We start from the raw sequence: 42664 nt of genomic DNA, 5'->3' as shown, positions 1-42664 counted from the left end.
GGACACTAGAACTGATTCGGCTCATTTTTCGCCGTGGCGATAATCATCCCGGACCCGGGTACTACCGTATGGAAACAATAAAGAACCCGGTCGCCACGGGATAACCGAATTCGGATCCGTGTGATTGGACTCGAAGTGTTAACCGGCCGTTCGCACCGTTCGCCAGTGTCGAACGGCCGATATTGTCGCCCCGAACCCCGCCGGGGAGTTCAGCCCGCCAGGGCGGTGCGGGTGGCGGAACGGATTGCGCCGGTGACGGTTTCGGGTTCCTCGAGCATGACCAGGTGGCCGCAGTCGGGGAGCTCGATGGCGCGCACCGGCGACAGGGTCGCGTTCAGGCGCGCGCCCGCGGCGGCGGAGAGGATGCGGTTCTTCGCGCCCCAGATGGTGGTGACGGGCGGGAAGCCGGGGCCGGGACGGAAGTCGTCCAGGGCGGCCAGCTTCGGCAGGTCGCGGGCGATGGCGGCGGGCGGGAGCAGCCGGCGCGGCTCGCTCCAGCGGGCGCGCAGCCCCGCGAAGGCCGCCGCGCCCATGCCGCGCCCGCGCGGGCCGAGCTGTTCGCGCACTACGAGATTGGCGGCCACACCGGGCAGGCGGATCGCACCCACCACGGAGTCGAGGGGCATGGTCGCTGCCGCGCGGGCGGTCCAGCCGGTGGGGGTGGGGCGCAGGGTGGCCGCGGTGAGCGGGCTGCACAGCACCAGGGCGCGCACGTTCTGAGACTCGCGGCGCGCGTAGAGCAGCGACAGCGCGCTGCCGAAGCAGTTGCCGACCATGGTCACATCGGTCAGCCCGTGCGCCGCGATGAATTCCGAGACCATCCGCACGTAGTTGTCGACGGTGTACCCGCCCGCGGGGGAGTCGGAGTCGCCGTAGCCGAACAGATCGAGGGCGTACACGCTGTGGGTGGCCGCGAGCGCGCGGGTCTGATCGGCCCAGATGCGGCGGTCGCCGCCGATATTGTGCAGGAACAGGATCGGATCACCCGACCCGGCGTGCTCGTACGCGACGGATACGCCGTGGTAGTCGAACTCCGGCATCGGGCGCTCTCCTCATTGAGTAGCGGTGCTGTGCTGCGTCGCGGCCCCGAGGGCCGTCAGCACCGACTCGCCCTCGCGCGGTAGAGCCCATGCTAGCCGGTACCGCGCGTAACACAAGTTTTAGGGGAGCGCCCGAATGCTGGTCAGTGCGTGGATCCGGCGATCACCCCCGTGCTGCGGAGCCAAGATTTCAGTTCGGCCATGCCGGTGTCGCGGTCCATAACGGGGTGGTATCCGAAATCGCGGGTGGCGGCGGAGGTGTCGTAGGGGCCCGAGCGGGTCATCACCGCCACCGAGTAGCGCGACAGCGGTGGCGTCCAATGCTCGGCGAGATACGGTATCCGCCTGAGGTTTTCGATGGCCGAGACGATGAGGCCGACCGCGCGCGGGTCGAGCCTGCGGCTGGGCCGGGCGCAGCCCAGGTCCTCGGCGACATCGCCGAGGAACCGCCAGACGTTCGTCTTCTCGGCGTCGGCGATGAAATACGCCTTGCCGCCAACATTCTCGCTGGCAGCGGCCAGTAGCGAAGCCTCGACGATATTGTCGACGTGGCACAGCGAGGCGTACACCTCGCGCCCGGCCGACAGATCCGGCAGCGTCCCCGCGGCCGCCCGTTCCAGCAGGCGCACGATCGGCCCGGACCGGTCGCCCGCACCCCAGATGGCGCGCGGGCGCAGAGCGACGGTGGTGAATTCGGGCGTATTCGCCTTCAGGACAAGGCGTTCGGCGGCGGCCTTGGTCTCGCAGTAGAAGTTGAGGTAGCGACTCGGATACGGAACCGACTCGTCTATATCGATCTGATCGCCGCCGTCACGGTCCATGAGCGCGCTCGGACTCGAGATGAACACGAATCGCCGCGCGCCCGCGGTCTGCGCGGCGGCCAGCAATCGGGAGGTGGCCACCGTGTTCTCGGCCCAGAACCGTGCCCGGGTGCCGCGCTCGTCCACCCGGGCGGCGCTGTGGAACACGATATCCACGCCCGTGACCGCGTGGTCGAGGGATTCCGGATCGCTCAGATCGCCCTCGACGCGGCGCACCCGATCGATCACCCGGGCCAGATCGCGCAGATTGCTGGTGCGTCGCACCAGGATCGACACCTCGTGGTCGGTGTCGCGCACCAGGCGGCGCACCAGCGCGCCGCCGAGGAAGCCCGAGGCTCCCGTCACCAGAACCTTCACGGTGCCACCCAACCCTTCACGATGTGTGTCCCTTTCCGTGCCGCATGCGGCTGGCCAGCTCGTCGGTGACCATCCGGATGATCACCTCCAGCAGTGCGAGGGTCCGCATGGCTAGCTGCCCAGCTGCTTGGCCGCCCAGACGGTCAGCTTCTCGCGGCCGATCTTGGCGTTGTGGCGGATGTCGACCGGGAACCTCGGGTGGAACAGGAACTCCGAGACCGGCTTGGTGATGTCGAATTCGTCGCCGCGGCCGCGCAATTCGCGCTCGACGGTGGCCTGGTCGGCGCCGGGCTCGAGCTCCACGCACAGCACCGGCTGCTGCTCGCCGCGTTCGCCGACGCCCACCAGCGCGGTGCGCGCGACGCCTTCGACGGTATTGAAGACCTGCTCCACCTGCACCGTGAACATGGGCCCGCCCGCGGTGTCGAGGCGCTGACTCTTGCGCCCGCAGAACCGGATCCGCCCGGCGTCGTCGATCCAGGCCAGATCGCCGGTGCGATGCCAGATCACCTCGCCGTCGGCGATCTTGCCGATCTTGTTGGCCGCCGCGGGCCAGAGGTATCGGGTGCTGATGTTGGGCCCGGACACCACCAGCTCGCCGATGCCGCGCGAGACGGCCAGCTCCGGGTCGCGCGCCTCCACATCCGACCACTGCGGCAGCGGATCGTCGGTCACCGCGATGATGCGCGCTCGCACGTGCAGCGCCGGGCGGCCCACGCACACGCCCTGCCCCTGGTGCGCCTGCTCGACGAGATCGCCCAGCAGTTCCCGGGATTCGATGGTGGCCATGGGCAGCGCCTCGGTGGACCCGTAACCGGAGTACACCTTGGCGTCCCGGGGCAGCACCTGGCGCAGCGCGGCGATGCACCAGTCCGGGACGGGCGCGCCACCGGAGTAGATGCTCTGGATGCTGTCCAGCGACCCGCCGTGCGCCTCGATGTGGTTCAGCAGCGGAATCAGCACCGCGGGTGAGGCGAACATGGTGCGCACGCCGAAGCGGCCCACCGCGTCGAGCACGTGCGCCGGATCGGTGGCACCGACCTTGGAGGGGATCAACGGCGGTAGCACGCAACGGGATCCGAGCAGCAGCTCGAGGATGCCCGCGACCGGCGCGGTGATCAGCGAGGTGCCGGGCGCGACGTGCTCGCGCGCGTCGTCGACCTGCTCGACCATGGCGCTGAGATTTCCGTGGGTGAGAATCACCGCCTTGGCCGGTCCGGTGCTGCCGGTGGTGTAGGCGATGAGCAGCGGCTCGTCATCGGGCGCGGGCTCGCGCCCGGGCAGCGTGAACGCCGGTGTGCGGCCCCAGCTGTCGAGGGTGGGGCCCTGCCACCAGGACCGGCCGACCGTGACGGCCACCCGCACCTTGCGGAAGTGGGCGCGGAACACGATGCGCAGGGCCTGAGCCTCCGCGACGCCGACGAAGGCCTCCGCGTCGGCGGCCTGCAGACAGCGCAGCATCTTGAACATGCCCATGCCCGGGTCGATGACGACCGGCACCGCGCCGATCTTGAACAGCCCGTACAGCACGGCGTAGAGCTCCGGGCCCGGCCGCACCAGCACGATGGTGCGCACACCGCGGGCCACGCCCGCCTCGGCGAACCGCTCGGCAATGGTCTCCGACCAGGCGTCGAGTTCGGCGTAGGTCAGCTGTTCGTATTCGGGCAGGCCGGCTCGGTTCTTTCCGTTCGCGTAGATCACCGCCTCCCGCTCGGGATGAGCGGCGACGATATCGCGAAAACGATCGAGAGCGCGCCAATAAATGGTGGGCAAGGAATGCGACACACTTCCCCCAGTGAATTGTCGAGGAATGCGAGGAATGTATCGGTGAGGCTACACGGGGTGGCATCGAACCGCTACCGGTGGCGATCCGTATTCACTTGATATACAACGGGTTTAGTGTGTCTTCAGGTACCGACACCGGTTCCATGCCACCCCCTATTCCACCCCTACGGGTCCTGGCCGCGGTGGCCGTGAATTCGCCGATTCACCAGCGTCTTCCAGCGGTTTGGCGGTGAAAGTGACTCGAGTGCAGTGTGATTCGTGTGACTCGTGTGACACGCGACTACCCGTGGGTACGGTAGCGTTTCACTCGGCATCGGGGCTACGGGATATCAGCGGGGCCGGCTCGGGGGACACCGAATTGCGGCCGCCGCAACCAAATTCGACAGGACGCACACAGTCCGGAGAGCAGGGGGCCCCATGCGTACACGCTTCGAATCGATCGGTGCGTACACACCCAGTACCAGTCGCTCCACGGAAGACGTGATCAACAGCCTTTCCGTGCCCAGGGCATTGGACCTGGAGCGAATTACCGGAATCAAGAATCGGCGGGTGCACGACGCCGATCCGGAGAATTACGAATCATCGTTCGTGCTGGCGCGCCGCGCCATCGAGGACTGCCTGGAGCGCTCGGGGTACGAGGCGGAAGACCTGGATGTGATCATCTCGGTCTCGATCACCCGCTTCACTGGGCCCGGGCAGTTCTGCTACGCACCGTCTTTCGCCGCGCAGCTGGGCAATGCCATCGGCGCGAGCAAGGCGCTGCACTTCGACCTGTCCAATGCCTGCGCCGGCATGATCACCGGCGTGCTGGTGCTGGACCGCATGATCAAGGCCGGGGTGGTGCGCAAGGGCCTGGTGGTCAGCGGCGAGCAGATCACGCCCATCGCCGAGACCGCCACCCGCGAGATCTCCAAGCCCTACGACCCGCAGTTCGCGGCGCTCACCGTGGGCGACGCGGCGGTCGCGGTCGTGGTCGACGACCAGGGCGACGATGACGACGAGATCCACTACATCGAACTGATGACCACCTCCGCGGGCGCCGAGCACTGCATCGGCCAGCCCAGCGACAAGACCACCGGCATCGCGATGTACACCGACAATCGCGCGCTGGCCAGTGAATCCCGCTTCCTGCAGGGCATTTCGCGCATGGCCGACTTCCTGCTGGAGACCGGGCGGGCCTGGGAGAGCGAGAAGTACGACTACTGGATCCACCACCAGTGCAGCGGCCCGGCCATCGAATACATCAGCTCGCTCACCGAGCGGCACTTCGACACCCCGATGCCGCAGGCGCTCAATGTGTATTCCGAGTACGGCAATACCGCCTCCACCTCGCACTTCCTGGTACTGCGTGAACACCTGGCGCAGCACAAGATTCCGCGCGGCTCCAAGGTGCTGCTGATCCCCGAGGCGTCCGGCGTGGTATCCGGGCACCTCGCCGCGACCATCTCCCGGCTGGAGGCGTGAAATGAATACGGCATCGCGTAGCGAGTCCGTCAGGGGTGGCGGTGGGGCGACGGGTGGGCGCACGGCAATCGTTTCGGCTGCGGTGTGCACCGACACCGATACCGGCAGCTATTTCGAGCTGGCCGCCCGCGCGGGCAAGCAGGCGCTGGCGGCGGCGGAGATCTCGCCGGACCGGGTCGGCCTGGTGATCAACGCGGGTGTGTTCCGCGACAGCAATATCGCCGAACCCGCTGTGGCGGCACTGATTCAGAAGCGCCTGGAAGTCGGTCTCGAATACTCGACCGGGCGGGTGCCCGCGTTCTCCTTCGACCTGCTCAACGGCGGCACCGGAGTCGTGCACGCGCTCATGACGGCGCAATGCTTCACCGGGCTCGGAGATGTGGAGTACGCGCTCATCGTCGCCGGTGACACCCACCCGACCACCGAACGCGGCCGCGAGGACTTCCCCTACACCGCCAGCGGCGCGGCGATCCTGTTGCACGCCTCCGGCGGCGCGGGCGGATTCGGCCGCATCTACACCACCGAGGCCGCGTCGGCGGGCTCGACCGCCTGGGCCGATCTCGAGGCCGCGGGCACCGGCGGCCGCAGCGCGCTCACGGTGAAGGCCACCGCCGGCGATCCGCTCGCCCTCGCCGAGACGGCGCTGCGCGAATGCTTCGCCGGTGAGGGCCTGACGGCGGGCGATTTCGCCACGGGCAGCGCCGTTCTGCTCGCGCCCGCCCCGGTGCCCGGCTTCCGCGAGCGGGTGGCCTACCGGCTCGGGATTCCGTCGTCGGCGGTGGCGGGCATCGATCCGTTCGCCGGTGACCCGTATTCGGCGGGCCCGGTGCACAGCTACCTCAACGCGGCCACCCAGGGCATGCTCGACGAGGCCCGCACCGTGGTGTTCCTGGCCGCGGACGAGAACTCGGCAGCGGCCCTGGCCTACCGGCCGCTTGCCCTCGTCGCCGCTGAGGCCGCCTCCTGAACGAATCTGAAATACACTGTTTGACAGTAGATTTCATTCGGTGAATTCGCACCGGCGGGCGGTACCCGCCCGTCGGTGACCACCGGAAACCGTTGTGCCCCGGCTGATCCCGGGCGCCAGACGCGCCCTCGCTGCAATGATGCCGCTCCAGCACACCGAAGCTCGCCGTGCCACGCCTGTCAGTCGGGCGCATCCGAAGGGTGAAAGGGACGACAGATGGCGCGGTCGGTCGCGTGGGGCCGAGAAGACATGCCGGTGGGGGCCGGCGGGGGGATGCGATGTTCGGCCGCCACGCCGAATCAGTCCGGCAGCGCGGCGGACCTCACCGGCGCCCCGGAAAGTGCGGGTGCCCGGCTGCGGGTCGCGCGGGCGGTGGCGGTGCTGGGGGCCGCCGCCGATATCGACCGGGTGGCGGCGCTGCTGGCGGCCCGGCACGAGGAGATCCGCACGGTGGTCGCGGAATTGGCGGCCGCCGGACTGATCGTGGGGGAGTGCCGTCCACACCCGGAGATGGCCGTGCGGGTCCTGCGCGAACTGCCCGCCGACGAACGCCGGGCGCTGCACGGCGCCACCGCGGAACTGCTGTACCGCGCGGGCTTTCCGGCCGAGGCGGTGGCCCGGCATCTGGTCGCGGCCGGTGACGCGCGCGGCTCCTGGGCGGCCCAGGTGCTACTGGAAGTGGCCGACTACGCCTACGAGGCCGATGAACTCGACAGCGCGGGAACACATCTGGAGCTGGCGTACCGGGCCAGTCGCCGCGCCGACGAGCGGGCCGCCATCGCCACCCGGCTGGTGGCGGTGGAATGGCGGATCAACCCCTCGGCCCGCACCCGCAACTTCGGGCGGCTCAAGGCGGCACTGCGCACGGGGCGGGTACCCTACCCCGACCTGTCCATGACCGCGCTGCACATGCTGTGGCACGGCTACACCCTGCACGCCGACCACGCGCTGGTCCGCCTGCGGCGCGGCGCGGACGGGGCGGGTTCACCGGTGGACCGGCTCGAATTCCTCGGGGCCTGGCTGCGTTACACCCATCCGGTGCAGGCCCAGCGCCACGAATGGACCGCCGACCTCCGGCCGGGCGGCGAATCCGCACCGCCGGAACGGGATTCGGCGCACCGGCAGGCCGCGGCGCTGCTGTGCGGGCTGCTCGAGCAGTGCCCGCCCGCCCGGACCGCCGCCGCCGCGCAACGGATCCTGGCCCAGCACCGGCTCACCCCCGTCACCGTCGAGGTGCTGGTCGCGGCCGTGGACTGCCTGCTGCACACCGATCGCCTGGACGCCGCCGACGCCTGGTGCACGGCCCTGCTGGCCGAGGCCACCGCCCGCCGCGCCCCGACCTGGCAGGCGCTGTTCGCGTCGGCGCGCGCGGAAACCCTACTGCGCAAGGGCAATCTGACCGAGGCGGCCGGGCACGCGCTGATCGCGCTCAACCTGCTGCCCGCCGAGCCGCTCGGGGTCTGGCTGGGCCGCCCGATCGGGGTGCTGGTGCGCGCGCTCACCGCCCAGGGCCGCCACGCCGAGGCCGCCGCCCAGCTGGAACGGCCGGTGCCGCGCGCGCTGTTCGACTCCCGTTTCGCGCTGGGCTATCTGCGCGCGTTCGGCGAGCACTGCCTGGCCACCGGGCGAGGGGAGGAGGCGCACCGGCACTTCCGGCGCTGCGGGCGGCTCATGGACGAGTGGGGGATGGACTTCGCCTGGCTCGCGCCGTGGCGCAACGACCTGGCCGCGGCCGGCCTGGTGGCCGGGCAGCGGGTGCAGGCCCGCACCTTCGCGACCCGGCACCTGGACGCCATCGGCGGGGCCGAACAGCATCACACCGGCGGGGTGTCGCTGCGGCTGCTGGCGGCCACCGGCGATCCGCTGCGCCGGGTGACGCTGCTGCGGCGGGCCGCGGCGCTGGCCCGCACCGGCGGCGACGAGCTCGAATTGGCCACGGTGCTGGCCGATCTCGGCGACGCCTACCGGGCGCTGGGCGAGGCGGACCGGGCCCGGCCGCCGCTGCGGGAGGCGGCGCGGCTGGCCGAATCCTGCGGGTGCGAACCGCTGCTGACGCGGTTGGGGGTCGACGCGGCCGCGGACCCGGAAGCTCGGGAGGTTCCGGCCGCCGGGGGGCTCGAAACGCTCAGTCCCGCCGAGCGCCGGGTCGCCGAACTGGCCGCGCTCGGCCACCGCAACCGCGATATCGCCGATGCCCTGAACATCACCGCGAGCACGGTCGAGCAGCATCTGACCCGGGTATATCGCAAGCTCGCCGTCGCGCGCCGGGGCGAACTACGCTTCGCGCTGGCCGCTCGGAAGGAAGGCGCGCGCACCGCCGTGGGATGAGCATTGCTGTCGGAAACCGTTCGGTCGAAAGGGGATTGGCATTATCGCGTCCGGTTTCGGGGAAACGCCGCCGCTGCCCGAAGTGGATCCGTTCTACCGGTGGCCGCGCGGCCTGGCCCGGGTCGCGCCGGGCGCGGTAGTACGGTCGCGGCCGGTGGAATTGGCGCTGCTCGGGGCGATACCGCAGCGAATCACCGCCACCCAGTTGCTGTTTCGCAGCAATGACCTGCACGGGCGCGCCGAGGCGGCGGTCACCACCGTGCTGCTGCCGCTCGGCGCGGACCCCGCGGCCCCGCGACCGGTCGTCTCGTTCCAGTGCGCCATCGACGCGGTCGCCTCGAAATGCCTGCCCTCCTACGCCTTCCGGCGCGGCGCTCGCGCGCTGGGTGCGATTCCGCAGTTCGAGCTGCTGCTCATCGAGCACGCGCTGACCCGCGGCTGGGCGGTGTCGGTCCCCGATCACGTCGGCACCGCGGGTCGGTTCGGCGCGCCCCGCGAACCCGGCCACCGCACCCTCGACGGGCTGCGCGCCACGCTGAGTTCCTGGACCTGCCCATCGACAGCCCGGTCGCGCTGCAGGGCTATTCCGGCGGCGGCCTGGCCACCACCTGGGCCGCCGAGCTGGCCGCGACCTACGCCTCGGAGCTGAATATCATTGCGGCGGTGCTGGGTTCGCCCGTCGGCGACCTGGAGGCGACCTTCTTCCGGCTCAACGGGTCGACCTTCGGTGGCCTGGCCACCCTGTGCCTGGCGGGCCTGCGCCGCGCCTACCCGGCCCTGGACCGCAGCCTGCGCACCCAGCTCGACGGCGCGTCGCTGGAGCTGCTGGACCGCGCCGAGACCGCCGCGACCATCCCACTGCTGTTGCGCGGCGGCCGATCCCGCATGGACGACCACCACGGCGGGGCGCTCGCGACCCTGCGCACCCTGCCCGAGGTCCGGGCGGTGCTCGCCGATCTCAATCCGGGCGACCGGCCACCCCGCTTCCCGATCCTGGTGGTGCAGGGCGTGCACGACCTGATCATCCCGTGCGGCAATGTGGACCGGCTCGTCGACCGCTACCGCGCCGGCGGCACCTCGGTCCGCTACCTGCGCGACATCCTGGGCGGACACGTCAGCCTCGGCCTGCTGGCCGCCCCGCTGTCGGAGAACTGGCTGGCCGACCGCTTCGCCGACCGGCCGCTACCCGCCGGAACCACGGAAACCGTCGCATCCCTGGCCTTCTCATTACCCGCACTGCGCGGCTACCTGGGTCTGGCCGCGCTGCTGATGCGGGCCGCCACCGCCCGCCCACCCCGGTCGCGGCCCGCCGCCGCGCCGTTCGCGCTCCCGGTGGACGCGATCGAACCGGTCGCCACCCGAGGATGAAGCTCGGGTATCGATTCCCGATCGTCCTACAGTGAATCGGCCTCGCTGATCCAGCCGGTGAACGCGCGGGCCAGGAAGGGCGGGGCGAGGCGGCTGGCCAGACTGGTGAGTTTGGTCTGTAGACCCACCAGGACATGCGGGCCGCGCAGTCCGCGGCGGTGAGTCGCGGTGTGCCACACCGCGTCCGCCACATCGTCGGGGGTGAGGCGGACGCCCAGGGTGGTCGCGGACTTCGAGCCGCGGTTCACCTCGGTCATCATGTCGGTGGCGACGAACAGCGGGAGCAGGTCGCTGACCTCGATGCCGAAGTGCCGCCATTCCAGGTCGAGGGCCTCGGTGAGGCTGCGGACCGCGGCCTTGGTCGCGCCGTAGGTGGCCAGACCGGGCTGGCCGTAGAACGCCGCGGCCGAGGCGAGATTGACGACCCGGCTGCCCGGGGTGCGGCGCAGGTAGGGGAGGGCGGTGTGGCAGCCGTTGAGGACGCCCTTGACATTGACGTCCACCAGGCGATGGTGGCGCTCGATCGGAAGTTCGCCGAACGCACCGGAATACAGGATGCCCGCATTGTTGACCAGCACGTCCAGGCGGCCGGTGGCGTCGGCGAACTCCTTCAGCGCCTGCTCCCAGCCCGCGGGATCGGTGACGTCGAAGCAGCCGGTGACGGTGTGGCCGCCGAGCTCGGCGGCGGTGGCGCGCACCGCCTCGGCGTCGATGTCGTAGAGGCCGACCGTCCAGCCCTGCCGGGCGAAGCGCGCGGCAATGGCCCGGCCGATACCGGCGGCGGCGCCGGTGACGAACACGGCCGGGCGGGAGGTGCTGTCGGGCTGGGACATCGGGTTCTCCGGGGACATCACGGCCTCCTGGGAATCGCGGTCTCTCGGATCGGGACGCCGGTCGCGAATCAGGCCGCGTTGCGTCCGGATCGTCCGGGTTCGATCATCGCACGGTGGAAGTCGGCGGCGTCGCGAGCGGCGTCGCGGCCGTCGGCGAGCAGGCCCGCGCCCAGATGGATGAGGGTATGGGGAGCGCTGGGCCGGATCTGCAACCGCAGCGCCACCCCGGCTGCCTCGGCGCGCTTCGCCACCGCGAGCGCGTCGGCCAGCAGCATTTCGCGCGAGCCGACCTGCAGCAGGATCGGCGGCAGCCCGGTGAAGTCGTGATTCACCACCGACCAGGCCGGATCCAGGACGCCGTCGACGGTGATGCCGCGCCGCACCACCATGTCCGGGCCCGCGGCGGGCAGCACCGCGTCGTAGCGGGCGTTGGGGTGCGCGAGCCGGGCGGTGGAGTCGAAGTCCGCCCACGGCGAGGTGACCGACAGCGCCACCGGCAGCGGCAGACCCAGCTCCCGCAGCGTCAGCGCCAGGCGCAGGGCCAGGCCGCCGCCCGCGGAATCACCGGCCACGATGATCTGCCCGGGCGGGAAGCCCTCGGCCAATAGATGCCGGTACGCGGTGAGCGCGTCGTCGAGGCTCTCGTTGGGGTGGGCGTCGGGCAGCTGCCGGTAGTCGACGGTCAGCACCGGCAACTCGCTCCACCCGGCCATGCGCGCGGTGTGGCGGCGATAGCTGTTGAGCCCGCCCGCGATGAACGCGCCGCCGTGCAGGTACAGAATCGCGGCCTCGCGATCCACCCGCGGGTCCGGAACCGGTGCGCTCCACAGCCATTCCGCGTCGAAATGCTCGAATCGCAGCGGTTCGCGCCGCACGCCGCGCGGGGTGCCGAGCACGGCGGCGGGCTTCTCCGACAGCCGTGTGGCCCGGAAGATCAGCTCGGCCGGGAGCGGGCCGAGGTCGGCGACCCAGGCGCCGGCGCGCAGGAACTGCTGCAGCGTGGTGCGCAGGACGGGGTGGGCCAGACGGGTGCCGATGCGCGCCGGGGGGATCGTCTCCACGATCACCGACGAGGGCTGCGAGGTCTGCGGCGGCGTCGCCACTGGCACTCCTGTCCGCGCCGCGAAACTCCGGGGCGCTGCTGAGACAACGATGTCGATTCTGGCCGGGGGCCGTTGATCATCTTGACCGCGAATGCGCGGATTGTCATGTCCGAGAACGAAATTCCCAGTTGAAAGGGGGTGCGGCCGGGGCGTGTCCGGCGCGCCGCGGCTCCCGCCGTTGACTTATGCAGGTAAATGCCTGCATAATTCAATCGTGCAACCCGAACCCGATATGGACGCGGTCTTCAAGGCCCTGGCCGACGGCACCCGCCGCCTACTGTTGGACCGGCTGCGGGAGCACAACGGTCAGACCCTGCGTGAACTGTGTGAGCGCGTCCAGATGGCGCGGCAATCGCTGACCCAGCACCTCGACATTCTCGAGCGCGCCGGGCTGGTGACCGTGGTGCGGCGCGGACGCGAACGGGTGCACTACATCAATCCGACACCGATTCACGACATCGAACAGCGCTGGATCTCCGTGTTCGACCGCCCCCGGCTCGATGTCCTGCGCGCCATCAAGAACCAGGCAGAGGAGTACGCCATGACCGCCACGGTCCCGAACTACGTCTACGTCACCTACATCCACGCCAGTGCCGAACAGGTATGGAAGGCCCTCACCGACGCCGACCTGACGGCCCGGTACTGGGGCCACGCGAATATCTCGGACTGGCGGGTCGGTTCGGACTGGGAGCACCGCCGCGTCGACGGATCCGGCAAGAACGACGTGATCGGCAAGATCCTCGAGGTCGACGAGCCCCACCGCCTGGTCCTCACCTTCGAGGACTCGCCCGAGGAGGACCGCTCGCCGTCCGTGGTGACCTTCGTGATCGAGTCGCACCAGGACATCGTCCGGCTCACCGTCACCCACGAGAACCTGCCGAACGAGGAAATGCTACAGGGCATTTCGAGCGGCTGGCCCGCCGTGCTGGCCAATCTCAAGTCGCTGCTCGAGACCGGCGAGGTGCTCCCGCAGGCCCCCTGGGAAATGGAACGGGCGTGCCGCTCCTGATGTTCGATACCAGCGCCTTGCGCGAGGCCTATCGCGCGCTCCTGGAAGCCGCTGCCACGGTGGCGGATTCGGATCGGACCGTGCCACCGGCCCCGGGTGAATGGGACGCCGACCGGATTCTGGCCCACGTCTCCCTGATCACCGCTGCCACCATCGCCACCGCGGCGCGGGTGACGGCGGGCGAACACGCCCGCTACGACAATCGGGTCGCCTTGGATACCTGGACGATCGACCGCGTGATCGAGCGCGCGGGCGGTCAGCGCGATCTGTGCGAGCGGCTGCGCCACCAGGCCGAGATCCTCTGCGGTTTCGGCTCGGCGGCGCTGTCCGGCCCCGAGCTCGACACCCTCGTACCGACCCGTCTGCTATCCGCGGGCACGCTGCTGGTCGATCAGCCGCTGCCGCTGCGCGATCTGTTCCAGGGCCTGATCGACGAGGAGATCCCCGGGCACACCCGGCAACTGCTGGCGCTGCTGCCCGAGCGGGCCGCCGAGGTCGCGCGCTGAGCGCATGTCTCATTTGTGGCGGCGGGCCTCGATGTGCCGGTGCCGCACCGCATTCGCGGTGCCCGAACGCGAACGGCACCGGGTGCGAGCGAGCCGCTCACACCCGGTGCCGTCGGGTATGCGTGCTTACCGCGGGGCCATGCGGATCGCGCCGTCGAGGCGGATCACCTCGCCGTTGAGCATCGGGTTCTCCACGATGTGGCGCACCAGGGCCGCGTACTCGGCCGGGTCGCCCAGGCGCGAGGGGTGCGGCACCTGCGCGCCCAGAGCGTCGATGGCCTGCTGCGGCAGGGTCGCGAACAGCGGGGTGTGGAACAGGCCCGGCGCGATGGTCATCACGCGAATCTTGTAGGAGGCCAGGTCGCGGGCGACCGGCAGGGTCAGGCCCACGATGCCGCCCTTGGAGGCGGAGTAGGCGGCCTGCCCGATCTGGCCGTCGTAGGCCGCGACCGAGGCGGTGTTCACGATGACGCCGCGCTCGCCGTCGGCCTCCTCGCTCGCCGCGATGCGCTCGGCGGCCAGACGGATGACGTTGAACGTTCCGATCAGGTTAACGTTGATGATCTTGGTGAAGGACTCCAGCGGGAACGCGCCCTGCTTGCCGACCGTCTTGATGGCATTGCCGATTCCCGCGCAGTTCACCGCGATTCGCAACGTGCCCAGGCCCTGGGCGGCATCCAGCGCGGCGCTCACATCCGCTTCGCTGGTCACGTCACCGGGCGAGAACACCACGCGCTCACCGAGTTCCTCGGCGATGGCCTTGCCGTCGGACGAGGGAAGATCGAGGATAACGACCTTCGCGCCGGCCGAGTGCAGTTCGCGCACGGTGGCCAGGCCCAATCCGGAAGCGCCGCCGGTGACCACCGCGGCGATGTCTGCTGTCTTCACAAAACCTCCAAAACTCTTGGTCTTGTTAATGTAGATTCTGGTCCATCCGGAGGGAAGACCGCCCCGTCGGCGTGGCGTTCACGCGTTGTCGCGAACCCTGCTACTCGCACGCGCGCGCGGATTCAGAGGAGTGTCGTCCGGCGCGTCGAGTCGTTGGAATCCTGTTCATGCGAGAGAATTTTCGATCGGGACCGTTGCGAACGGCTGTCCTGCGCGACCGGAACGATCAGCGCCACCTATGACCGACCAGCGCCACCGAAGATCGACGACAACACACCGTCCGCCACGACCGACCGCCGAGAGGGTCAGACGATGCAGAGCGACGTGCCCGCAGCGGAAATGTTGAAGTCGTACAAAAAAGTCTCGCGCTGGTACCCCGCCCTGGACCCGGACGCCCAGGCGCCCGCCCCCGAACAGCCCGACACCGAACCGGCTTTCACCGACGAGGGCGGCCCGGCCCGCTTCCCGCACTACATCCGGGACGCCGAACCCGAGGACGACATCCCGCCGGTGCCAGAATCGGTGCTGCGCCGCAACCACTTCGACGGCGCCTGGTCGGATTGGATGACCGACCGCGGCGAGAGCGATTCGTACACACCGCCGGCCCGCTACCGCGGCGGCACGGTCGTCGAATTCCCCACCGAGAGCGACGAAACCGGCGCCGGTCACCCCGACCGCGCCACCGAGCTGCTCGACGCCCTCGACGAGAAAGCGCCCGCCCGCTCCGAGCGCACCAGGGCCCGGCGGTTTTTCGGCCTGGCCTTCGTGTTTGTTGCCATTGTTTTGCTAGCCACCGCCGGGGGAGTTGCTCTGTATGTGCTGAATTCCCCCGGCGGCACACCGCAATCCGGTGGCGCACCCGAGGCGGGCCCCGGTTCCGGCCCGGTGGCCGTCGCGGCGGCGTACAACGAAATGACGGCCCCCGCGATGATCGGCGACCATGGACCCGCCGCGGGCGTTACGGCCGGATAACGAGGAGAGCGGAGACAATGGATCAGGACTGGAGCCGCTGGCTCGACGAGGTGCCCGACGCGGGCGAATCGCCGGGCCCTGCCGCGCGTTCCAAGGCTCCGGTGATGCGCTTGCGCAAGCGGCGCGGCGACGGCGGGGACGCCGGTCCCGCGCCGCGCCCGATCCTGGTGGTGGGTGGCTGCGGCGGAGCGGGCACCACCACCACGGCCCTGGGCATCGCGGGGGAGCTGGGCGCCGCCGGCGCGCAAACCGTGGCCGTGGACGGCACTTTCGCGGGCAGCGATCTCGCGCTGCGCGGCGCTGACGAGCACCTGAGCCCGATCAGCCTGCAGGCCTGGCTCTACGGCCGCGGCGACGACGAGGCCGCGCCGCTCAAGGAATGCCTGTCCCGCGCGACGTCCGGAATCGGGCTGCTGTGGCGCGATCCCGCGCCGCTGCGCCGCCGCGCCACCTATCTCACCGTCGCCCGCGCGCTCGGTGAGACCGGGTATACCCCGGTCTACGACGGCGGCAGTCCGATCGCCAGCCGCCACCTGCGCCCGCTGCTCGAGGACGCCGATATCGCGCTGGTGCTGGCGATTCCGGCGCGGGTGGACGCCGCCAACCGGTTGCGGGTCACCCTGGAATGGCTCGACGACCAGTTCGGCGGCCAGGGCGAGGGTCCCGGCGACGGCATTGTCGGCGACACCACCATTGTCGTGTCACATCAGTTGCCGGGCAGCGATTCTCGGATCGCTGAGCATTTGCGGGAGCATCTGGACGGGTGGGTCCGCGAGATCGTCGAGATACCCTATGACTCGCACCTCGCGCGCGGAGAACTGGTGCGCCACAGCAACCTGGCAGCCGAGACACGCCGCGCGTATCGCCGCCTGCTTGCTGGAGTGGCATCATGACCGCAGCCATGAAGGAACGCCGATCCTCCGACCGGAACACCGCTTCCGGGGCCGCCCTGGCGGCCGGTGTGGTGCCGCCGCCGGAATCCCGCCGCGCACCGATCTGGGACCGACCCGTACCCGGCGGCGGCCGGGCTCCGCTGGTGTGGCTGCTCGGCGTGCACGGCGGCGCGGGCGCGACGACGCTCGCGCATGTGCTTGCGCCCGCGGCGGATTCGTATCGCCGCTGGCCCGGCGTCTTCGACCGGGAATCCCCGTTCGTGGTGCTGGTCGCCCGCGAGACCATCCCCGGGCTCACCCGCGCCCACGACCTGCTGCGCCAGCATCACGCCGGGCTCGCGGGCCCGAGTGAGGTGCTGGGCCTGATCACCGTGGCCGCGCGCCCGGGCCGGATCCCGGCCGAGATCCGCCGCTACCGCGACGTGGTCGGTTCGCTGGCCGGGCAGGTGTGGCAGCTGCCCTGGCACGAGGAATGGACCCTGGTCGAGGCCGACCAGTTGCCGGTCTGGTCGCCGGGCGACCCGCTCCCTGTCCAGCGCAAGCGCAAATCCGATCCGCTGGAAGAGATCACACCGGAAGTGCGGGAGCTGGGCACCGGTATCTTGGCCGCTGTCCAGACCGCCCTGGACACTCCGGGCACCTCGGAGCGGAGCCGGGAGGATGAGTCATGATTGTGCATGGAACACGCTGCGTGCGAAGCGATTCCAGCCGGATGGTGGTCACGGGTGTCGAAATCGATGGCACCGCAGGATATTTGGAGAGAGTGCACGATGTTTCTCACAACTGTGCACAGTGCATACGACGTACTGGCTCAGGTCGGCAACCCCACGCCCGAAGCGCCGCCCGAAGCGGATTCGATGCTGAAATTGGTGCGATTTCTCGTGTGGTCGGCGATCGTGGTCGGAGCGCTGGCCTTCGTGGGTGGCATCGTCGCGTTGATTGTTTGGACGGTCCGTCAGACATCACGGCCGGCTCCACAGCGGCCTCAGGAGCCGTACGGACCGCGTTGAGCAGCTTGGTATTCAACAGTTTGCAAGTGCATAAGGACAGACAATGAGCATGCTTCTCGCCATCCATGATGTGTACGGGCAATTCCTCGGGCAGGGGGTCGGGAATCCGACCCCCGAGGCGCCGCCCGCGTCGGACAAGTTGCTGAAACTGGTTCGGTATTTCACCTGGTTCGTTCTGTTGTCGGGAATCCTGGGCATCACCTACGCCGGTGGCCGGTTCGCCTGGGAGAAGTGGACGGGAGGCGGTTTGGAGTCGCCGAAGATGGTGGCCGGGGCCATGATCGGAGGAATCGTCGCCACGAGCGCGGGCACGATCATGAACGCTGTGATCACCTAATGCCCGGGGCCCTCGTGCCCGCGGCCATGGATACCGTGGCCGTGCTGGCCTACAAACAGATGCCGTCGGACGTGGTCCGGCCGCTGATGCAGCTCATCGACTGGCTGCTGTGGTGCGTGCTGCTGTTCTGCCTGGCCTGGATGATCCTGGCGGCCGGACGGCTCTGGTACGCCTTCCGTGACGACCTGGCCGCCAACGAGGCCACGCACGGGGTGGTGATGAGCCTGCTGGGCGCGATCATGGCGACCTCGGCCAGCGGTATCGCGCTGGCCCTGCTGCCGACCTGAGGGGCACGGGCAGCTGAATTATCCATTGGTACAACCGATCTCGTAAACAACACCGTGGAGGCGAAGCGATGAGCGAGAAGGAGTCGTCCGAGCGCGACGGCGTCTCGTTCGGCGTCATCGCCTCGGCCGCCCTGGTCGCGGTGATAGTCATCGCCGGCCTGGTGGTCTATTTCGGCCACCGCTCCAAGCCGAGCGCCAAACCCGAGGTCGGCACCGCTCCGGTGACCGCCTCCGATTCCGGCGCGACCGGATTCGCTTCGCCCGAGGTGGATCTGTTCGGCCGCCGCGTCGACATCCCCAACAACTCGGCGGGACAGCCGCTGCCGCAGGACACCGCCAAGCAGCGCAAGACCACCGACTCCGACTGGCTCACCGCCGCGCCCCAGGGCCTGACCGAACCGCACGGCTGGCAGCGGGTGTACGGCGCGTCGGTGCCCTTCTCCACCTCCGACGGTCCGGCGCGGATGGAAAACGGTGTGGCCGTGGGCTATTCGCACACCCCGCAGGGTGCGGCGCTGGCCGCGGCGCAGATCACCTACCGGCTCAACGCCCGCCCGGCCGACCGGGACCTGTACGTGCGCGAGGTGCGCGTGCCCGCCGAACAGCTCACCGCCTACGACCAGGCGTTGGCCGATCAGCGGCTGCCGAAACAGCAGCCGGAGAAGGTGACCCGCTACCTGGTGGCCTCCGACGGCTTCCAGATCGAGAACTACGCCGACGACATGGCCATCGTTCGGCTGGCCGTGCGCGGGCCGGTGGTGGACAACCGGCAGTGGTGGGCGGCAGTGCGTTTGATCATGGTCTGGGACGCGGGGGACTGGCGGCTCAAGCCGTCGACCTCCAAGACCTCGCAGACCGAGAATGTGGATTCGCTGGCGGGGTGGACCCGATGGTGAATCCGGAAATGTTCGAGAACATGGCATCGCGACCCATCGAAAGGTGGACCACATGCTGAGGCGGATAGTCACGATCTTCGCGGTCGTTTTCACCGTCATGATCGCGACACCGACGGTGGCCTACGGCCAGCAGTACGGTTTCGACCAGGCTTGCAACGAATTACACGACTCTCTCGACGGGCTCGGCGTGCCCGGCATCTCGCTCGGCGACGCGGCCTCGGCGGCGTGCAAGGCCGGCAATGTCGCGACCCACCCCACCGATGCCGCCGCCGCCGTGCGCGACAAGGCGTGGGACTCCACCTTCGGCAAGGTGGTGGACTCGCTGATGAACGGCCTGGGCGAGGCGTTGATCCTGGCGCTGACCTTCTGGATGAAGATCCCCAACGACCGGGTCAGTGACGCCGGAACACTATTCACCAAGATCAACGACTACACCTATCAGGCGCAGATACTCCTGTTGATGGTGTCGGTGATCCTGACCGGTCTCAAACTCGCCCAGGCGAGACGGGGAGCCGCGGTCAGTGAGGCGACCGATTCCTTCTGGATGTTCGCGCGCGTGGTGTTCAGTTCCTGGATGCTCGGCGCGGTGATCGTGGCCGCCACCCAGGCCTCGGACAAGTTCGCCGAGTGGATCATCAACGACTCCACCAACGGCAATGCCAAGGACATGGCCGAGCTGATGGTGAAAACCACCAAGCTGCAAGCCTTCTCACCGGGCCTGGTGCTGATCATCGCCATTGTCGGCCTGCTCGGCGCGCTGGCCCAGATCGTGCTGGCCATCGTGCGCCAGGGCATGCTCGTGGTGGCCGCGGGCGTGCTGCCGCTGGCGGCGGCGGGTTCGGGCACCTCGATCGGGCGCACCTCCTACAACAAGCTGATCCGCTGGATCATCGCGTTCATGCTCTACAAGCCGGTCGCGGCGATCGTCTACATGATCGCCTTCACCACCGCGGGCGCCACCGACGACCGCACCGGCACCACCAACCTGCCCGACGCGGACGAGGCCCAGCGCATGCTGGTCGCCATCGTGCTGCTGGGCACCGTGGCGTTCGTGCTGCCCGCGCTCATGCGCCTGGCCAGTGCGGGCGAGGTCGCCATTGTCGGTTCCGGCGGTTCGGGTCTGGCCGCCACCACCGGCACCCTGTTCGGCATCGCGGCACTCGGCGCGGTCGGCTCACGCGCGGTGGCCCCGCGCGCGGCCACCGGCGCCCCGGGCTACGCGGGTATGGGACGCGGCGGACGGCCGCCTCGCCCGGGCGGTCCCGGCGGCGGTGGCGGCGGCGCTCCACGACCCACACCCCAGCCCCGGCCGGGCGGCGGTGGCGCCGGTGCGCCCGCGGCCGCGAGTCCTGCGGCCCAAGGCGGCGGTGGCGCAGTACCGTCAGGCGCGTCCCGGGTCGCCAACAAGGTGGCCCAGGTGCGCGCGGCGACCGCATCCCTCGGCAAGGCCGAGGCCACCGCGGGCGACCTGGCCGGTGACCGCTGGGTCAACCGTTCACCCGACCTCGGCAGGAGCACCATTCCGCGATGACGATGACCGACACCTACGAGCGCCGCTCGTACGGCCTGTGGCAGAAGCCCCGCAGCGCAGGACTTTTCGGCCTGCGCTGGGGTGAGACTGTGGTCGGTTTCGCCGTCGTGATCACCGCGCTGCTCACGGCGCTGGCGGCCGGGCCGAAACCGGCCGCCGTGGTGGCGGGCCTCGGCACGGTCGTGATGGTTCCACTGGTGTGGCGGACGGGGGGCCGCTCCGGCTACGAGAACGGATTGATGATGTTCCATTGGTTGCGCGGCCGTTCCAAGGGCGAGCACGTGTACCGGGGCGGGCGCTTCTCACGCATCCCCGGCGGCGTCACCCGGCTGCCGGGGCTGATGGCCCCGTCGCGGTTGTACGAGGGCATCGACGCGGGCGGCTACAGCTTCGGCATGATCCACCTACCGCAATTCGCCCAGTACACAGTCGTTCTCAGGGCCTGGCCGCAGGGCCACGAGGCCGTCGATCAGCCGGTCATCGACCGCTGGGTCGGGGCCTGGGGCACCTTCCTGGCCTCGCTGGGCCAGACCTCCGACATCGTGGCCGTGGTGCCGGTCATCGACACCGTGCCCGAGACCGGAAACCGTTTGCTCACCGAGGTTTCCACCATCACCCGGCCCGAGGCCCCGGATCTGGCCCAGCAGGTCATGTACGAGCTGGCCACCGAGCTGCCGCAGGAGCGGGTGCAGCTGCTGCCGCGGGTGGCCATCACCTTCAAGGCCACCACCGCCGAGCGCCGCAAGAACCCGGCCGAGGAGGCCGTGGAGATCGGCCGCCGCCTGCCCGGCATCTGTGCGGCGTTGGCGGAGGCCGGAGTTCGCGCCCAGCCCATGGCCGCCGAGGAGATCATCTCCTTCATCCGCCGCAGCTACGACCCGGCCGCCCAGGCCGACCTCGAGGTGGCCGCGAGCGAACCCGGTGGGCACGGGCTGGATTGGGCCGACGCCGGTCCGGTCTCGCACGAGGAGCGCTGGGACCACTTCATTCACGACGGCGGCCGCTCGGTCACCTGGGAGATGGACACCGCCCCGGAGGGCGCGGTGGACGAACGCGTGCTGCAGCGGCTGCTCGCGCCCAACCCGGAGGTGCCGCGCAAGCGCATCACCATCGTCTACCGCCCGCACTCCGCCGGTGACGCCGCCCAGATCGTCGACGACGACTACAAGAACGCCCTGGTGGCACAGCAATCCGAGCGTGGCGTGGTGTCCGCCGCGGCCACCCTGCGCGTCGGGGCCACCCAGCAGGCCCGCGAGGAACAGGCCCGCGGCCACGGCGTCACCCGCTTCGGCGCGCTGGTCACCATTACCGAACCGCTGCGCGGCGATCTGCCCCGCATCGAGGCCATCACCCGCGATCTGTCCACCCAGGCCCGCCTCAAGATCCGCCGCTGCTACCGCTATCAGGCGGCGGCGTTCGCGGCGTCCCTCGGCTGCGGGGTGATCCTCCCCGAACACGCCACCATTCCGAAAGCACTTGCGGGGTAACCCACCATGCCACGTGACTTCGAACCCCCGGTCCGCGAACGCGACGCCGCGCCGCCCGCGCGGCGCGGCTCTCGCCGCGACCCGGCCCCGGACGACCGCTACGAGGAGCCGGATCCGTTCCCGCCCACGCCCTCCCGCGTGCTGCGCGACGAACACCGCCCCCGCCGCGGCACCCTCCCGGACCGCCGCATGCTCCGCCGCGACACCCCGGTCGACTACTCCGCGGAGTTCGCCGAGCCGGACGCGCCCGCCGAGCCGCGGCGCCCGGAGCCACGGGCGGAGCTGGAACGCGCGGCGTCGCGGGAAGGTCTGGAGCCTCCGGCGTCGCGGGATGGACTGGAGCCTCCGGCGTCGCGGGATGGACTGGAGCGCACGGGGTCCCGGGAAGGGCTACAGCGTGCTGAGTCCCGGGCCGGGAGTGCGCCGCGGGCCGATTCGGAGTCGGCGGCCGCGATGGCCGAGTACACGGTCGCGTCCGCGACCGAAACCGAGTTCGTGGTCGAGACCGGGACCGAGACCGTGGTCGTCGTCGAGACCGAGCTCACGATCGAGACCGCGCGGGTGGCGGCCGAGGTCGCCCCCGGCCGGTCCGCCGCCGGGGAATCGGCGGTCCGCGAGCCTGGCGAGGCGGTCGGGGAGGTCGTGAGCACGCCGGTCAAGCGCCGCCGTCCCGCCATGCCCGCACTCGAACCGGCCGGTCACGCAACCGAATCGGCGGTGCCCGTCGGTAGTGACGGCGCGCGGGCGGGCCGCGAGATCGCGGTGCGCGCCGAGGCCGGGCCGGGCGATGCGCTGCGCGCCGGAGCCGCCGATCCGAGAACGGAACGGGCGGGTGAATCGGGCCCGAGCGGTGCCGACCGGTCGGAACGCCTGCCGGGCAATCGGTCCGGCCGCGGCGATGCCGCGCCGCGATCCACCGACCCGGACCGGGTCCACCTGGGCGGCCGTGCCGGGACCCCGGGGCGGGCTCGCCCGACGCGGCCCGACGGAGAACCGGGGGAGCGATCGGCACGTAACCGCCCGGCGCGCGGTACGCGGCCCGACCGTGCCGCCGAGGAGCGGGTGCGCGGGAGCGGGCGGAAGGGCAAGCGGGACAAAGCCGCCGAGCCCGTCGACCGCGAGGCGGCGGCCAAGCGGGCCGCGGCGCGCAAGGCGGCGGCGAAGAAGAAGCAGACCGGGCCCAAACTGCTCGACGACAGCACCCGCGCCAAACTCGAGGTCACCGCCCGCGAGGGCAGCGGCATCAAGGCGGCGTGGGCGACCTTCCGGCTGCACACCGACGATCTGCGCCGGCGCAACTTCGCGGCGCGCGCGGAGCGGATGGAATACGGCAGCTTCGACGAATTCGACCGCACCACCGCGCAACTCACCGATCGCGGGTACATCGGCGCGGGCGGCGGCCGGATGAACGTGGTGGGGCGGCCGGTCGAGTATCGGGCCACCACCGCGCAGGTCGCCGGACTGTGGCCGTGGTCGGTCGGCGCGGGCGCGCCGCTGATCGGGACGCCGCTGGGGTCGCATCTGCACACCGGCGCACCGGTGTGCTTCGACCCGATGAACTGGTTCATGCGCGGCAGCTTCATCACCGCGCCGAGCCTTTTCGTGCTGGGCCTCAACGGTTTCGGCAAGTCCTCGCTGGTGCGGCGCATCGTGCTCGGCGGTGTCGCGCAGGGCATCACGCCGCTGGTGCTGGCCGACGTCAAGCCCGACTACCGCAAGCTGGTGGAGCTGGTCGGCGGTCAGGTCATCGACCTCGGCTACGGCCACGGCAAGCTCAACCCGCTCGCCGCGGGTGTGCTCGGCTCGATCGTGCCGCTGCTCGCGGAATTCCCCGAACTCCAGACCCAGGTCATGCAGGAAATGCGGGCCCGCCAGGTCACTTTGGTGGCCGGTCTGGTGGAACTGGTGCGCGGCGCGCGGGTGCGCGACTTCGAGGAGACCCTGATCTCCACCGGCCTGCGCATCCTCTACCGCGAGGGCAGCGGCTTCACCCCGGACCAGCCGCCCATCATCGAGGACCTGCTGGAAGTGATCGTGGCGGGCGGCGACGAGCTGCAACTCGATGCGGGCGCGGACAATCCGGACGAATTCCACGAGGCCATCAAGGGCCTGCGCCGCTCGCTGCGCGCGCTGACCCAGGGTCCGTTCGGCGCGGTCTTCAACGGCCACACCACGACTCCCATCGACACCAATGCCACCGCCGTCTGCATCGACGTCTCCCACATCCCCAACGGCGACAAGAAACTCAAGGCCGCCGTCATGCTGGCCTGCTGGGCCGACGGTTTCGCTTCGGTCGAGGCCGCCCACGTGCTCGCCGACGCCGACCTGGGCCCGCAGCGCTACTTCCAGGTGGTCATGGACGAGCTGTGGCAGGTACTGGGCCTGGGCGACTTCATGGTCGACCGCGTCGACGAGCTCACCCGTCTGCAGCGCGGCATCGCCACCTCGCTCATCATGATCAGCCACACCATCAAGGACCTTCAGGCGCTGGGCTCGGAAGCCGCCATCGCCAAGGCGCTCGGCTTCCTGGAACGCGCCCGCGCCAAGATCTTCGGCGCGCTCCCGGCCGAGGAGATCGCGCGCCTGGATTCCACCGTGCCCTTCACCTCCGCCGAGGAGGAGATGGTGACCAGCTGGTCCGCGCCGCAGGCGCTCACCGGTGACGCGCTCAAACCGGGCCAGACCCGCCCGCCCGCGCCCGGCACCGGCAAGTTCCTGCTCAAGATCGGCGAGGACCGCCGCCCCGGGATCCCGTTCCACATGGAGTTCACCCTCTCCGAGCGAGAGAGCGGAATCCACGACACCAACCAGCGTTTCAGCGAATTCACCGAGACCACCGCGAGCCGCGGCTCGGACAAGGGGAGCGCCGCATGATGCCGCACCGGTCCTATCGAAGAGTCTCGCCGGAGGTCCGCCAGGCCGCCGTCGAGCAGGTCATCGCCCTGACCGGCAAACTGCGCTCGGAATCGGAGGCGTGCCGGGTGGTCGCCGACCAGATCGGCGTGCACACCAACTCGGTGCGCAACTGGGTGCGCGCCGCGGAGAGCCCCGGGCTGGAACGCATGGACGCTATCGCGTTGCGCCGCAAGGTCGCGCTGCTGCAGCAGCAGCTGGCCGCGGCCGCCGAGATGAATCGCACCCTGGTGGAGACCCTTCACGACGCCAAGCGAGGCACATGAGCCGCGTGATGTTGCGTCGGCGACTAGCCTGGAGGGGAGGCCCTTCGCAGGTGGTGATGGTTGTGCTGAGCGTCGCGATGCTGGCCACCGCGTGTGGCAGCGGTTCCACCGGCGGCGGCTCGAAACCGACCGCCGCGCAACCGCCCACGTCCACTACTCGCTTGCTCGAGGTTGCCCCCGCCCCCGACCCGACCACCGCCGACGGTGTCGCGGTCACCGCGCTGGAACAGATCTACACCTGGTACCCCGCCACCGAATCCGAGGGCGACGCCCTGCGCCGGGCTCGGAAATGGCTGGGCCCCAGCCTGATCCGGGTCCTGGATACCCCGACGGGCAGCGTGGAGACCCCGCGGCCGGTGCTGCGCTGGACCGAGTGGGCCAAGGCGGGCGCGCACGTCGAGGCGTTCGCCTTCGCCTCCGGTGAGAAGGCGCCCGCGGGCGCCGACCCGAACCGGCAGCAATTCAAGATCGGCATCGAGCAGACGGTCGTCTACCCGGACGGCAAGCGGGAGTCACTGCCCCCGGCCACGGTCGTCGCCACCGTCGTCCGCGGACCCACCGGTGGTTGGCTGCTGGACGAATTCCGTTGATCGGTAACGACGTACAGGTCATCCCAGGAGGTTAGAGATGGCGAAAGCACCGGTGAAGGACCCGGCCGAGCCCGGTCCCGACCACACACTGCACCTCATCTACGCGGGTTTCGCGATCTTCGGAACCCTGTGGGTGGCCGTTCAATTGGGCAACCTGCTGTCGAGCCCGCGCCAGCAGATCCCGATCAACCCGATCGCCATCGCGGTCAACATGGTCAAGGGCAACCTGCACTGGCCGGGCGCGGCGGCCATCATCGTGATCCTGATCGTGCTGGGCGCGATCGGCTGGCAGCTGTGGAAGCGACGCCAGAAGGCGAACGCGGGCAAGGGGCGATTAGCGGTCGACGACAAGGCCGATTACATGGGCAGCGGCGGTGCCATCAAGGCGCTCACCGCATCCGGTGTGATGGAGCGGGCCGGGCAGTTCAATCTCCGGGTGGCGACCGACCCCCTCACCCGCAGGTCGTATGTTCCAGGTTCGCTGACCGACCCGACACTGTATCCCGCTGCCCGCGACAGCGAAACGCCGCTGGTGCCCGGCATTCCGATCGGAATCGCGGTGGCCGACGGCGAAATGCTCTACGGCTCGTACGAGGACCTACAGGTCGACATCTGGGGCCCCCGTCAGGGCAAGACGACCTCCCGTGTCATTCCGGCGATCCTGTCCGCGATCGGCCCGGTGATCGTCACCTCCAACAAGCGCGACGTCGTGGACGCCACCCGGGATGTCCGCGCGGCCAAGGGCAGTCCCGTCTTCGTGTTCGATCCGCAAGGGGTGGGGGCGGATTCGAACGAACTCATGTACCAGCAGGGGCCGAGCTGGTACTGGGACCCGATCGCCTGGGTCGATGTGTACGCGCCGGGATGTGAGATCCGGGCCCTCCAGCTGGCCGGCCACTTCTCCGACGCCGAAGGCAGCCCGTCGGTCGGACAGGGTGCCGACTCCTACTTCGACCCCGAGGCCGAGGATCTGCTGGCGGCGTTGTTCCTGGCGGCGGGATTCGCGGGCAAGCCCATCACCCAGGTCTGGGAGTGGGTGAACAACCCGATCGATCACGAGCCCATCAATATCCTGCGCGAGCAGGGAATGCATTACATGGCACCGAGTCTCGTCGGCCAGTACAACCTGGACGTCAAGACCCGCGACGGCATCTTCGGCGCCGCCAAGGCCATGATCCGAGTCCTCAAACTGCAGCACATCATCCCGTGGGTGGTCCCGTCCGCGGGCAAGCAGCCCTTCGACGAATCGGATTTCATCGATCGCAACGGCACCCTCTACGCCCTGTCCCTGGAAGGACGAGGCTCGGCGGCGCCGCTGGTCGCGGCCATGACCGAGGCCGTCATCGAGGTCGCCACCCGCAAGGCGATGCGGTCGCCGGGCGGGCGGCTGCCGGTTCCGCTGCTGGCGGCGCTGGACGAGGCCGCGAACGTGGTGCGCTGGAAGGATCTGCCGAAGAACTACAGCCACTTCGGTTCTCGCGGCATCGTGGTGATGACGGTGCTGCAGTCCTGGGCGCAGGGGGCGCGCTGCTGGGGTCCCGACGGGATGGAGGCGCTCTGGGGCGCGGCCAATATCAAGGTCATCGGCAGCGGCATCGACGACATGAACTTCCTGCAGCAGCGCTCCGAGGCCATCGGCGACTACGACAGCATTACGCAGTCGGTCTCCGAATCCAGTAGCGGGAAGAGCTATTCACGCTCGCTGGGCTCGTCGAAGACGTTCAACGCGCATGCGCTCTCCACTCTCCCGCGCGGACGCGCCATCCTGTTCGCCTCCGGAACCCCGGCTGTTCTATTGCGCACGACACCCTGGTGGGACGGCGACTACGCAGGTCCGGTCGCGCGGTCGATCGAGGCGCACGACCCGCACCCGCAGCACAAGAAGACCGAGATCGCCGATCTGATCAACTCGCCCTCGCTGATCAAAGAGGCCCAGCCCGACGTTGAGTCACCCAAGGAGGTCCGACCGCTGTGAGCGACGAGCAGCATCCTGAGAACTTCTACAACGATGATCGCCGTGAGCGCCTGGTGTATGCGAGCGTGGTCGAGTTCGTTGAGAACTACTTGAGCCTGGTGTATCGCCGGCAGGTGACCGATATCAGCGACACCGTCTGGTGCCCGGAGTGGTGGAAGCACGCCGAAGCGGTCGCGCGACTCGACGCCATGTGGCGAGCCTGGGAGCACTACCGCAATGACCCCAAGACCGGATTGAGCATCTGGTTCCTCGACCACGCGGACCCGCACATGGCGAAGCTGTTCGATCCCAAGGGGCCGTTCAAGTACTGCAGCGTCCGCAACGGGCACAAGGACATGCTCACACCATTGCCGCTGAAGTCTCCGCAGCAGGGCATGTTCAGCAATCCGGCGCTGGGCGAGTTCCCGCTCTAGAGCGGAGTGTTCCGGGCGGAGGATTCACCCCGAAAATGGCTGTGGCGGATCGGAAGCCGATCCGCCACAGTTCAAAGGTCTTGTCGCTCAGACCGGCTCACGCACGAGACCGTTCCCGTTCCCGCTCGCGTTCCCGTTCGCGCGCCCGGGCCTCCTGCTCCCGCACGCGGCGCTGGGCCGCCTCCTGCTCGCGAATGCGGACTGCTTCCTGCGCGGACTGCGCCTGCCCGACTTCCATCAGCATGCGCACCGATTGCAGTTCGGGTGAAATGCCCATTCGTGAAAGATGTTGCGCCAGTGCGGTTCGCCGCTCCACGGAGTCGTAGCGCTGCGAACTCCGGTTCGCCGCCTGCTGGGCGGCCATGCGGGTGGCTTCGGCGGCCGCTGCGAAGCGGTCCTTCTCGAGGGATACACCCCGATCCACGGTCGGACGCTCCAGGATTCGCGGAAGTTCCCGATTGCGCGGATCGCGCGCCTTGGCGTCTGCGGCCTCGCGCAGCCGACGCTCTCGGCCCTCTTTCTGCCTGGCCTCGGTAACCCTGACGCGGGCTTCCGCTTCCTTCTGGCCACGTTCCCGGGTGCGCAGCGCGACAAGTGTCGCCAGCTGCAACATTTGCCTCATCATCGCCGCTGTTTCGCGGCCGATGTCGTCGAGTTCCTCGGCCATTGCCTGCTCCCCGATGCTGCAGTGATCACTATGGATGGTGGTGCTTCGTCACGGACATAACCCGAACGGTGGTTCGAAAAGCTATGTCCCGCCTGCAAACGTGGACACCGGGAGAACGTGGGGCGTTGGCGCGGCCCGGTTGGGGGTGTCCCGGTGGGCTTTACTACGCCTTGGTACTCCGTTCTACAAGATTACCAGCGAAAACTCGAAAACCGCCGTACGAGGGCGTCGCGATCCAGCATATATCGCACATTTCCGGCGCGGAGTGGAAAACTCAGGATTTTCTTTGGTTAGGGAACCCTTAGTCAGGAGGTTCAACGCGACCTCGTCGAGACCTCGACCGGAAAACGAACGGGCCCGGCGCGAAAGCGCCGGGCCCGAAAAACCATGCTGGTCAGTTGATTTGGACAGACTGGATATTCACATCCGCGGCCGGCTTGCCGTCCTGACCGCCGCCCGCGACACCCGCCTGGGCGATCTTGTCGAGGGTGGCCAGTCCGGCGCTGTCGACCGTGCCGAAGATGGTGTATTGCGGCGGGAGCTGGGAATCGCCGTAGACCAGGAAGAACTGCGAGCCATTGGTGCCGGGTCCGGCATTGGCCATGGCCAGCACGCCGCGCTTGTACTCGACCGGGAACTGGGCGGCCTGGTCGTTGGCGTCGTACTGGTCAGTCGGGTACTCGTTGTCGAACTCGTAGCCCGGGCCGCCCATGCCGCTGCCGGTCGGATCGCCACACTGCAGCACCTGCAGGCCCTTGCCGGTGGTGATGCGGTGGCAGGAGGTGTTGTCGAAGAACTTCTGCTTGGCCAGGCTCTCGAAACTATTGACCGTACAGGGGGATTCACCCGGATTCAGGGTCATGGTGATCGGGCCCTGGCTGGTGTCCATGGTGGCCTTCACCTCGCCCGCGGTCGAGATGTTCGCCGTGCCGGGCGCGTTCACCGGCTTGTCGGCGGGCTTCTGCGACGGGCGGTAGGTGCAGTTCACCTGCGCGGCCTTGGCCTTGGCCACCGGCGGCGGCGCGGCGGTCAGCGAGGCGTCCGGCGTCTCCGAGGCCTTGGCGCTGGTGCTGTTGTCATCGCCCTTGGTCAGGAAGTAGATGCCGACACCCGCCGCGACCGCGACCACGACGCCCAGCGCCGACGCCGCGATGGTGAGTTGCTTGCGCTTGCGCGCCCGCTGGGCCCGATTCTCCAGTTGACGCTCCAGCTTCCGCTTCGCCGCAGCGCGTCGCTGTTCATTGCTCGGCACTAACTGTCCCTCCATGAACGGTCGTTATTACGAGTTACGGCCGTCAGCCCAGCGGCCGCGGCAGACATTACCTGCATTCGCTGAGAAAAACCTACATATCGCCCGGGCCGGGGCCCGCGGCATGGTAACCGGTTGGACTTGGCGGAGGGCCGTTTGGAAAACTGAACGTCGTGACCAAGACCAGCAGCTTCAGTGCCCCGAGGGGGTACCCGACTATCTGCCCCCCACCTCGGCGGAATTCGTCGCCGTCCGGGACGGCCTCGTGGCGACCGCGCGACTGGCCGGATACGGGCATATAGAACTGCCGGTTTTCGAGGAGACCGCCCTGTTCGCGCGGGGTGTGGGCGAATCCACCGACGTGGTGTCCAAGGAGATGTGGACCTTCGCCGACCGCAATGGCGAGAGCTTCACGCTGCGGCCCGAGGGCACCGCCGGTGTCATGCGCGCGGTCATCGAACACAACCTCGATCGCGGGCAGCTGCCCGTCAAACTCTGCTACGCCGGGCCCTTCTTCCGCTACGAGCGCCCGCAGAAGGGCCGCTACCGGCAGCTGCAGCAGGTCGGCGTGGAAGCCATCGGCATCGACGATCCGGCGCTGGACGCCGAGGTGATCGCCATCGCCGACGCCGGATTCCGGGGGCTCGGGCTCGACGGGTTCCGGCTCGAGATCACCTCGCTCGGTGACGAGACCTGCCGGCCGCAGTATCGGGAACTGTTGCAGGACTTCCTGCTCGAGCTGCCGCTGGACGAGGAGACCAAGCGGCGCGCGCAGATCAACCCGCTGCGCGTGCTCGACGACAAGCGGCCCGAGGTCAAGGAGATGACCGCGGGCGCGCCACTCATGATCGATCACCTCTCCGAGTCCGCCAAGGCGCACTTCGAACAGGTCCTCGGCCACCTCGACGCGCTCGGCGTGCCCTACGTGGTGAACCCGCGCATGGTGCGCGGCCTGGACTACTACACCAAGACCACGTTCGAATTCGTGCACGACGGTCTCGGCGCGCAGTCCGGCATCGGCGGCGGCGGCCGCTACGACGGGCTGATGGCCGAACTCGGCGGGCAGCCATTGTCGGGCATCGGCTTCGGCATCGGCGTGGACCGCACCGTGCTCGCGCTCGAGGCCGAGGGCAAGTCCGCCGTGACCGGCCCGCGCATCCAGGTATATGGAGTGCCGCTGGGCGACGTGGCCAAGCAGCGCCTGGTCGTCATCGCCGCCGAACTGCGCAAGGCGGGCATCCGCACCGACCTCGCCTACGGCGGACGCGGCATGAAGGGCGCCATGAAGGCCGCCGACAAGTCCGGCGCACAGCTGGCCCTGGTACTGGGCGACCGCGAGGTCGCCGAGGGGCAGATCGGACTCAAGAACCTGGCCACCGGCGAACAGCGCCAGATCCCCCTGGACGAAGCGGTCGCCCAGGTCGCCACCGCTCTTGCGGGGCAACAGGATTGATTCCCGGCCAGGGTCGGCGGCACCCCGCCCCGACCCTGGCCCACCTGGGCCCCGCCCGGTCCGGCCATCGCGATACACGCGATGACACCCGGGCGGCGTGTGGGGGCGAAGGCTGCCGGGCCGTGCCCGGGTGGCGTGGCGAATCCGCGGGTGTGGGGTGGGGGAAATCGGGGTATGGGGTAGTGGCCTGCTGGTACCGTGCGGTGCGTCGCGCGGGGGCGGTGCGTGCCGCCGGTACGCGCGACCCATCGAGACTTGGACGAAAACGCTGCTGTGACTGATGAATCGAAACCGGGGTCCGTCGGCGAAGTCGGCCTCGATCTGGTCGCGCCGGAGCTGCTGGCTCCGGCGCTGCGCAAACTCACCCTGGCCGCGCTCGGCGTGGGGATAGGGGTCGGGCTGCTGCTGGCGCTGTTCGTGCACTGGCCGGTCGCGCTGGCCACCGGGATCGTGCTCGGGGCGCCCACCGCGTTGTACGCCACCGCGGTGCGGCGTCGGCGGATCACGGTGGCGGGCACGGTGATCCGGGCTCGCACCTGGCGCGGCGAACGGCGGGTCGACCTGGCCGCGGCCACCGCGGTCGAGGTGCTGGTCTTCCCCGGCAAGATCAGTCGCATCGTCCTGCGCATCACCGCGGGGCGGGATTCGCAGATCGTGCCGCTGGCCATCTACAGCGATTCCGGCAGCGGCCGCGAACTCCACATCCTGGGCCTGCGCAAGCTCGCCGACGCGCTGGCCGGATGCCCGCTGGTCGCGGCCCTGGCCGTCTCGGGCATGCTGGTCCAGCAGTTGCGGGCCGAGGCCCGCGACGCCGTCGCCGAGGAACGCCCGCTGTACCGCGCGGTCCGCATGGTTCGGGCCCGGGACGAGGCGGCCCCGATCATCCTCGCCGACTCCGACATCGCCGACCTGGCCCGCTGAAGAGCCGACCTGGGGTGGCCCGGGCCGGATTCGGGCGGCGGGGCGGCTGTTCGCTTGCTCACGCGGCGGGCGCTGGTGGTGTGAGGGTGGTTAGGGTGAGGGCGAAACTACTTGTCAGTGCGAGGGGTTCGTCGTGAGCAACGCAGCGCCAGTGACCGTCACCGTGACCGGGGCCGCCGGGCAGATCGCCTACGGGTTGCTGTTCCGGATCGCGTCCGGGGCACTGCTCGGGGCGGACACGCCGGTGCGGTTGCGGCTGTTGGAGATTCCGGCCGCGGTGGGGGCGCTCGAGGGCGTGGCGATGGAGCTCGAGGACGGGGCGTTCCCGCTGCTGTCGGGGATCGATATCGCCGATGATCCGTGGGTGGGATTCGACGGGGCGAATATCGCGATCCTGGTGGGTGCGCGGCCGCGCACCGCGGGGATGGAGCGGGCGGATCTGCTGGCCGCCAACGGGCCGATCTTCACCGATCAGGGCGCGGCCATCAATGCCAATGCGGCGCAGGACATCCGGGTGCTGGTGGTCGGGAATCCGGCCAATACCAATGCCTACATCACCATGAGCAACGCACCGGACGTGCCCGCGGCGCGGTTCACCGCGCTCACCCGGCTCGATCACAATCGCGCCATCGCGCAGGTGGCCAAGAAGACCGGGGCGGCCGCGGCCGACATCCGGCGGATCGCGGTGTGGGGCAATCACTCCGCCTCACAGTATCCGGACCTGGCGCACGCGACCATCGGCGGGCGGGCGGCGCTCGACGTGATCGACGACCCGGCCTGGGTGACAGCGGATTTCATTCCGACCGTGCAGCAGCGCGGCACCGCCATCATCAAGGCGCGCGGCGCGTCCTCGGCGGCGAGTGCGGCCAGCGCCGCCATCGATCACATCCACGACTGGGTGCTGGGCACCGCGCCCGGCGACTGGACCTCCATGGCGGTGCCCTCGGACGGTTCCTACGGGGTGCCCGAGGGGCTGATCAGCTCGTTCCCGGTGACCTGCGCGGGCGGCGAGTACACCATCGTGCCGGATCTTGAGATCGACGACTTCGCGCGCGGCAGAATCGATCACAGCGTCGCGGAGCTGGTGAGCGAGCGCGACGCCGTGATCGATCTGGGGTATGCCAAGCGCGTCTGATCAGCTCAGCTTGCCGATCACGTTCTCGCCGTACCAGTTGATCTTGACGATCTTCTCCTCCAGCGACTCGGTGTCGTGCTCCATGGCGTAGGAGTTGCGGAAGCCGACGATCAGGTCGGTGATGCCCTTTTCCTCGAGCCGCTCGACCCCGTCGGTGGTGTAGCCGTCGCGCGACACCGCGTGGATCTCGAACTCGCCCGGATTGTCGCGCTCACTGCGCAATTCATCGATCCGGGCCAGGTACTTGTCCAGATCGTCGCCCTTGCCGCCGGCGTGCATCCAGCCGTCGCACAGCCGCACCGCGCGGCGCAGCGCGGCATCGCTGTGGCCGCCGAGCAGGATCGGCAGCGGCTTCGTGGGCGCGGGGGTGAGCTTGATCTTCGGGATGTCGTAGAACTCGCCGTGGTACTCGAAATACTCGCCGGTGGACAGCCCGCGCACGATCTCGATGCACTCGTCGATGCGCTTGCCGCGCTTCTCGAACGGGACGCCCATGATCTGGAAGTCCTCCGGCCACGGGCTGATACCCACACCCAGCGCGAAACGGTTGTTGCTCAGGCGGGCAAGGGAACTGGCCTGCTTGGCCACCAGCACCGGCGGGCGGATGGGCAGCTTGAGCACGAACGGAGTCTGGCGCAGGGTGGTGGTGGCCGCGGCGATGGCCGCCGACAGCACGAAGGTCTCGATGAAGGGCTTGCCGTCGAGGAATTCGCGATTGCCGTCGGCGGTGTAGGGGTACTTGGAATCCGACTCGGCGGGGTAGGCGATGCTGTCGGCCACGGTGATGCTGTGGAACCCGGCGGCCTCGGCGGCCTGCGCGAGGGGGATGTAGTAGTCCGGGTTGGTCATCGCCTCCGCGTAGGTGAAGCGCATCGATCGTCCTCTCGACAGTGAGCAGTGCGAAAACTAGAACAGATTATAGTTCTATCGGTGATGCTAGCGGCAGGCTCGCCCGAAAGCAGCCGAACGGGCCGGACCGATCGGGTCCGCGGTTGATCACACTGCGGGTGTTCACCTGTCGTATCGCGGGCCCGAACCGCCGGGCGATAACCGTCCCGGTGGCTGAGATGCCGGTCCCGACGGGCTTGTCGATATTCCTGGATCTTGTTCTAATCGGCGGTATGACGATCGCCATCACCGGCTCCGGTTCCGGCATCGGCGCGGCCACCGCCGCCGCCCTGCGGGCCGCCGGGCACGACATCATCGGCATCGACCTGCGCAATTCCGACATCACCGTCGATCTCACCGACGCGCAGGCCCGCGCGGCCGCGGTCGAGGCGGTGCTGGAGCGGTCCGGGGGAGTCCTCGACGGGCTGGTGCTGTGCGCGGGCGTCGGACCGCAGGTACCCGACCCGAACCTGGTGGTGGAGATCAACTTCCGGGCCACCGTGGCCCTGCTCGACGCGCTGCTGCCCGCCCTGCGCAAGGGTGAAAACCCTGCGGCCGTGGTGGTTTCGTCGGTCGCCTCCACCCAGATCAAGTGGGAGGACAATCCGATCGCCAAGGGCAACGAGGCCGAGGCCTTCGCCCGGGCGGGGGATTTCGCGGGCAGCTACGCCTACGCGTCGTCCAAGAACGCCGTCACCGTGGCCGTGCGCCAGCGCGCCGTCGAGTGGGGCGCGGCGGGCGTGCGCCTGAACACCGTCGCCCCCGGCAGCGTCGAGACCCCGCTGTTGCAGGCCGGTTTGGACGATCCGCGCTACAGCGAGGCCATCCGCAACTTCGTGGCCCCGATCGGCCGCAATGGCAAGCCCGAGGAAATCGCCTCGCTCATCACGTATCTGCTCGGCCCGCAGGCCGGGTTCATCCACGGTGCGCAGTTCGTCATCGACGGCGGCATCGACGCGCAGACGCGGCCGACCGCGGTGTGATCCACCGCGGCGCAGCGATATCGCGCCCGAAACGGCGGCCGAGCCCGCGGGGTGTACAGCCGCACATCGGCCTCCACCGATGCCGCGATGATCGGGGTACCCGTCCCGACCATCGCGGCATTTCGGCGTTCTAGGACTCGTCGGTCTCGGCGGGCTCGTCCGGTTCGCCGATGACGCCCGGCGCGAAGGTGCCCAGGTTGCCGGTGAGTTCGCTTTCGGCGGTGGGACTCTGGTGCGGCTGCACCGTGCGGCCGTGCTGGCCGTCCGGTGCGCCGCCCTTGCCCGCGCCCGCCGCGGCGGGGGAGCCCATGAAACCGGAACCGGCGGGACCGCCCATGCCCGCGACGCCGCCCAGGCCCGCGCCGAACGGATTGGCCGGATTGGCGACCTTGCCACCGGGAATCGAGGAACCGGGGCCGTCGGGCGTGGAGCCGAGACCGCCTCCGCCGCCGATCCCGCCGCCGCCACCCGCGCCTCCGCCGACGCCCCCGCCGACACCCGCGGCGGTGGTATCGGGCGCGCCGCCCAGCGGATCGGTCTTGGCCGGGTCGGTGCCGGGAGTGCCCGCCTGCAAACCGCTTTCGAGCAGGCCCTTGGCCTGTTCCAGGATCGGCTGGCCCACGTTCTGCGCCAGCGACTGCGCGACCTCGGCCGGATTCGGGCCGCCGCCCTGGCCGACCAGCTGGCCGATGAGACCCTGCACCTGCGCGGTGTAGATCGACAGTTCGCCGTGGGTGGCGTTCACGACCGTGACGGCCTCGCCCAGATGGCGGGTCGCCGAGGCGATCAGCGTGGTCTGGCCGACCGGGGTGAGAATGAGCGGGGCCATCGCGGTGGCCTCGGCCGCGAACGCCTGCGCGATGGCGGTGAGCTGGATATTGCCGCGCTGCACCACGGCCGCGGCCTGATTGGTGATCGTGGACAGGTCGAATCCGCGCTGCGCGGTCTCCTGTCCGTGGTTCTCGGCCTGCTTACCGGTTTCCTGCGCGCTCTGCGATGCTTTGCCCTGCCACAGGGATTCGACGGTCTTGAGCGCACCGCTGCCGACCTGGACCGCGGACTCGATGAGCTTCGAACCCTGGCTGAGCAGGGTGGTCGGATTGAACTGGCCGAGCGCGCCGGTGCCGAAGCTCTTCAGCAGATCCAGGAACGGCTTGAACAGCGCGTCCAATCCGGGGACGGCGGGCAGCGCCAGGCCCTTCATCAGATCGCCGACCGGATCGGCGGGCAGGGGCGGAAGGATCGAGGCCGGGTCGGCCGCGGCCCGGGCGAGGGCGGCCTGGGCCGAGGTGAGCGCGGCGGGCACATTGTCGAGCGCGGACTGGGCATTCGCCAGCACGGACTGCGCATTGCCGAGGGTGTGCTGCGCGCCGGACAGCACACCGTGCGCGCCGTCGAGGGCGGGCTGGATGGTCTCGGTGGGCGTCGCACCGAGGCCCGCGCCGGGCACGCCGCCGCCCAGCGGGGCTCCGGTCTGCTCGAACTCCTTGCGCGACAAGGCGAATTCGGGCGGTTCGAAGGGGGAGACGTCGGCGGGCAGGGTGCCCAGCGGCAGATCGGGAATCGGGCCGGACGCGATCGCGGTCATGGTGTCGGCTCCCATCGGGGCGTCGGTCGGGATCGGGCGGGGGCCTCCGATGACACCGGAGTCGAGGACGCTCACGCCTGCTCGCCGATCTGCCCGGCGATATTGCCGAGACCGCCCGCGAATTCGGCGTCGGTGGCGTCGTAGGTGGCCGCGGAGCCGAAGGCGGCCTGGCCCAGCTTGCCGAAGCGCGCGGACAGGGCGTTGATATCGCGATCGTGCAGCAGTTCGGCGACCGCGAAGCTGGCCAGGAAGTCCGCGCCGATGAGTCCGAAGACCGGGGTCATGGCCGCGACGTGGGATACGGTGTCGAGGCCGCCCTGAGCGGCGATGTCGGCGGCGACGCCGTCCTGGGTCGCGGCGAAGGTGCGCACCGCACCGGTGTCGACCGAGAGATCGGCCATTTCAGCCCCCTGATCGTCGTGGACATGCGAGTGCCGAATATATCCCATCGAGCGTCCAGCTCGGCGTGGCGTGCGTCTCCGAACCGCGATGTGACCGTGGTTGCAAATTAGAACAAGTTCTATATTCTCGTCACCATGAAGGTCGCAGTCACCGGCGCCGCCGGCTTCCTTGGCGCCAATTTGCTTCGCCTGCTTACCGATCGCGGTCACGAGGTGACTGCCATCGACCGCGTCGCCGGCGCGAGCCAGTCCGGTGTCACCTGGGTCAACGGCAATGTCCTGGACCCGGAGTCGATGCGCCACGCCCTCGATGGGGCCGAGGTGGTGTACCACCTGGTGGCGCTCATCACCCTTGCGCACAAGAACGATCTGGCCTGGCGGGTCAACACCGAGGGTGTGCGCGTGGTCGCCGACGCGGCGCGCGAGGTCGGGGTGCGGCGCATGGTGCACACCAGCTCGATTCACGCGTTCAATCAGTACTGCTGCGGTGGCCGCATCAACGAGCGTTCGCCGCGGTCCATCGATCCGGATCTGCCGGTGTACGACCGCTCCAAGTGGCAGGGCGAGATCGAGCTGCGCAAGATCATCGACAAGGGTCTGGACGCGGTGGTCTGCAACCCGACCGGTGTGTACGGTCCGATCGACAACACCAACTCGCGCATCAACGCCACGCTGTGGGACGCGGCGCGCGGGCGGGTGCCGGTCATGATCAGCGGTGGCTTCGACCTGGTCGACGTGCGCGACGTGGCCCAGGGTCTGGTGGCGGCGAGCGAGCGCGGCCGCACCGGTGAGAACTACCTGCTCGGTGGGCATTTCACCGACATGTTCCAGGCCACCCGCCTCGCGGCCGAGGTGAACGGGAAGATGAAGCCCGCCTTCGCGATTCCGGCCAAGGTCATCAATGCCTGCATGCCGGTCATGGAGCCGGTGGCCAAGGCGCTGGGCAGCGACCGCATCTCGCGCGCGGCCATGGGTGCGCTGCTGGCCGCGCCGATCGTCGAACACACCAAGGCCACAGAGGAATTGGGCTATCGTCCGCGTCCGGCCGAGCAGACCATTCGGGACCTGGTCGCCTTCTACAACGGGCAGCCTATCGAGTCCGACACGCAGAAGAGCGCTTGACAGGCGATAGAACACATGTTCGACTGGGGTGGTGCGGTGGCAAAGGCAAACCCTCGGCGCCGATGACGGTGCACTGCCCGGGCTCGAACGCGCTGGTTTCGTACGCAGCGTACAGACGCCCGAGTTCGAGGGCATCACGTTTCACGAGGTGCTCTGCAAGAGTGCTCTGAACCGGGTGCCCGAGAGCACCCTGCCCTTCAGTTGGACCATCAATCCCATGCGCGGCTGCTCGCACGCGTGTCGCTACTGCTTCGCCCGCGGCACGCACGAGTACCTCGATCTGGACGCGGGGGCCGATTTCGACTCCCAGATCGTGGTCAAGACCAATGTGGTCCCGGTGCTGCGGCGTGAACTGCACAAGCGCTCCTGGCGGCGGGAATCGGTTGCGCTGGGCACGAATACCGATCCCTATCAGCGCGCCGAGGGCCGCTACCGGCTGATGCCGGGCATCATCAGCGCGCTCACCGAATCCGGTACCGGGTTCTCCATCCTCACCAAAGGCACGCTGCTGCGGCGGGATCTGCCGCTGCTCACCCAGGCCGCCGGGCAGGTGCCGGTGCATCTGGCGGTATCCATCGCCATCCTCGACGAGGAACTGCACCGGGGCCTCGAACCCGGCACGCCCTCGCCGCGCGCCCGGCTGGAACTGGTGCGCGCGCTGGCCGAGGCCGGGTTCGCGGTGAATGTCATGGTGGCCCCGGTCATTCCGTACCTCACCGACTCGAACGCCCACCTCGACGCCCTGTTCGCCGCCATCGCCGAGGCCGGGGCCGCGGGCGTCACGGCGTTTCCCATGCATCTGCGCGGTTCCACCCGCGGCTGGTTCCTCAACTGGCTGGCCGAAGCCCACCCGGCGCTGCTGCGGCGCTACCGGCAACTGTATGGTCGCAGTACTTCGGTGACACCGGAGTATTCTGCGTGGCTACGCGGCCGAATCGAGCCGTTGCTGGAGAAATACCGTTTGAACCGCGAACGGCAGGCCGAACCCGAGGTCCGCGCCGCCGAATCGCACACGCCCGATCCACAGCTGGCGTTGTTCGCCTGACGCCGGTTCCTTGATCGAAACCCTTGCGCATCACGGGTGTGTCGCGAATATTGCGGAGTAGTTTGGCGTTGGTACCTCACACCTGACTAGGAAGTGATGCACGCGCATGGTTTCACAGCAGGACGACCCCGTGGCGCAGCCGACCGGAAACGGCCGCGCCGCTGAGAAATTGGCGGTCGAGAAACTGGAAAGGGTCGTCATCCGCTTCGCGGGCGACTCCGGTGACGGTATGCAGTTGACGGGTGACCGTTTCACCCACGAGGCCGCCGCCTTCGGCAATGACCTTGCCACCCAACCGAACTTCCCCGCGGAGATCCGCGCACCTCAGGGCACCTTGCCCGGGGTGTCGTCGTTCCAGATCCAGATCGCGGACTACGACATCCTCACCGCCGGTGACCAGCCGGACGTACTGGTCGCCATGAATCCCGCTGCGCTGAAGGCGAATCTGGAGGATTTGGCCCGCGGGGCGACGGTGATCGTGAATACTGACGAATTCACCAAACGCAATCTTGCGAAGGTCGGCTATGCCGGTGATCCGCTCACCGATGACACGCTGACCGATTTCGTGGTGCACCGGGTGCCCATGACTTCGCTGACCCTCGGGGCAACCGAACCGACCGGTGTGGGTAAAAAGGATGGGCAGCGCGCGAAGAATATGTTCGCGCTCGGCTTGCTGTCGTGGATGTACGGTCGGCCCATCGGCGGCACCGAACAGTTCATGCGGGAGAAATTCGCGGCCGCACCCGATGTCGCCGAAGCAAATATCCTGGCATTCCGGGCGGGCTGGAATTACGGCGAGACCACCGAGGCCTTCGCCACCACCTACGAGGTAGCGCCCGCTGCGCTGCCCGCCGGTACCTACCGGCAGATCACCGGCAATACCGCGCTCGCCTACGGCATCGTCACCGCCGGGCAGCTGTCCGGGCTGCCGGTGTTCCTGGGCACCTACCCCATCACCCCGGCCTCCGACATCCTGCACGAGCTGAGCAAGCACAAGAACTTCGGTGTCACCACCTTCCAGGCCGAGGACGAGATCGCCGGAATCGGTGCGGCGCTCGGGGCCTCGCTGGGCGGGGCGCTCGGGGTGACCAGCACCTCCGGGCCCGGGCTGGCGCTCAAGAGCGAGACCATCGGCCTGGCCGTCATGACCGAGCTGCCGCTGGTGATCATCGACGTGCAGCGCGGCGGGCCGTCCACCGGGCTGCCCACCAAGACCGAACAGGCCGATCTGCTGCAGGCGCTCTACGGGCGCAATGGCGAATCGCCGGTGGCCGTCATCGCGCCGCGTTCACCCGCGGACTGCTTCGACGCCGCGGTGGAGGCCGCGCGCATCGCGCTCACCTACCGCACCCCGGTGCTGCTGCTGTCCGACGGCGCGATCGCCAACGGTTCGGAGCCGTGGGCGATTCCGCGGGTCTCGGAGCTGGCCCCGATCGATCCCGGCTTCGAACCCGATGGCGACGAGGCGGATTCGTTCCAGCCCTACGCCCGCGACCCGGAAACCCTGGCCCGCCCGCTGGCCGTGCCCGGCACCGTGGGCCGCGCGCACCGCATCGGCGGGCTCGAAAAGGCCGACGGCAGCGGCAATATCTCCTACGAACCGGCCAATCACGAACTCATGGTGCGGATCCGGCAGGCCAAGATCGACGGCATCGCGGTGCCCGATGTCGAGGTGGACGATCCCGGTGAGCGCGCCGAACTGCTGCTCATCGGCTGGGGCAGCTCCTACGGGCCGATCGGCGAGGCGTGCCGGCGGGCGCGGCGGCGCGGGGTGCCGGTGGCACAGGCACACCTGCGGCATCTGAATCCGTTTCCGCCCAACCTCGGTGACGTGCTGCGCCGCTACCGCACCGTGGTGTGCCCGGAGATGAACGGCGGCCAGCTGGCCATGCTGCTGCGCGCCCGCTACCTGGTCGACGTGCAGCCCTGGACCAAGATCGCCGGAACCGCCTTCCAGGCGCAGGAACTGGTCGGTGTCATCGACGCGGCCCTGGACGGGTCCATCGCGGAGATGGAACAGGCCAAGGCGTTCTCCGCCCGCGCGCGGGCGGCCTACCGCAGCACAGGGGGCAAGTAATGACGATCCTCGAAAACCCGCTCGTGGGAACCGATCTCGGGCTCACCGGCCTGGCCGGGGTGCCCGCCGCCGTGGGGCCGCAGAAGGCCAAGGACTACACCTCCGATCAGGAGGTGCGCTGGTGCCCGGGCTGCGGCGATTACGTCATCCTCGCCACCGTGCGCGGGTTCCTCGCCGAGCTCGGGCTCAAACGCGAGAACCTCATGTTCGTCTCCGGCATCGGCTGCTCGAGCCGGTTCCCGTACTACCTGGAGGCGTACGGGATCCACTCGATCCACGGGCGCGCCCCGGCCATCGCGACCGGCATGGCGGTGACGCGTCCCGACCTGTCGGTCTGGGTGGTGACCGGTGACGGCGATGCGCTGTCCATCGGCGGCAACCACCTCATCCACGCCCTGCGCCGCAATGTGAACATGACGATCCTGCTGTTCAACAACCGGATCTACGGCCTCACCAAGGGCCAGTACTCGCCGACCTCCGAGACCGGGAAGGTCACCAAGTCCACCCCGATGGGCTCGGTCGACAACCCGTTCAACACGCTGTCGGTGGCGCTCGGGGCCGAGGCCACCTTCGCCGCCCGGGCCCTGGATTCCGACCGCGCCGGGCTGACCGAGGTGCTGCGCGCGGCCGCCGAACACCGCGGCACCTCCTTCGTCGAGATCCTGCAGGACTGCCCGATCTTCAACGACGGCTCCTTCGACGCCCTGCGCCGCGACAACGCCGAATCCCACCTGATCCGATTGCGGCACGGCCAGCCCGTCCGCTTCGGCGCGGAACACGAATTCGCAGTGGTCCGAGACGGTTTCGGCCTTCGCGTGGCCCGCGCCGACACCGTCGCCGACTCCGACATCGTCATCCACGACGCCTACACCGACCACCCCGAATACGCCTACGCCCTCTCCCGCCTGTCCGACCAGGACCTCACCCACGTGGTCACCGGCATCTTCCGCAGCGTCTCCCGCCCCACCTACGACGACGGCGTCCGAGCCCAGCTCGACACCGCCGCCGAACGCCAACCGGTCACCTCGAATTCGTTGCAGACCCTGCTCACCGGACACGAAACCTGGACGGTCGGCTGAGTTTTCGCGGTTAGTAC

37 protein-coding genes and 2 pseudogenes are annotated in these 42664 nt (G+C 69.3%); 28 read left to right on the top strand and 11 right to left on the bottom strand.

Going from position 1 to position 42664, the window contains the following annotated elements:
- Window positions 1–209: 209 nt before the first annotated feature.
- From NS2_RS18305 to NS2_RS18295, 3 genes are all read right to left on the bottom strand, one after another.
- Entirely contained in the window at window positions 210–1040 is an 831-nt protein-coding gene (locus NS2_RS18305) for an alpha/beta fold hydrolase (RefSeq protein ID WP_045438323.1), read from the bottom strand.
- Window positions 1041–1183: 143 nt separating this feature from the next.
- A complete protein-coding gene (locus tag NS2_RS18300) occupies window positions 1184–2218 on the bottom strand; it encodes an NAD-dependent epimerase/dehydratase family protein (RefSeq protein ID WP_045438336.1) in 1035 nt (344 codons plus the stop codon).
- A gap of 111 nt (window positions 2219–2329) precedes the next feature.
- Window positions 2330–3991: a fatty acid CoA ligase family protein gene (locus NS2_RS18295; protein WP_045438333.1), complete on the bottom strand. Its 1662-nt coding sequence runs from the start codon at window positions 3989–3991 to the stop codon at window positions 2330–2332.
- Between the two features lie 510 nt (window positions 3992–4501).
- Here NS2_RS18295 and NS2_RS18290 point away from each other — a divergent pair.
- The 4 genes and pseudogenes from NS2_RS18290 to NS2_RS38475 all read left to right on the top strand — a co-directional run bounded on the left by NS2_RS18290 (window position 4502) and on the right by NS2_RS38475 (window position 10130).
- Window positions 4502–5467, top strand: coding sequence for a 3-oxoacyl-ACP synthase III family protein (locus NS2_RS18290; protein ID WP_306455145.1), 966 nt, complete (start codon window positions 4502–4504; stop codon window positions 5465–5467).
- Window positions 5468–5549: 82 nt separating this feature from the next.
- A complete protein-coding gene (locus NS2_RS18285; RefSeq protein ID WP_052086604.1) occupies window positions 5550–6434 on the top strand; it encodes a beta-ketoacyl-[acyl-carrier-protein] synthase family protein in 885 nt (294 codons plus the stop codon).
- Window positions 6435–6650: 216 nt separating this feature from the next.
- Window positions 6651–8762 (top strand): helix-turn-helix transcriptional regulator, encoded by a 2112-nt coding sequence (locus tag NS2_RS18280; RefSeq protein ID WP_045438320.1) that lies wholly within the window; start codon window positions 6651–6653, stop codon window positions 8760–8762.
- A gap of 82 nt (window positions 8763–8844) precedes the next feature.
- Window positions 8845–10130 (top strand): annotated as a pseudogene (locus NS2_RS38475) (lipase family protein).
- 26 nt (window positions 10131–10156) lie between these two features.
- Here the strand turns inward: NS2_RS38475 and NS2_RS18270 are convergent.
- The gene (locus NS2_RS18270) at window positions 10157–10981 is read right to left on the bottom strand and encodes an SDR family oxidoreductase (protein WP_228102752.1); all 825 of its coding nucleotides are present in this window, start codon (window positions 10979–10981) and stop codon (window positions 10157–10159) included.
- A 50-nt stretch (window positions 10982–11031) separates the two neighbouring features.
- The gene (locus NS2_RS18265; protein ID WP_033088668.1) at window positions 11032–12066 is read right to left on the bottom strand and encodes an alpha/beta hydrolase; all 1035 of its coding nucleotides are present in this window, start codon (window positions 12064–12066) and stop codon (window positions 11032–11034) included.
- 232 nt (window positions 12067–12298) lie between these two features.
- Between NS2_RS18265 and NS2_RS18260 the strand changes: the two genes are divergently transcribed.
- Both NS2_RS18260 and NS2_RS18255 read left to right on the top strand, forming a co-directional pair.
- Window positions 12299–13075, top strand: coding sequence for an ArsR/SmtB family transcription factor (locus tag NS2_RS18260; RefSeq protein WP_033088667.1), 777 nt, complete (start codon window positions 12299–12301; stop codon window positions 13073–13075).
- The gene (locus tag NS2_RS18255; protein ID WP_197707827.1) at window positions 13063–13581 is read left to right on the top strand and encodes a hypothetical protein; all 519 of its coding nucleotides are present in this window, start codon (window positions 13063–13065) and stop codon (window positions 13579–13581) included. Before NS2_RS18260 ends, NS2_RS18255 begins: the two co-directional genes overlap by 13 nt.
- Before the next feature lie 126 nt (window positions 13582–13707).
- Here the strand turns inward: NS2_RS18255 and NS2_RS18250 are convergent, their stop codons facing one another.
- Entirely contained in the window at window positions 13708–14469 is a 762-nt protein-coding gene (locus tag NS2_RS18250; RefSeq protein WP_033088666.1) for a 3-hydroxyacyl-CoA dehydrogenase, read from the bottom strand.
- Between the two features lie 312 nt (window positions 14470–14781).
- Here NS2_RS18250 and NS2_RS18245 point away from each other — a divergent pair, with 312 nt between their 5' ends.
- The 14 genes from NS2_RS18245 (at window position 14782) to NS2_RS18180 (ending at window position 28039) form a co-directional block, all read left to right on the top strand.
- Complete coding sequence (locus NS2_RS18245; RefSeq protein ID WP_052086601.1) at window positions 14782–15441, top strand: hypothetical protein; 660 nt, start codon at window positions 14782–14784, stop codon at window positions 15439–15441.
- Window positions 15442–15458: 17 nt separating this feature from the next.
- The gene (locus NS2_RS18240; protein WP_033088665.1) at window positions 15459–16334 is read left to right on the top strand and encodes a MinD/ParA family ATP-binding protein; all 876 of its coding nucleotides are present in this window, start codon (window positions 15459–15461) and stop codon (window positions 16332–16334) included.
- Window positions 16331–17005, top strand: coding sequence for a hypothetical protein (locus NS2_RS18235; RefSeq protein WP_370737303.1), 675 nt, complete (start codon window positions 16331–16333; stop codon window positions 17003–17005). Before NS2_RS18240 ends, NS2_RS18235 begins: the two co-directional genes overlap by 4 nt.
- 54 nt (window positions 17006–17059) lie before the next feature.
- Complete coding sequence (locus NS2_RS18230; RefSeq protein ID WP_143161360.1) at window positions 17060–17344, top strand: hypothetical protein; 285 nt, start codon at window positions 17060–17062, stop codon at window positions 17342–17344.
- 43 nt (window positions 17345–17387) lie between these two features.
- Window positions 17388–17681, top strand: coding sequence for a hypothetical protein (locus NS2_RS18225; RefSeq protein WP_033088664.1), 294 nt, complete (start codon window positions 17388–17390; stop codon window positions 17679–17681).
- Window positions 17681–17968 carry a hypothetical protein gene (locus tag NS2_RS18220; protein ID WP_228102753.1) on the top strand — a complete coding sequence of 96 codons (288 nt, stop codon included), beginning with the start codon at window positions 17681–17683 and terminating at the stop codon, window positions 17966–17968. Before NS2_RS18225 ends, NS2_RS18220 begins: the two co-directional genes overlap by 1 nt.
- A gap of 68 nt (window positions 17969–18036) precedes the next feature.
- A complete protein-coding gene (locus NS2_RS18215; protein WP_033088663.1) occupies window positions 18037–18864 on the top strand; it encodes a DUF8175 domain-containg protein in 828 nt (275 codons plus the stop codon).
- 52 nt (window positions 18865–18916) lie between these two features.
- Window positions 18917–20395 carry a hypothetical protein gene (locus tag NS2_RS18210; RefSeq protein ID WP_033088677.1) on the top strand — a complete coding sequence of 493 codons (1479 nt, stop codon included), beginning with the start codon at window positions 18917–18919 and terminating at the stop codon, window positions 20393–20395.
- Window positions 20392–21882 carry an SCO6880 family protein gene (locus NS2_RS18205; protein WP_033088662.1) on the top strand — a complete coding sequence of 497 codons (1491 nt, stop codon included), beginning with the start codon at window positions 20392–20394 and terminating at the stop codon, window positions 21880–21882. The genes NS2_RS18210 and NS2_RS18205 overlap by 4 nt, the downstream gene beginning before the upstream one ends.
- Window positions 21883–21888: 6 nt before the next feature.
- On the top strand, window positions 21889–24756 hold the full coding sequence (locus NS2_RS37580) for a hypothetical protein (protein ID WP_228102754.1): 2868 nt from the start codon (window positions 21889–21891) through the stop codon (window positions 24754–24756).
- A complete protein-coding gene (locus NS2_RS18195) occupies window positions 24753–25061 on the top strand; it encodes a transposase (protein WP_033088661.1) in 309 nt (102 codons plus the stop codon). Before NS2_RS37580 ends, NS2_RS18195 begins: the two co-directional genes overlap by 4 nt.
- Window positions 25062–25117: 56 nt before the next feature.
- Complete coding sequence (locus tag NS2_RS18190; RefSeq protein WP_228102915.1) at window positions 25118–25651, top strand: hypothetical protein; 534 nt, start codon at window positions 25118–25120, stop codon at window positions 25649–25651.
- Between the two features lie 37 nt (window positions 25652–25688).
- Complete coding sequence (locus NS2_RS18185) at window positions 25689–27626, top strand: type IV secretory system conjugative DNA transfer family protein (protein WP_033088659.1); 1938 nt, start codon at window positions 25689–25691, stop codon at window positions 27624–27626.
- On the top strand, window positions 27623–28039 hold the full coding sequence (locus NS2_RS18180; protein WP_045438318.1) for a DUF4913 domain-containing protein: 417 nt from the start codon (window positions 27623–27625) through the stop codon (window positions 28037–28039). The genes NS2_RS18185 and NS2_RS18180 overlap by 4 nt, the downstream gene beginning before the upstream one ends.
- A gap of 97 nt (window positions 28040–28136) precedes the next feature.
- Here the strand turns inward: NS2_RS18180 and NS2_RS18175 are convergent, their stop codons facing one another.
- Both NS2_RS18175 and NS2_RS18170 read right to left on the bottom strand, forming a co-directional pair.
- Window positions 28137–28706 (bottom strand): hypothetical protein, encoded by a 570-nt coding sequence (locus NS2_RS18175; RefSeq protein WP_033088658.1) that lies wholly within the window; start codon window positions 28704–28706, stop codon window positions 28137–28139.
- A 394-nt stretch (window positions 28707–29100) separates the two neighbouring features.
- Window positions 29101–29958, bottom strand: a complete 858-nt coding sequence (locus tag NS2_RS18170) for a peptidylprolyl isomerase (RefSeq protein ID WP_033088657.1) — start codon at window positions 29956–29958, stop codon at window positions 29101–29103.
- 170 nt (window positions 29959–30128) lie between these two features.
- Here NS2_RS18170 and hisS point away from each other — a divergent pair.
- The 3 genes and pseudogenes from hisS to NS2_RS18155 all read left to right on the top strand — a co-directional run bounded on the left by hisS (window position 30129) and on the right by NS2_RS18155 (window position 33464).
- Window positions 30129–31408, top strand: a pseudogene (gene hisS, locus NS2_RS18165) (histidine--tRNA ligase).
- Between the two features lie 273 nt (window positions 31409–31681).
- On the top strand, window positions 31682–32329 hold the full coding sequence (locus tag NS2_RS18160; RefSeq protein WP_033088656.1) for a hypothetical protein: 648 nt from the start codon (window positions 31682–31684) through the stop codon (window positions 32327–32329).
- Window positions 32330–32462: 133 nt separating this feature from the next.
- A complete protein-coding gene (locus NS2_RS18155; protein WP_033088655.1) occupies window positions 32463–33464 on the top strand; it encodes a malate dehydrogenase in 1002 nt (333 codons plus the stop codon).
- Here NS2_RS18155 and NS2_RS18150 read toward each other — a convergent pair whose 3' ends face one another.
- Window positions 33465–34337 (bottom strand): TIGR03619 family F420-dependent LLM class oxidoreductase, encoded by an 873-nt coding sequence (locus tag NS2_RS18150; protein WP_036546456.1) that lies wholly within the window; start codon window positions 34335–34337, stop codon window positions 33465–33467.
- Window positions 34338–34585: 248 nt separating this feature from the next.
- Here NS2_RS18150 and NS2_RS18145 point away from each other — a divergent pair, with 248 nt between their 5' ends.
- On the top strand, window positions 34586–35335 hold the full coding sequence (locus NS2_RS18145) for an SDR family oxidoreductase (RefSeq protein ID WP_033088653.1): 750 nt from the start codon (window positions 34586–34588) through the stop codon (window positions 35333–35335).
- A gap of 130 nt (window positions 35336–35465) precedes the next feature.
- On the opposite strand, the gene NS2_RS18140 is transcribed toward NS2_RS18145, so the two are convergent.
- Together NS2_RS18140 and NS2_RS18135 are read right to left on the bottom strand one after the other, a co-directional pair.
- Entirely contained in the window at window positions 35466–36998 is a 1533-nt protein-coding gene (locus NS2_RS18140; protein WP_052086600.1) for a hypothetical protein, read from the bottom strand.
- Complete coding sequence (locus tag NS2_RS18135; protein WP_033088652.1) at window positions 36995–37324, bottom strand: type VII secretion target; 330 nt, start codon at window positions 37322–37324, stop codon at window positions 36995–36997. The genes NS2_RS18140 and NS2_RS18135 overlap by 4 nt, the downstream gene beginning before the upstream one ends.
- A 135-nt stretch (window positions 37325–37459) precedes the next feature.
- Between NS2_RS18135 and NS2_RS18130 the strand changes: the two genes are divergently transcribed.
- The 4 genes from NS2_RS18130 (at window position 37460) to NS2_RS18115 (ending at window position 42647) form a co-directional block, all read left to right on the top strand.
- Window positions 37460–38446, top strand: a complete 987-nt coding sequence (locus NS2_RS18130; RefSeq protein WP_033088651.1) for an NAD-dependent epimerase/dehydratase family protein — start codon at window positions 37460–37462, stop codon at window positions 38444–38446.
- 31 nt (window positions 38447–38477) lie between these two features.
- Window positions 38478–39491: an Rv2578c family radical SAM protein gene (locus tag NS2_RS18125; protein WP_033088672.1), complete on the top strand. Its 1014-nt coding sequence runs from the start codon at window positions 38478–38480 to the stop codon at window positions 39489–39491.
- A 106-nt stretch (window positions 39492–39597) separates the two neighbouring features.
- Window positions 39598–41568: a 2-oxoacid:acceptor oxidoreductase subunit alpha gene (locus tag NS2_RS18120; protein WP_261772292.1), complete on the top strand. Its 1971-nt coding sequence runs from the start codon at window positions 39598–39600 to the stop codon at window positions 41566–41568.
- The gene (locus NS2_RS18115) at window positions 41568–42647 is read left to right on the top strand and encodes a 2-oxoacid:ferredoxin oxidoreductase subunit beta (protein ID WP_033088650.1); all 1080 of its coding nucleotides are present in this window, start codon (window positions 41568–41570) and stop codon (window positions 42645–42647) included. Before NS2_RS18120 ends, NS2_RS18115 begins: the two co-directional genes overlap by 1 nt.
- Window positions 42648–42664: the final 17 nt, after the last annotated feature.

Origin of the sequence: Nocardia seriolae NBRC 15557, assembly GCF_007990715.1 — a bacterium.
In the GTDB taxonomy this organism is placed as follows: Bacteria; Actinomycetota; Actinomycetes; order Mycobacteriales; family Mycobacteriaceae; genus Nocardia; species Nocardia seriolae.
This window is presented reverse-complemented; position numbering and strand designations above follow the sequence as displayed.

Excerpts from the sequence above, each read along its gene's own strand:
- NS2_RS18305 (WP_045438323.1), bottom strand. The coding sequence starts at position 1,040 with ATGCCGGAGTTCGACTACCACGGCGTATCCGTCGCGTACGAGCACGCC.
- NS2_RS18280 (WP_045438320.1), top strand. The coding sequence starts at position 6,651 with ATGGCGCGGTCGGTCGCGTGGGGCCGAGAAGACATGCCGGTGGGGGCC.
- NS2_RS18270 (WP_228102752.1), bottom strand. The coding sequence starts at position 10,981 with ATGTCCCCGGAGAACCCGATGTCCCAGCCCGACAGCACCTCCCGCCCG.
- NS2_RS18260 (WP_033088667.1), top strand. The coding sequence starts at position 12,299 with ATGGACGCGGTCTTCAAGGCCCTGGCCGACGGCACCCGCCGCCTACTG.
- NS2_RS18245 (WP_052086601.1), top strand. The coding sequence starts at position 14,782 with ATGCAGAGCGACGTGCCCGCAGCGGAAATGTTGAAGTCGTACAAAAAA.
- NS2_RS18240 (WP_033088665.1), top strand. The coding sequence starts at position 15,459 with ATGGATCAGGACTGGAGCCGCTGGCTCGACGAGGTGCCCGACGCGGGC.
- NS2_RS18235 (WP_370737303.1), top strand. The coding sequence starts at position 16,331 with ATGACCGCAGCCATGAAGGAACGCCGATCCTCCGACCGGAACACCGCT.
- NS2_RS18225 (WP_033088664.1), top strand. The coding sequence starts at position 17,388 with ATGAGCATGCTTCTCGCCATCCATGATGTGTACGGGCAATTCCTCGGG.
- NS2_RS18220 (WP_228102753.1), top strand. The coding sequence starts at position 17,681 with ATGCCCGGGGCCCTCGTGCCCGCGGCCATGGATACCGTGGCCGTGCTG.
- NS2_RS18215 (WP_033088663.1), top strand. The coding sequence starts at position 18,037 with ATGAGCGAGAAGGAGTCGTCCGAGCGCGACGGCGTCTCGTTCGGCGTC.
- NS2_RS18210 (WP_033088677.1), top strand. The coding sequence starts at position 18,917 with ATGCTGAGGCGGATAGTCACGATCTTCGCGGTCGTTTTCACCGTCATG.
- NS2_RS18205 (WP_033088662.1), top strand. The coding sequence starts at position 20,392 with ATGACGATGACCGACACCTACGAGCGCCGCTCGTACGGCCTGTGGCAG.
- NS2_RS37580 (WP_228102754.1), top strand. The coding sequence starts at position 21,889 with ATGCCACGTGACTTCGAACCCCCGGTCCGCGAACGCGACGCCGCGCCG.
- NS2_RS18195 (WP_033088661.1), top strand. The coding sequence starts at position 24,753 with ATGATGCCGCACCGGTCCTATCGAAGAGTCTCGCCGGAGGTCCGCCAG.
- NS2_RS18190 (WP_228102915.1), top strand. The coding sequence starts at position 25,118 with ATGGTTGTGCTGAGCGTCGCGATGCTGGCCACCGCGTGTGGCAGCGGT.
- NS2_RS18185 (WP_033088659.1), top strand. The coding sequence starts at position 25,689 with ATGGCGAAAGCACCGGTGAAGGACCCGGCCGAGCCCGGTCCCGACCAC.
- NS2_RS18175 (WP_033088658.1), bottom strand. The coding sequence starts at position 28,706 with ATGGCCGAGGAACTCGACGACATCGGCCGCGAAACAGCGGCGATGATG.
- NS2_RS18150 (WP_036546456.1), bottom strand. The coding sequence starts at position 34,337 with ATGCGCTTCACCTACGCGGAGGCGATGACCAACCCGGACTACTACATC.
- NS2_RS18145 (WP_033088653.1), top strand. The coding sequence starts at position 34,586 with ATGACGATCGCCATCACCGGCTCCGGTTCCGGCATCGGCGCGGCCACC.
- NS2_RS18135 (WP_033088652.1), bottom strand. The coding sequence starts at position 37,324 with ATGGCCGATCTCTCGGTCGACACCGGTGCGGTGCGCACCTTCGCCGCG.
- NS2_RS18130 (WP_033088651.1), top strand. The coding sequence starts at position 37,460 with ATGAAGGTCGCAGTCACCGGCGCCGCCGGCTTCCTTGGCGCCAATTTG.
- NS2_RS18120 (WP_261772292.1), top strand. The coding sequence starts at position 39,598 with ATGGTTTCACAGCAGGACGACCCCGTGGCGCAGCCGACCGGAAACGGC.
- NS2_RS18115 (WP_033088650.1), top strand. The coding sequence starts at position 41,568 with ATGACGATCCTCGAAAACCCGCTCGTGGGAACCGATCTCGGGCTCACC.